The following is a 56,461-nucleotide window of genomic DNA, read 5'->3' as shown; positions in this document are numbered from 1 at the left end:
CCTTTCCAAGCCCGGCGGCCGCGCCGCCCTCCTCCGCCTCGCCGCCACCGCGGACGTCGTCATCGAGAACTTCCGCCCCGGCACCCTGGAGAAGTGGGATCTCGGCTGGCCGGAACTGTCGGACGCCAACCCCCGCCTGGTGCTCACCCGCGTCACCGGCTTCGGCCAGTTCGGCCCGTACGCGCACCGCCCCGGCTTCGGCACCCTCGCCGAGGCGATGAGCGGCTTCGCCGCGATCACCGGCGAACCGGACGCGCCCCCGACCCTCCCGCCCTTCGGCCTGGCCGACTCGATCGCGGGCCTGGCGACGGCGTACGCGGTGCTGACCGCCCTCGCCGCCCGCGACCGCACCGGCGAGGGCCAGGTCGTCGACATGGCGATCATCGAACCGATCCTGACGGTGCTGGGCCCCCAGCCGACCTGGTACGACCAGCTCGGCCACGTCCAGCCCCGCACCGGCAACCGCTCCCAGAACAACGCCCCGCGCAACACCTACCGCACCGCCGACGGCACCTGGGTCGCCGTCTCGACCTCGGCCCAGTCGGTGGCGGAACGCGTGATGCGCCTGGTCGGCCACCCCGACCTGATCGACGAACCGTGGTTCGCCACGGGCGCCGGACGGGCCCGCCACTGCGACGTCCTCGACAAGGCGGTGGGCGACTGGATCGCGCAACGCACCCGGACCGAGGTCCTGGCCGCCTTCGAGAAGGCGGAAGCCGCGGTGGCACCGATCCAGGACGTACGCGATGTGATGACGGACCCGCAGTACGCGGCCCTCGGCACGATCACCACGGTCGACGACCCCGATCTGGGCCCGCTGCGCATGCAGAACGTCCTCTTCCGCCTCTCCGCCACCCCCGGCGCGATCCGCTGGGCGGGCCGCCCGCACGGCGCGGACACGGACGCGGTCCTCACCGAACTGGGCCTGACCCCGGCCGAGTTGACGGCGCTGCGCGCGGAGGGCGCGCTGTGATCCCGCTGACCTGGCTGTACGTCCCCGGCGACCGCCCGCACATCGTCACGAAGGCCCTCGCCTGTGGCGCCGACGTCGTCGTGATCGACCTGGAGGACGCGGTCGCCCCGGACCGCAAGGACTACGCCCGCGCGGCCACCGCGGAGCTTCTCTCCGAGGCCCAGCCGGTGCCGGTACACGTCCGTGTGAACGCCGTGGGCACATCTCTGGCGGCGGCCGACCTGAAGGCGGTGGCCGCGCTCCCGGGCCTGTCGGGCCTCCGCCTGCCGAAGGTGTCGTCGGCCCGGCAGGTCGTGCAGGTGGCCGAGTCCACAGCCGCCGACGCGGTACCGCCCCTGTACGCCCTTCTGGAAACGGCACTGGGCATCGAGCACGCCCACGCCGTCGCCCGCGCGCATCCGTCCCTGCGCGGTATCGCCCTGGGCGAGGCGGACCTCAAAGCCGACCTGGGCGTACGCGCCGACAGCGGCCTGGACTGGTCCCGCTCCCGCGTCGTCGTCGCCGCACGCGCGGCGGGCCTGCCGCCCCCGTCCCAGTCCGTCCACCCCGACACCCGCGACCTCGACGGCCTGGCGGCGAGCTGCGCCCACGGCCGGGCGCTGGGCTTCCTGGGCCGTGCCGCCATCCACCCGCGCCAGCTTCCGGTCATCGAGCGGGCCTACCTCCCGACACAGGAGGAGATCGAAAAGGCCGAAACCATCGTCAAGGCAGCGGCCACCAACCGGGGCGCGCAGGCCCTGCCCGACGGAACGTTCATCGACGCGGCGGTCGTCACAGCGGCGAACCGAACCCTCTCCCTGGCCCACCGCCACTGAGTCCCGGTCCTCAACACGAACGAGGGCGCCCGGAAAACTCCGAGCGCCCTCATCGACGTATGAGACGTACGACCGATCGTCACGTCTTCTTCGTGGGCCCGGCCCCGTTCTCGACCTCGGACTTCGCATCGGCCTCGGCCCCGTCCTCGGGCTCACCGTCGCCCTCGTTGCCCCCCTCGGCCACACCGCCGGCGGCAGCCGGCTCCACCACGGCCTCCCGGCCCGGCCGCTTCCTGGCCGACAGCACGATGTAGACCACGGCGAGCAGGAACACCAGCAGCGCGGTCCAGTTGTTCAGCCGCAGGCCCAGGATGTGGTGGGCGTCGTCGACGCGCATGTACTCGATCCAGAAGCGGCCCGCGCAGTACGAGGCGACGTACAGGGCGAACGCGCGGCCGTGGCCCAGCTTGAAGCGGCGGTCGGCCCAGATCACCAGCACCGCGACGCCGATGCACCACAGGGACTCGTACAGGAACGTCGGGTGGTAGTACCCCGGCACCCGGCCGTCCGCCGTGGACGTGATGTGCACCGCCCAGGGGAGGTCGGTCTCCCGCCCGTACAGCTCCTGGTTGAACCAGTTGCCCCAGCGCCCGATCGCCTGCGCGAGGGCGATACCGGGCGCGACGGCGTCGGCGTACGCGGGCAGCGGGATACCGCGGCGGCGGCAGCCGATCCACGCGCCCAGCGCACCGAATGCGATCGCACCCCAGATACCCAGGCCGCCCTCCCAGATCTTGAAGGCGTCCACCCAGTCACGGCCCTCGCTGAAGTACAGCTGGTAGTCCGTGATCACGTGGTAGAGCCGGCCGCCGATCAGGCCGAACGGAACGGCCCAGACCGCGATGTCGGCAACCGTTCCGGGCCGTCCGCCGCGGGCGATCCAGCGCCTGTTGCCGAGCCACACGGCCACGAAGACACCGATGATGATGCAGAACGCGTAGCCGCGCAGCGGAATGGGGCCGAGGTACAGCACTCCGCGCGACGGGCTGGGAATGTAGGCAAGTTCCATGGCAGGGTCGACGCTACCCTGCCGGACGCGCCCGACGGCGGGCGGCCCGGCTACGGCTCCATAACGGGCAGCGGCCCGCGCCTCACCCCTGCGCGGCCTCCTGCACCTGCTGCTTCAGCTTCGCGGGCGTCATCGACTGGTCCTCGAAGATGTTCTTGCCGTTGAGCAGCACGGTCGGTGTGCCCGAGAAGCCGCCCTTGGTGAAGGCCTCGGCGGACTTGTCGACCCAGCTGTTGTGGGTGCCGTCCTCGACACACCTGCGGAAAGCGGGGGTGTTCAGACCCTGCACCTTGCCGGCCAGCTCGATGAGCCTGGCGTTGTCCCCGAAGGCGTCGTCGGTCTCCGGCGGCTGGTTGTCGTACAGCACGTCGTGGTACGCGACGAACTTGCCGACGTCCTGGGCGCAGGCCGCGGCGTTGGCCGCGTTGCGGGAGCCGCTGCCGCCCATGTTGCCGTCGATGATCGTGGCCAGCCGGTACTCCGCTCTCAGCTGCCCGGCGTCCGTCAGCTCGTAGATCGTCGAGCGGTACGTCGTCTCGAAGGACTTGCAGGCGGGGCAGCGGAAGTCCTCCCAGATCGTGAGCGTCGACTTCGCGCCCTCCCGGCCGACCGGGATGACGAGGTTGTCGTCGCCGTTCGCCCCCGAGGGGGCCACGACCGGGCCCGCGCTGTCGTCGCCTTCGTCCTTGCCGGCGTTCGCGGCGACCACGCCGATCACCGCCGCCAGGCCCAGGACGCAGACGACTGCCGCGCCCACGATCAGCGTCCGCCTTCGCTTCTCCGCCGCCTTCTGCTTCTCACGCTCGACCGCCATCCGCTCCCGGGCGGTGCGCTTTCCGTCACGGTTCTTCTCGCTCACACCCCGCAGAACGAACCGGGGAGGCGCACCGCGCCTCCCCGGCCCCAGGTCCACTCGTTCGAGTGACCGAATTTTCCGTTACGCCTGTCAGCTTTCCGTAAACACCTGTCCGCGCACGCCCTTGGCCAGCTCACCCGCGAGCGCGCGGACGGCCTCGATGGCGGCCGCGTGGTCCGGGGCGTCCAGCATCCGCTTGACGAAGGCGGAGCCGACGATCACACCGTCGGCGAAGCCGGCGACCTCGGCGGCCTGGGCGGCGTTGGAGACGCCGAGGCCGACGCAGACGGGCAGGCCGGTGGTGGCGCGGGTGCGCTGCACCAGGTCCTGGGCCTGCGCGCCCACGGTCTCCCGGGTGCCGGTGACGCCCATCAGAGAGGCGGCGTAGACGAAGCCGCTGCCCGCCTTGGTGATCTCGGCGAGCCGCTTGTCCTTGCTGCTGGGCGCCACGACGAAGACCGTCGCGAGGCCGTGCTTCTCGGCGTGCTCCCGCCACAGCGCCGACTCCTGCACGGGCAGGTCGGGCAGGATGCATCCGGCCCCGCCCGCCTCGGCGAGCTCGGCGGTGAAGCGCTCGACGCCGTAGCGGTCGATGGGGTTCCAGTACGTCATGACGAGGATCGGCTTGCCGGTGGCCTCGTAGGCCTCGCGGACCGTCCGCATCACGTCGGCGATTCTGACCCCGCCGCGCAGGGCGATGTCGTCGGCGGTCTGGATGACGGGGCCGTCGAGGACGGGGTCGCTGTGCGGCAGGCCGACCTCCACGACGTCGGCGCCGCCGTCGAGTACGGCCCTGACCGCCTCGATGCCGCCGTCCACGGTCGGGAAGCCGGCCGGGAGGTAGGCGATGAGGGCGGAGCGGCCCTCGGCCTTGGCGGCGGCGAGGGTGTCCGTCAACAGCTGGATGTTGCCGCTCACTTGGCGTCCCCCTGGATCTCGGCGGCACCGCCGTTGGCATCGGCGGCGACCTCGGCGTCGGTGTCGTACAGGCCGAAGTAACGGGCGGCCGTGTCCATGTCCTTGTCGCCGCGCCCGGACAGGTTGACCACGATCAGCCCGTCCTTGCCCAGCTCCCTGCCGACCTCCAGAGCACCGGCGAGTGCGTGAGCACTCTCGATCGCCGGGATGATCCCCTCGGTCTGCGACAGCAGGCGCAGCGCCTGCATCGCCGCGTCGTCGGTGACGGCGCGGTACTCGGCGCGGCCGGTGTCCTTGAGGTAGGAGTGCTCGGGGCCGATACCGGGGTAGTCCAGTCCGGCCGAGATCGAGTACGGCTCGGTGATCTGGCCTTCGTCGTCCTGGAGGACGTACGACCGCGAACCGTGCAGGATGCCGGGCTCGCCCGCGGTCAGGGTGGCCGCGTGTTCGCCGGTCTCGACGCCGTGTCCGGCGGGCTCGCAGCCGATGAGGCGGACGTCGGTGTCCGGGATGAAGGCGTGGAAGAGGCCGATGGCGTTGGAGCCGCCGCCGACGCAGGCGATGGCGGCGTCCGGGAGCCGGCCGGCCCGCTCCAGGAGCTGGCGTCGGGCCTCCACGCCGATGACGCGGTGGAAGTCGCGGACCATGGCCGGGAAGGGGTGGGGCCCGGCGACGGTGCCGAACAGGTAGTGGGTGTGATCGACGTTGGCGACCCAGTCGCGGAACGCCTCGTTGATGGCGTCCTTGAGCGTCCGGCTGCCGGACTTCACGGCGATGACCTCGGCGCCGAGCATGCGCATCCGGGCCACGTTGAGGGCCTGGCGGCGGGTGTCGATCTCGCCCATGTAGATGGTGCACTCGAGCCCGAACAGCGCGCAGGCCGTCGCCGTCGCCACGCCGTGCTGGCCGGCGCCGGTCTCGGCGATGACGCGGGTCTTGCCCATGCGCTTGGTCAGCAGGGCCTGCCCGAGCACGTTGTTGATCTTGTGGGAGCCGGTGTGGTTGAGGTCCTCGCGCTTGAGGAACACCCGGGCACCACCCGCTTCCGCGGCAAACCGAGGGACCTCGGTGAGCGCCGACGGGCGGCCCGTGTAGTTGACGAGCAGTTCGTCGAGCTCGCGGGCGAACTCAGGGTCGTGCTTGGCCTTGTCGTACTCGACGGCCACCTCGTCCACGGCGGCGACGAGGGCCTCCGGGATGAACTTGCCGCCGAACGCGCCGAAGTAGCCTTCGGCGCTGGGGGTTTGACCCTCCGGGTCGGGGATGAAGAACTCGCTGGGCATGCGGAAACCTCACGGTGAGTGTGCGGACACTAATCGCCGTGGGGGCGGGGCTTTGTCAGTCGGCTGCGGGCCGACCGTGGCTTGTCGCGCAGTTCCCCGCGCCCCTTGAAGCCCGCTGCCATCGGCGTCCGTTGACCTGTCCCGGCTCGTCTCCGATCACGTACCGCACGCGGCGTCCGTGCACCCGGCGTGCGGGGGCACGGCAGCCCCGGGGCCGGCAGCCGCGGGCGAGGCGGGCGTACGGGTCCCGGGTCGTCAGGGTGATCGGGAGGGTCATCGTCGGTCAGCCTACCGGGTGATCAGCCTCGGCCGTGCCGCAGTGCGGGGTGCTCGCCGGCCGCCACCAGGTCGGAGACGGCCGTCATGGGGTCGCGGCCGGTGACGAGGGACTCGCCGACCAGGACCGCGTCGGCGCCGGCGTTGGCGTAGGCGATGAGGTCGTGCGGGCCGCGGACGCCGGACTCGGCAACCTTGACGATGCCGGCCGGGATGTCCGGGGCGAGCCGCTCGAACGTGCCGCGGTCGACCTCCAGCGTCTTCAGGTTGCGCGCGTTGACGCCGATGAGCTTGGCGCCGGCGTCCACCGCGCGGTCGACCTCGTCCTCGTCGTGCACCTCGACGAGCGGCGTGAGCCCGATGGACACCGCCCGCTCGATGAGGGACTCCAGAGCGGGCTGGTCGAGGGCCGCGACGATCAGCAGCGCGAGGTCGGCGCCGTAGGCCCGGGCCTCCCACAGCTGGTAGGAGGTGACGATGAAGTCCTTGCGCAGGACGGGGATGTCCACACGCGCGCGGACCGCCTCCAGGTCCGCCAGGGAGCCGCCGAAGCGGCGCTGTTCGGTGAGGACGGAGATGACGGCCGCGCCGCCGGCCTCGTAGTCCGCCGCGAGGCCGGCCGGGTCGGCGATCGCCGCCAGCGCACCCTTGGAGGGGCTGGAGCGCTTGACCTCGCAGATCACCTTGACGCCGTCGCCGCGCAGGGCGGCCAGACCGTCCTTGGCGGCGGGGGCCTTCGCCGCGCGCTCCTTGAGCTCGTCGAGGCTCACGCGCGCCTGCCGCTCCGCGAGGTCGGCCCGCACTCCGTCGATGATCTCGTCGAGCACACTCACGCGAGCGGCCCCCTTCCAGACGGTTGACTGATAAAGCGCTTGGGCCTCTGCCCGCGGCTGCCTCATCAGCCGAGCCGGAGGCGGTACCGAAGGCGAAACCGGTGGTCACTGCGATGGTATCCGGAGGAAGGCGTAGTCCTCGCATCCGGTTGACGGCGGTCCCACTACCTGGATGTTTACCCGTCGATCAAGGGTGCAGCCAGCCGCCGAAGGGCAGGTTCCGGACAACCGTGAAGACCAGCAGCAGGGCTCCCGCGGTCCACGCCTGCGCCGGTCGGAGATCGATCCGCAAGGGACGGCCCCGCGCCGCCCGGACCGTCCAGAGGGTCCACACCAGGGCGAAGAGCAGACAGCCGGCCACGGCCAGGGCGTTGGCCTGGAGCGCCGCCGCGATGTCCCCGTGCACGACGGCGTGCGCGCTGCGCAGGCCGCCGCAGCCGGGACAGTAGAGGCCGGTGTACTGCAGAAGCGGGCAGACGGGGTAGTGACCGGGCTCGTTGGGGTCCACGGCCCCCACGTACGCGAACGCCCCGGCGACGGCCGCCAGGACTCCTGCGGGCGCGGCCAGGCGCCCGAGTACGGGCGCGGAGGGCGTCGGCATGCGCCGGCTGTCGGCGTTCACGCCTCGCATTGTGCCCCGCGCGGGCCCCGAACACGCGTCAGGGGCGGCCCGGCGGGATGCCGGACCGCCCCTCGACGAGGTCGCACGGGACAGCCGTACGGGCTCAGCTCTCGGCGGCCACCGGCTCGCGCGTCGCCTTGGGCGCCGCCGTCGCCGTCGTCGCGGACTGGACCATCTTGAGGGGCTTGGCCTTCGGCTGGCCGAGGCCCATCGCGCTCATGATCGCGCCGATGACACCGCCCAGCGCCACGATCGCCAGGCCGCCCCAGAAGCCGAGCGGGTTGTCCATCACCATGAAGGCGCCCGAGACGCAGAAACCGATGAAGATGATGATGGAACCGGTCCAGGCGGCCGGGGTGTGTCCGTGACCGTGGCTGCTGCCCGCCATTGCTTGCTCCTCGTTGCCGTGTGGGTGTGTGAGCCTGATGTCTGTCGCCCATTGTCCCGTACGGGCGCGGGTGACGTGCGCGGGGGTCGCCCCGCCGGGACGTCTGTTTCGCCACATCGGGACCGGTGGCCCGGGCCCGCCCGCTACGCCGGTTCGGTGCCGGTCGGGTCCTCGCCCCGGTCGAGCGCCTTCCACACGTCCTCGGGCCGGTCGGGGTCGACGATGGGGGCCGTACGGCGCGGACGGGGGGCGCCGCTGCGCTCGTAGCGGCCGGACATCGCGGGCCACAGCCGGCCGTAGCGCAGGGCGAGCAGCCCGGCGAGGAGGATCAGGACGCCGCCCACGGCCGCGGCGTACGGCCACGCGGTGTGGGTGAGCGCGTCCACGGTGGCGGAGGTGTCGCCGGCGGCCTGCGCGGCCTTCTCGTCCAGTGCGGAGCTGTCGGAGGCGCCGGACAGGGCCGCGGCGACGGTGCCGACGCCGCACAGCGTGAGCAGCGCGGACACGGCGAGGCGACCGGCGCGGCGGACGGCGAAGACGGCGACGAGCGCGGCGAGGCCCACTATGGCGAGGGCCGCGGGGACGCCCGTGACGTCGCTGCCCTTGGCGGTCAGCGGGAAGGGACCGCCGGCCACCGTGGCGGTGCCCTCCGACCATTGCTGCCGGGTCGCAAGCAACGCCACGGCCGCGCCGAGCGCACCGGCCAGCAGTGCCACGGCGAGACTCGTGCGGCCGGCCCGGGCGGAACCCGCGGCTTCGGAACGGGGATGAGGAACAGCAGTCACGTACCCAACTATCGCCTGAACCTCGGGCGAACCGTCACCCGGGGTTCAGTGAGAAGCGCCCCATTGCGCCGGAGGGTTCGCGTCCTGTCGGCCCAGCCGGTTCGCCGTGTGCACCGCACGCAGTACCGCCGCCGCCTTGTTGCGGCACTCGGTGTCCTCGGCGACCGGGTCGGAGTCGGCGACGATGCCCGCGCCGGCCTGGACGTAGGCCGTGCCGTCGCGCAGCAGGGCCGTACGGATGGCGATGGCGGTGTCGGAGTCGCCGGCGAAGTCGAGGTAGCCGACACAGCCGCCGTACAGGCCCCGGCGGGACGGCTCGAGTTCGTCGATGATCTGCATCGCGCGCGGTTTGGGCGCCCCGGAGAGGGTGCCGGCCGGGAAGCAGGCCGTGAGCACGTCGAAGGCGGTGCGGCCGGCCGCGACACGTCCGGTCACCGTCGAGACGATGTGCATGACGTGCGAGTACCGCTCGATGGACATGAAGTCGACGACCTCCACCGAGCCGGGCTCACAGACCCGCCCGAGGTCGTTGCGGCCGAGGTCGACGAGCATCAGGTGCTCGGCGCGCTCCTTGGGGTCGGCGAGCAGTTCGTCGGCGAGGGCCTGGTCCTCCTGCGGGGTGGCGCCGCGGTGCCGGGTGCCGGCGATGGGGTGGACCATGGCCTGCCCGTCCTCGACCTTGACCAGCGCCTCGGGGGACGAACCGACGACGTCGAAGCCCTCGAAGCGGAGCAGGTACATGTACGGCGACGGGTTGGTCGCCCTCAGCACCCGGTACACGTCCAGCGCGCTCGCCGTGCACGGTGTCTCGAACCGCTGCGAGGGGACGACCTGGAACGCCTCGCCGGCCCGGATGCGCTCCTTGATGTCCTCGACGGCCTCCTGGAAGTCGGGGCCGCCCCACAGCGCGCTGTACTCGGGCAGTTCGGACGGCGGGAGCGCGGCCGGGGGCTGGGCGACCGCGCGTGACAGGTCCGCCTCCATGGCGTCCAGGCGGGCCACGGCGTCCTCGTACGCCTCGTCCACGCCCGTGTCGAGAGCGTTGTGGTTGATCGCGTTGGCGATCAGCAGGACCGAGCCCTCCCAGTGGTCCATCACCGCGAGGTCGCTGGTCAGAAGCATGGTCAGCTCGGGCAGTTTCAGGTCGTCCCGCTCTCCGGGGCCGATCTTCTCCAGGCGGCGCACGATGTCGTATCCGAGGTAGCCGACCATGCCTCCGGTGAAGGGTGGCATGCCGTCCTGGTGCGGGGTGTGCAGGGCCTCGATCGTGGCGCGCAGGGTGGCGAGCGGGTCGCCCTCGGCCGGGACGCCGACCGGCGGGGTGCCGAGCCAGTGGGCCTGACCGTCGCGCTCGGTGAGGGTGGCGGCTGAGCGCACGCCGATGAAGGAGTAGCGGGACCAGGCGCGGCCGTTCTCCGCGGACTCCAGGAGGAAGGTGCCGGGGCGCTCGGCGGCGAGCTTGCGGTAGAGCGCGACCGGGGTGTCGCCGTCGGCGAGGAGTTTGCGCGTGACGGGGATGACGCGGCGGTCGGTGGCCAGCTTGCGGAACGTCTCGAGATCCATGGCGGCCGACCCTACTGATCCTGGTGTTCCGAGCGCGCCGGTACGCCGAGTTCCGCTTCCTTCAGCAGCACATCGGCATCGAAGCAGGTGCGGGCCCCGGTGTGGCAGGCGGCGCCGACCTGGTCGACCTTGACCAGCACGGTGTCGGCGTCGCAGTCGAGGGCGACGGACTTCACCCACTGGACGTGGCCGGAGGTGTCGCCCTTGACCCAGTACTCCCGGCGGCTGCGTGACCAGTAGGTGCAGCGGCCGGTCGTGAGCGTGCGGTGCAGTGCCTCGTCGTCCATCCAGCCGAGCATCAGTACCTCTCCGGTGTCGTACTGCTGGGCGATGGCGGGCAGGAGCCCGTCGGCGCTGCGCTTGAGGCGCGCGGCGATCTCGGGGTCGAGGCGACTGGATGGAGAATTGTGGCGCGAAGCGCCTCGATGAGGGGCGGTGGTCGGGTGACGGGCGGGCGGAGGCGAGCTGGTCATGGGGCCATTGTGCCGCGCGGCACTGACAAGTCCGGGCGGCGTCCACTGTCCGGACCCGCTACCCGGTCGTAGGCTGACTGCATGTCGACCTTTGCCAAGCGTGAACGGCTCCTTCTCGCCGACCTCTTGGAGACCGCAGGTCCGGAGGCCCCCACCCTGTGCGAGGGCTGGCAGACCCGTGATCTGGCCGCGCACGTGGTCGTGCGCGAGCGCCGCCCCGACGCCGCCGGGGGCATGCTGATCAAGCAGCTCGCGCCCCGTTTGGAGAAGGCGATGGAGGAGTTCACCGCGAAGCCGTACGAGGAGCTGATCCAGCTCATCCGCACCGGCCCGCCCCGCTTCTCCCCCTTCCAGCTCAAGCAGATCGACGAGATGTCGAACACGGTCGAGTTCTACGTCCACACCGAGGACGTCCGCCGCGCCCAGCCGGACTGGACGGCCCGCGAGCTCGACCCGGTCTTCCAGGACGCCCTGTGGTCCCGTCTGGAACGCACCGCCCGCCTGATGGGCCGCAGCGCCCCCACGGGCCTGGTGCTGCGCCGCCCCGACGGCCAGACCGCCGTCGCCCACCGCGGCACGCCGGTCGTCACGGTGACCGGCGAGCCGTCGGAACTGCTGCTGTTCGTCTACGGCCGCCAGAGCGCCGCCGACGTGGACGTGGACGGCGACCAGGACGCGATCGCCAAGCTGCAGGAGTCGAAGCAACTCGGCATCTGAGGGCCGCCGCTCAGCCGGGCAGCTCGGCCCGGCGCAGATCCCGGACGCACAGGACGACGACCCCACCGAGCCCGCAGACCGCCGCGCTGACGACGAACACCGGCCCGGTGCCCCAGACTCCGATGGCGGCCGCCGACAGTGGCATGCTCAACGGGGCGAAGCCGAGGCTGACCAGGCCGGCGACGGCGGTGACCCGGCCCAGGTAGGCGGGGTCGGCCCGGGTCTGCAGCAGGGCGCCGCACACCACCCCGCTGAGCCCCGTCAGCAGCCCGATGAGCAGGGCCGTGCCGGTGGCCGCGACGACACCCGGGGCGTGGGCGAGGGCGCCGATCGCGACGGAGCCCGCGAGGATCGCGTACGCGGCGACCTGTCCGGCGTGCGGCAGGCGCCCCCGCACGGTCAGCAGCAGTGACGCGGCGCCCGCGCCGCCGCCGAACCCGGCGAGCACCCAGCCCATCCCGGCGGCGCCCCAGCCGCGTTCGTCGGCCAGCAGGGTCAGGCCGACGTTGAGGGGGCCGACAAAGCCGAGGTCACCGAGGGCGATGGCCAGCATCAGCGGGGCGAGGACGCGGTGGCGGCGGATGTAGCGCAGTCCGGCGACCAGGTCGCTCCCCCACTCTCGGCTTCGCTCGCGCGGGGGGACCCCCATGAGCGGGGGGACCCCCATGGCGGTGGAACCGCGGGCGGTGGCCTTGTCGGCCGTGTTGTCGTCAGGGGGGAGCTCCCGGACGCGTACGGAGACCAGCAGCGGCACCGACACGGCGATCAGCAGTCCGGCGAGCGCGAACGCGGCCGCCGCGCCGCCCACCGCCACACCGAGACCGCCGAGCGGGGCACCGACGACGCTCGCGAACCTGATCGCGAGACTTCGCATGCCCTGCACGCGCGCGAGCTGACCTCGACCGGTCACGCGCGCGGGGAGGGCGCCCACAGCGGGTATGAACACGGCGTCGACGGTGCCGAAGACGAGCGCGAGCAGGGCCAGGGGCCACAGGCCCGGGCTGGTGAGGAACAGCAGCCCGGCCACCGCGAGCACGGCCACGCAGCGCACCGCGTCACTGCCTATGGCGACCCTGCGCGGCCCGAGCCGGTCGGCGATCACTCCCCCGCCCAGCATCAACACGGCTCGCGGCAGCGCGCTGACCGACATCACGACACCGGCCTGCGAGGGCGTACCGGCCTGGACGGCGGCCCAGGACAGGGCGATGTAGTAGACGCTGTCGCCGACCATCGAGGAGGTGTAGGCGGCGAGCCAGCGCAGAACGTTGCCGTCGCGGTGGGCGGGGCGCTCGGCGTGCTGCTCGGGTATGACGGGCGCGGTGACGGTCACGGAGGCGGCCTCTCTCAGACGCGGAACGGAAACCCGTACACATGCAGCGCGACACTCTCGCGCCCTTCGGTGTCTCCGGCGGCTTCGGCGGCCCGGCCCTTCGCCTCGTACTTCCTGGCGAGCGCCTCCAGCTCCTGACGGAGTCCGTCCAGCTCGGCGGGGGTCAGCCGCAGCAGGGACTCGCTGTCGGGGGCTGCGGAGTTCCACTCGGGCCCCCAGGTCGGCCGCTCGTCGAGATAGCGGCGGTACATGTCGGCGCGCTGCTCGTGGAAGAGCCGGGTGGCCGCCAGGTGCGCGGCCGCCCGCTCGGGTGCGTCCCGGAAGTCCTTGTCCCGGATGCTCACGCCCTCCGAGGAGGGCTGCCACCAGCGCTCCCGGCCGTCCGCGCTCTGCGGCTCGGCCTCTTCGATGAGCCCGTGCTCGGCGAGTTTCCGCAGGTGATAGCTGACCAGCGAGACAGCCTCGTCGACCTGGTCGGCGAGCTGCGAGGCGGTCGCCGTGCGGGCCACGCACAGCCCCCGGTACAGCTGCATCCGCAGTGGGTGGGCCAGGGCCTTGAGCGTGCCCAGGTCGGTGATGGGGCGGTTCTCCTCGCGTGCCATGACGCCACCGTAGGTACGAAAGAAAAGTTGCACAACATATTTTGCGCAATTTTTCTTGTGCACCTGTCCACGAGAAAGCCCCGGCCGTCGGCCGGGGCTCAGGTCCGCCTACCTGACGGGATGCCCCGCCCCCCGCAGCGTCGCCTTCACCTCGCCGATGCGCAGATCGCCGAAGTGGAAGACCGACGCCGCCAGTACGGCGTCCGCGCCCGCGGCGATCGCCGGCGGGAAGTCGGCCAGTTTGCCCGCGCCGCCGGAGGCGATCACCGGCACTGTGACGTGCTTGCGTACCGCGGCGATCATCTCGAGGTCGTAGCCGTCCTTCGTGCCGTCCGCGTCCATCGAGTTGAGCAGGATCTCCCCCGCACCCAGCTCGGCGGCCCGGTGCGCCCACTCGACGGCGTCGATGCCGGTGCCGCGGCGGCCGCCGTGGGTCGTGACCTCGAAGGAGCCCGACTCGGTGCGGCGGGCGTCCACGGAAAGAACCAGGACCTGGCGGCCGAAGCGCTCTGCGATCTCGCGGATGAGATCGGGGCGGGCGATGGCGGCCGTGTTCACGCCCACCTTGTCCGCGCCGGCCCGCAGCAGCTTGTCCACGTCCTCGGCCGTGCGCACGCCACCGCCGACGGTGAGCGGGATGAACACCTGCTCGGCGGTGCGGCGCACCACGTCGTACGTCGTCTCCCGGTTGCCGGACGACGCCGTGATGTCCAGGAAGGTCAGCTCGTCGGCGCCCTCCGCGTCGTACACCTTGGCCATCTCGACGGGGTCGCCCGCGTCGCGCAGGTTCTGGAAATTGACACCCTTGACGACCCGGCCGTTGTCGACGTCCAGGCAGGGGATGACTCGGACCGCCAGGGTCATGAGTTCACGGCTCCTCTGAATGCTTCCAGTTCCACTGAGACCAGGACACGCGGGTCGACGAAGCCCTCCACGACCAGCAGGGTCGTGACGGGCCGTACGGAGTCGAAGAGTTCCTTGTGGGCCCGTCCCGCCTCGTCGATGTCCCGCAGATGCGCCAGATGCATCCGCGTCCTGATCACGGACTCGACGCCGAGCCCGAACTCGCCGATCGCCTCGATCGCGCTGGTGAACGCCACCTTCGCCTGCTCGTACGGGTCTCCCTCCCCGTACAGCACACTGCCCTTGAAGGACGTCGTGCCCGCCACCAGGACGCGGTCGCCCGCCGCGACGGCACGCGCGAAACCGAAGGACTCCTCCCAGGGGCTTCCGCTCTGTATGCGCCGCACGGCATCCGACGTCATGGCGACACAGCCTCCAGCGCCTCTTCCAGGGTGAACGCCTTCGCGTACAGGGCCTTCCCGACAATGGCGCCCTCGACACCGAGGGGGACGAGGTCCGCGATGGCGCGCAGGTCGTCCAGCGAGGACACGCCGCCGGAGGCCACGACGGGCCGGTCGGTCGCCGCGCAGACGTTCTTCAGGAGCTGAAGATTCGGGCCCTGGAGCGTGCCGTCCTTGGCGATGTCCGTGACGACGTAGCGCGCGCAGCCCTCCTTGTTGAGGCGCTCCAGCGTCTCGTAGAGATCACCGCCGTCGCGGGTCCAGCCGCGACCGCGCAGAGTCGTGCCGCGTACGTCGAGACCGACCGCGATCTTGTCACCGTGCTCGGCGATGACCTTGGCGACCCACTCGGGGGTCTCCAGGGCGGCCGTACCGAGGTTCACGCGCGTGCAGCCGGTCGCGAGGGCAGCCGCGAGGGAGGCGTCGTCGCGGATGCCGCCGGACAGCTCCACCTTGATGTGCAGCTCCGCCATGCGCTCGGCCACTTCGGCGATCAGCTCCCGGTTGTCGCCGGTGCCGAAGGCGGCGTCCAGGTCGACCAGGTGCAGCCACTCGGCGCCCGCCCGCTGCCAGGCGAGGGCGGCCTCCAGGGGGGAGCCGTACGAGGTCTCCGTGCCGGACTCGCCGTGCACGAGGCGGACGGCCTGGCCGTCGCGGACGTCGACGGCGGGGAGGAGTTCGAGCTTGGCCATGTCTCTACAGGGTTCCGATCCAGTTGGTGAGCAGCTGCGCTCCGGCGTCGCCGGACTTCTCGGGGTGGAACTGCGTGGCCCACAGGGCGCCGTTCTCGACGGCGGCCACGAAGGGCTTGCCGTGCGTCGACCAGGTCACCTTGGGGGCGGTCAGCGTCGGGTTGTGCGTCTCCAGCGTCCAGTCGTGGACGGCGTAGGAGTGCACGAAGTAGAAGCGCGCGTCCGCGTCCAGGCCGGCGAACAGCTCGGAGTCGGCCGGCGCCTCGACGGTGTTCCAGCCCATGTGCGGCACGATGTCGGCCTGGAGCGGCTCGACCGCGCCGGGCCACTCGTCGAGGCCCTCGGTCTCCACGCCGTGCTCGATGCCGCGCGCGAAGAGGATCTGCATACCGACGCAGATGCCCATCACGGGACGCCCGCCGGCCAGCCGCCGGTCGACGATCCAGTCGCCGCGTGCCTCCTTCAGGCCCGTCATGCAGGCGGCGAAGGCACCGACGCCGGGCACCAGCAGGCCGTCCGCGTTCATGGCCCTGTCGAAGTCGCGGGTTATCTCGACATCGGCTCCCACGCGCGCGAGGGCGCGTTCGGCGGACCTCACATTGCCGAAGCCGTAGTCGAACACAACGACGTTCTTGGCGTTCCTGGTGCTCAATTCCACACCTCCAGCCGCAGGACGCCCGCGACCAGACACATCGCGGCGCCGATGGAGAGCAGTACGATCAGCCCCTTCGGCATCTGCTGCTTCACGAAGGAGACGATGCCGCCGACGAGGAAGAGGCCGACGACGATCAGGACGGTCGAGGTGCCGTTCACAGCGCGCCCTTCGTGGAGGGCAGAATGCCGGCCGCGCGCGGGTCACGCTCGCTGGCGTACCGCAGCGCCCGCGCCAGCGCCTTGAACTGGCACTCCACGATGTGGTGTGCGTTGCGCCCGTACGGCACGTGCACGTGCAGCGCGATCTGCGCCTGCGCGACGAAGGACTCCAGGATGTGCCGGGTCATCGTGGTGTCGTACTCGCCGATCATCGGCGCCATGTTCTCGGGCTCGGTGTGCACGAGGTACGGGCGGCCGGAGAGGTCGACGGTGACCTGGGCGAGGGACTCGTCCAGCGGGACCGTGCAGTTGCCGAAGCGGTAGATCCCCACCTTGTCGCCGAGCGCCTGCTTGAAGGCGGCGCCCAGCGCGAGGGCGGTGTCCTCGATGGTGTGGTGCGAATCGATGTGCAGGTCGCCCTCGGTCTTCACGGTCAGGTCGAACAGACCGTGCCGGCCGAGTTGGTCGAGCATGTGGTCGTAGAAGCCGACACCTGTCGACACATCGACCTTCCCGGACCCGTCGAGGTCGATCTCGACGAGGACCGAGGTCTCCTTCGTCACCCGCTCCACGCGTCCTACGCGGCTCATGCGCTCTGCTCCTTCTTCAACTCACGGACCGCGTCCAGGAACGCGTCGTTTTCGGTCGGCGTCCCTGCGGTGACCCGCAGCCACCCCGGTACGCCGTTGTCCCGGACCAGGACGCCCCGGTCGAGGATCTTCCGCCAGGCCTCCTGGGCGTCCGGGAACCGCCCGAACTGTACGAAGTTCGCGTCGGACTCCGTCACCTCGTAGCCGATCGCGCGCAGTTCGGTGACCAGCCGGTCCCGCTCGGCCTTCAGCTGCTCGACATAGCCGAGCAGGGTGTCGGTGTGCTCCAGTGCGGCCAGCGCGGTCGCCTGGGTGACGGCCGACAGGTGGTACGGCAGCCGTACGAGCTGCACCGCGTCCACGACGGCCGGGTGCGCGGCGAGATAGCCGAGGCGCAGGCCGGCCGCCCCGAACGCCTTCGACATGGTCCGCGAGATGACGAGGTGCGGGCGGCCCTGAAGCAGCGGCAGCAGCGAGGCGCCGTGGCTGAACTCGATGTACGCCTCGTCGACCACCACCATCGACGGCTTCGCCGCCTGCGCGGCCTCGTACAGCGCGAGGACCGTCTGGGGCGGAACCGCGTTGCCCGTGGGGTTGTTGGGGGTGGTGATGAAGACGACGTCGGGCTGGTTCTCGGCGATGGCCTTCTCGGCCGCCGCGAGGTCGATGGTGAAGTCGTCGCCCCGCGGGCCGGAGATCCAGCCGGTGCCCGTGCCACGCGCGATCAGGCCGTGCATCGAGTACGACGGTTCGAAGCCGATCGCCGTGCGGCCCGGTCCGCCGAAGGTCTGCAGCAGCTGCTGGATGACCTCGTTGGAGCCGTTGGCGGCCCAGACGTTCGCCGGGCCGACCTCGTAGCCGGACGCGTTCGTCAGGTACTCGGCGAGCTTCGTGCGCAGCTCGACCGCGTCCCGGTCCGGGTAGCGGTTGAGGTTCCGGGCCGCCTCGCGCACCCGCTCGGCGATCCGTTCGACCAGCGGCTCGGGCAGCGGGTAGGGGTTCTCGTTGGTGTTGAGCCGTACGGGAACGTCCAACTGGGGCGCGCCGTAGGGGGACTTGCCGCGCAGCTCGTCCCGTACGGGGAGATCGTCGATGCCTGTCACTTGCCTTCGGGTACCTTCCAACCGAACCTCGCCTTGACCGCCGCGCCGTGCGCCGGCAGGTCCTCCGCCTCCGCCAGCGTCACCACGTGGTGCGCGACCTCGGCCAGTGCGTCCCGCGTGTAGTCGACGATGTGGATGCCGCGCAGGAAGGACTGCACGGACAGGCCCGAAGAGTGGCAGGCACAGCCGCCGGTGGGCAGGACGTGGTTGGAGCCGGCCGCGTAGTCGCCGAGCGAGACGGGCGCCCAGGGGCCGATGAAGATCGCACCCGCGTTGCGGACCCGGTCGGCGACTTCGGAGGCCTGGCGGGTCTGGATCTCCAGGTGCTCGGCGCCGTACGCGTCGACGACGCGCAGCCCCTCCTCGATCCCGTCCACCAGCACGACCGCGGACTGCTTGCCGGCGAGCGCCGGGCGGATCCGGTCCTCGATGTGCCTGGTGGCCGCGACCTGCGGCTCCAGCTCCTTCTCCACGGCGTCCGCCAGTTCGACGGAGTCGGTGACGAGGACGGCGGCGGCGAGCGGGTCGTGCTCGGCCTGGCTGATCAGGTCGGAGGCGACGTGCACCGGATCGGCCGTCTCGTCCGCGAGGATCGCGATCTCGGTCGGGCCGGCCTCGGCGTCGATGCCGATCTTGCCGGTGAAGTAGCGCTTGGCGGCGGCGACCCAGATGTTGCCGGGGCCGGTCACCATGGTGGCGGGCGGGCAGGACTCGGTGCCGTACGCGAACATCGCGACGGCCGTGGCACCGCCGGCGGCGTACACCTCGTCGACGCCCAGCAGCGCGCACGCGGCGAGGATCGTCGGGTGCGGCAGGCCGTTGAACTCGGCCTGGGCGGGCGAGGCGAGCGCGATCGACTCGACACCGGCCTCCTGCGCGGGCACGACGTTCATGATCACGGAGGACGGGTAGACGGACCGGCCGCCGGGGGCGTACAGCCCCACGCGGTCCACCGGCACCCACTTCTCGGTCACCGTGCCGCCGGGCACGACCTGGGTGGTGTGGGACGTGCGACGCTGCTCGCGGTGGACGAGGCGGGCGCGGCGGATGGACTCCTCCAGGGCCGCGCGCACGGTCGGGTCGAGTTCCTCCAGGGCACGGGTCAGCGCCGCGGCCGGCACCCGCACCTGGTCGAGCTTCACACCGTCGAACTTCTCGGCGAAGTCGATCAGCGCCGCGTCGCCCCGATGATGCACGGCCTCGCAGATCGGACGCACCTTCTCCAGGGCGGCCGAGACGTCGAAGTCGGCTCGGGGCAGCAGGTCGCGCAGGGCGGGGCCCTCCGGGAGGGCGTCGCCGCGCAGATCGATTCGGGAGATCACGTGCTCAATTCTCGCAGACCCGGATGGGACGCCGTTCGCGCGTATCAATGGCTGATACACCACACGGAAGATCCCCTTCACGTTTTGCGTTCGGAGCGTCACTCAGCGGGCATGAACGATTGTACGAAACCCATGAGTAACAGGAGGAAGAAGCACCGTGAGCGAGGGAGCCGGCATCCGGAACGGGGACCTGCCGGACGATCTGACCGCCACCGAGGCCGGCATGTGGCAGGCCTTCCGCAACGGCAGCGCGTACGACCTGAGCAGCGGGGACACCGTCGTCGACGATCCGCACGGCGGGCATCCGTGGGGCCCCGAGCGGACCGTGCGGGCCCGCATGGTGTGCTGGCTGCTCCTCGACGGGCCGCCCCCCCTCGCCGGCCGCGTCTCCTCGCTGAAGCTGACCGGCGTGCGGATCAGCGGCAGCCTGGACCTCGCGGGCGGCTCGGTGACGCCCTACGTCGAGCTGCGGGACTGCCGCTTCGAGCAGGAGGTCCTGCTCCCGGAGGCTCAGTTCAAGACCGTACGGCTGGTGAACTGCTCGGTGCCGCGGCTGGAGGCGGCCCGGGTGCACACCGAGGGCGACCTGCACCTTCCGCGCTGCCGCTTCCTGGGCGGGGTCCGGCTGACCGACGCGCAGATCGGCACCGACCTGCTGCTCAACCAGGCCGTCGTCCACCGGGACCGCACCGGCCGCTCGATCGTCGCGGACGGCATGACCGTCGGCCAGGACCTGCAGGCCGAGATGCTGGAGTCGTACGGCGAGCTGAGTCTGCGCGGCGCGCAGGTCGGCGTCTCGCTCAGCCTGCGCGGGGCCCGGCTGCGCAACCCGTACAGCCGCCTCGCCCTGAACGCGCCCCAGCTGACCGTCGAGCGCACCCTGTATCTCAGCCCGGCGGCCGTCGGCAGCATCCAGCTGAGCGGCACGACGCCCGCGCGCGGGACCCGGATCCAGCGGTTCGACTGCCAGGGCGGGGTGCGGCTGGACGACGGCCGGTTCGGCGACGCGGTCGACCTCGAACGCGCCCGCTTCACCTTCACCGACGAGCAGGAGCTGTCGCTGCGCCGCGTCCAGGTGCCCGAGCTGCGTTTCCTCGGGGAGCGGCCGCAGCGCGGCAAGGTCGTGCTGTCCGGGGCGCGGATCGTCAACCTCGTCGACCGGGCGGGCAGCTGGCCGGGCCCGGGCAATCTGCACATGCCGGGTTTCGCGTACGAGAACCTGGTGCCGCAGGGCCCGTTCCCGCTGTCCGAGCGCCTCGACTGGGTGGCCGCCGCCACCGCCGAGTACCACCCGGAACCGTACGAGCGCCTGGCCGCCGTACTGCGCAACGGCGGTGAGGACGAGGATGCCCGCGAGGTGCTGCTCGCCAAACAGCGCCGCCGCCGCGAGACCCTGCCGTCGGCCGCCAAGCTCTGGGGGTACGCGCAGGATCTGACGGTGGCCTACGGATACCGGCCGGGGCGGGCCGCGGTGTGGATGGCGGTGCTGTGGGCGGCGGGCTCGCTCGCCTTCTGGTACGCCGGGCGGCCCCGGACCGGCGCCAATGCCGGGGACCCGCCCTGGAACCCGGCCCTCTTCGCCCTCGACCTGCTGCTTCCGGTCATCGAGCTGGGCCAGGTGGGCTACTGGCAGCTGCACGGCGGCTGGCAGTGGCTGGCGGCCGCACTGATCCTGCTGGGCTGGGTCCTCGCGACGACGGTGGCGGCGGGGGCGACCCGGCTGCTGCGGCGCAACTGAGCGGGCTCACCGGCCCACGGCACGTGCGCGGCGGACGCGCGACCTCCGGCGACCATTAGGCTCTTGCGTCGTGACCACCGTCCGGCTGCCGCTCTTCCCCCTGAACTCTGTGCTGTTCCCGGGGCTCGTGCTCCCCCTGAACATCTTCGAGGAGCGCTATCGCGCCATGATGCGCGCGCTCCTGAAGACCCCCGAGGACGAACCGCGCCGCTTCGCCGTCGTGGCGATCCGCGACGGCCATGAGGTGGCACCGAGCGCGCCCGGCATGCCCGACCCGACGGCCCTGCCCGAGCGGGGACCCGCGGCCGGCTTCGGCAGCGACCCGGCCAAGGCCTTCCACGGCGTGGGCTGCGTGGCCGACGCCGCGACGATCCGGGAGCGTCCCGACGGCACGTTCGAGGTGCTGGCGACCGGGACGACCCGGGTGCGGCTGCGGTCGGTGGACGCGTCGGGGCCGTATCTGACGGCCGAGCTGGAGGAGCTGCCGGAGGAGCCGGGCGACGAGGCGGGGGCGCTGGCCGAGGGCGTGCTGCGCGCGTTCCGCCAGTACCAGAAGCGGCTGGCGGGAGCGCGGGAGCGGTCGCTGACCACCGGCGGGGACCTGCCGGACGAACCGTCCGTGGTGTCGTACCTGGTGGCGGCGGCGATGATGCACGACATCCCGACCAAGCAGCGGCTCCTGCAGGCGCCGGACACCGCGTCCCGCCTGCGCGACGAACTGAAACTCCTTCGCTCCGAGACGGCTGTCATCCGTAGCCTGCCGTCACTGCCCGCGTCGGACCTGACGCGGGGCCCGACGAGTCTGAACTGAACAGGGAAACACCCCGGATGGCGAAGAAAGCGAAGAAACAGCAGCAGTCCGGCGGCACGCCCGCGACGGTGGCGCTGACGGCCGCGGGCGTGGACCACACGATCCACTCCTACGACCACGACCCCGCCCACCCGTCCTACGGCGAGGAGGCGGCCGAGGCGATGGGCGTCTCACCGGACCGGGTCTTCAAGACGCTGGTCGCGGACGTCGACGGCACCCTGACCGTGGCCGTGGTCCCGGTGGCCGGCTCCCTGGACCTGAAGGCCCTGGCCTCGGCGGTGGGCGGCAAACGGGCCACGATGGCCGACCCGACCCTCGCGGAACGCACGACGGGCTACGTCCGGGGCGGCATCTCCCCCCTGGGCCAGCGCAAGAAACTCCCCACGGTCCTGGACGTCTCGGCCACCACCCACCCCACGATCTGCATCTCGGCCGGCCGCCGCGGCCTGGAAGCCGAACTCTCCCCCCACGATCTGGCCAACCTCACCAACGCCACCCTGGCCCGGATCGGCCGCGCGTAACCCCTCGACGACATGCCCTTCCTCGGCTAATCAGAAAGGGCATGTCGAAGAAAACACGCAAACGCAAGTGGCGCACCAAAAAACGCCGCTCAAACCACGGCCACCGCCCAGCCTGACGTCGCTGCGGGCAGTCGTGCCGCTGGGGCGGCACGGGTGGGCGCAGCGGCACCCCGCCAGCGCCGGGCTGCGCAACCCCCGCCCCCAGTACCGACACCGGGCGCCCTCAAACCCTACGGGCGCTCATACCCCGCTGGCCCATACCCCACCGGCTCCGGATCCCGAGGCCCGAACAACGCCGTCAACCCCAAATGCACCAGCAACCCGGCCAGGGACCACGCCAGCAACGCCCCCTTCGCCTCCAACCTCAACGGCGCCGAGAACGTCACCCCCTTACCCACACCCTTGGCCTGCGCCAACACATCCTGCGCAGGTCCGAGCCACACCCCCACCCGCCAGGCGAGCAACGACCCGAGCAGCCCCCCGACCCCCAGCGCCACCACCACCGGCACGCCCCCACGCCGCCGCAGCACGAACACCACGACCGCACTGACGAACCCGAACGCCAACGCAAGCAGAGTGAACGTTCCGTCGACCCCGATCGACTGCTCCCCCTCGGTGTCCTTGAGGTACACGACCCACGTGTCGTCCACCACGTCACCGACCAGCGGCACCCGCGGCGCCAGCCAGCACCACAGCACCCCGAGCAGTGCCCCACCGAGCGCCACCGCCACCGTGATCACGGCGGCCTCCCGCACTTCGGTCTTCATCCCGGGACCGTCCTGATCCTTGGTTCCGTGAGCGACGTGATCAGGCGCGCCGACCACGTGTCCGGACCCGCCGGGGGCAGGCGGCCACGCACTGTGCGAGGACTGTTCATGCGGCGGCGGAGGCGGTGTCAACGGAGCTGTCACCCTGACATCGTGCCAGGCCTGCCCGGGCGGCGCGTCACCGGACGGCAGCCCGGCGGTACGCCCAGGTGGCGGCGGCCAGCGAGATCACCCCGGCCCCCGCACAGACGGCGAGGTCACCAGCGACCACAGCCCACTCGGGGCTGCCCGAGAAGGTCCGCGCGTACGCCTCCACCCCGTACGTCGACGGCAGCAGATCCCGCGCGAACCGCACGATCCCCGGCATCCGCTCCGGCGGCAGCACACCGAGGAGCAACGCCGCCGACATCCCCAGCTGCCCCAGCAGCGTGGCCAGCTCCGGCCGCGGCGCCAGCAGCCCGAAGGCCGCGCCGAGCCCGGAGAGCGCCGCGCCGGCGAGCGGAATCACCGCGAGCAGGATCCACAGGTTGGTCAGCGGCAGCCCGAACAGCACGCACCCGAAGACGGCCGTCACCAGCGTCCCCGGCACGGTGAAGGACGCGTACGCCCCCGCCGCCCCCAGCACCACCGCCGCGGGCGGCACCGGCAGCGTGGCGTAGTGGTCGAGCCCGCCGGTGGCGCGGAGCTGTCCGAAGTACTGCGCGAGGAGGTTCAGCGCGACAAAGGCAACGACCACGACCGACGAGCCGGCCACCACCGCCTGCGCCTCGCCCCCGCCGTCCACGACCCCGCGCATCATGATCATGATGCCGACGGACTGGAAGGTCGCCACGAACAGCAGCGGAATCCGGGCCACCCGTGCCCGGGACAGCTGTGCCCGGTACACGGCCGCGAGGGACGGCCACAGCCGCGCGGGCGGCGCGAGTTCGGCCGGGCCCACGACCGGACCGTCCAGGGCCCGGGCACTGCCCGGCAGAACCTCTGTGGGTACGGCACTCACGTCGCGCTGCTCCCCTTTCTGGGGTTCACTTCGGCGGTCGCCCTGTTCCGTACGGATACGACGGCCCCTCCATTCAAGACCGACGCGCCCACGGCCTGCTCGCTCACGCCTTCACCAGTCCCTGCTCGGCGGCGCCGCCCAGCGCCATGTACACGTCCTCCAGGCTCGGCGTGGCCAGGGTGAAGTCGTCGAGGGCGGCGAAGGCGGCCCCGCCGGTGACCGTGGACACGACCGCGCGGGCCTCGTCAGGGGCCAGCCGCAGCGTCCAGCGGCGCCCGGACTCCACGGCCCGGTCCCGCAGCGCGGCCACCTCGGGCACGTCGAGCGGCGCCCGCTCCCGCCACACCAGCTCGACCCGCACCTCGCCGGCGACCCGCTCCTTCAGCCCTGAGGGCGAGTCGCAGGCGATCACGCGTCCCCTGTCCAGGACGGCGACCCGGTCGAGCACGGTTTCGGCCTCGATGACGTTGTGGGTGACCAGCACCACGGTCGTCCCGCGTTCGCCGCGCCGCCGGTCGACGGCGGACCACACCGCCCGGCGTGCCACCGGGTCCATGGCGGCGGTCGGCTCGTCGAGGACGAGCAGCGGCCGTTCCCCCACCAGCGCCGCCGCGACACAGGCCAGCCGCCGCTGCCCGCCGGACAGCTTCTTCAGCGGCCGCCCGGCGATCTCGGTCAGCCCCAGTTCGTCGAGTACGGCGTCCCGCTCGGCCCGGGCCCGCCGCACGTCCAGGCCGCGCAGCCGCCCGGTGGTCTCGGCGGCAAGGGACACCGTGAGTTCGTCGAGGGCGGTGGACTCCTGCCCGAGGTAGGCGAGAAGGCGCGCGGCCCGCTCCGGATGGCGCACGATGTCGTGCCCGAGGATCTCGACACTGCCGCGGTCGGGCCGCATCAGCCCGGTGAGCTGTCGTACGAGGGTGGACTTGCCGGCTCCGTTCGGCCCGAGCAGCCCGAAGATCTCACCCCGCCGCACTTCCAGCCGTACGTCGTCGGTGGCCCGCACCTCGGGCGTCCCCGGTGCCCCGCGCCGCGCGCGGACCGCGGGGTAGGTCTTGGTCAGTCCGCGTACCGCGCACACAACCTCGCCACTGTCCCGGAAGGCCTGTGCCGCACGCGTACTCACAAGGGACGAGACTACGGGGTCCGCGCCCTCCGCCCGCGCCCGGGGCGGCCTCTTGACCCAGAACGGCCGGAATCAGTCATTCCGGCCAGACCGGAATCGGCCATGCCGACCAGATCCCCGCTCGCAGGCCGCTACTCCCCCGCAGGGGCGTGCTCCGCGGCCGTGCGCACATCCACCTCGCGCCAGAAGCCCGCCCGGATCGCATACCGGTCGTGCTCGTCGATCTGGTCGTCCTTGTGCGCCAGCAGCCCGAACCGGGCGGCGTACCGCAGGAGCTCCCCGTCGATCCGATGCGGGATCCGCGGATACATCCCGGACAGCTTCTGCAGATGCCCCTGGTCGCCGAGCCGGGACATCCATCGCCGGGCGAACACCTGCCCCACCTCGTAGGGGTCCCCGCCGACCGTCGTGATGTCCTCTTCGCGGTCGGCCCACCGCTGCTCCGCGGTGGTGAGCTGCGCGAGCGTCGGCATCGTCGCGACCTCGGGCGGTTCGGCGGCCGCGCCGGGCCGGTCCACCCACCCCTTGTCGGAGGACCAGCGCAGGGTCGCGGTGGTGGGATGCTGGGCGGCCTGGGTGCCGGGGGCCCGCAGCGCGGCCAGGTCCTTCGGCGTCGGCACGCCCTTGGATGCCGGCACCCGCTCCTCGCTGCCGTTCTGCGCCTCGGCCGGCGCGGGGTGCGGCACCTCCTGGGCGGTCCGCTCGGCGGCCGGGGCGAGCGAGGCGTCGGGCAGCGGAGCGGAGAGGATCGCGGCGATCTCGGGCCGCGGCGCGGGCGGCGGTGCGCACACACCGCCCAGGTCCTTGGCCCGTACGGCCTTGGTGATCCACGCCCGGTCGAGCACCCGCCGCTCGTCGGCCTCGGCGACCAGGTCCTCGGACTGGTTGTAGTCACCGTCGGCGGCCTGCACGGCCCACAGGTGTACGGCGACCCCGTGCTCCTTGGCCGCCATCATGCCCGGCAGCAGATCGCCGTCGCCGGTGACCAGGACGACGTCGGAGCAGGCGCGGTTGCGGGCCAGCTCGGTGAGCTCGGCGTGCATGGCGGCGTCGACGCCCTTCTGGTTCCAGCGGCCGTCACTGCGGGTCAGTGCGCCGAGCCGGACCGTGACCCGGGGCATCACGCGCAGCCTGCGGTGTTCGGGCTGGGGGACGCGGTCGGGGGCGCCGTCGAACCAGTAGATGCGCAGCAGCGGCCGTTCCGTGTCGGACTCGGCGCGTTCACGCAGGCCGTGGATGAGGGCGGTGTGGTCGACGGTGATGCGGGACCGCGAGGGTTCTCCGGCAAGGAGACTTGCGGCGGCCCCCAGCAGATACCCGGCGTCCACCAGGACGATGCAGCGGTCCACACGACTCACCCTCTTCCCGGGAGGTTTGCTTCGGGCTTGCTTCGAGTCTGCCCGACCACGCGTGGGTTAACGGCCCGAACTCGATCTTCGGCGTGGCGTTTCCGGGATTCACTCGACGACAACGCCTGTTACATACGGTAATTATCCGAAATGCGTTTGTTGTCAGCCTATGTGAATCTGGTCCCGGCCCTGGCCCCTAGATCCCCCACAGGAGGCATCACCATGGCCAAGAACAAGAACCGTGACCGAAAGCAGCCCCAGTCCGAGCGCGGCCAGCACGAGGGCCGGCAGCCCTCGCTGGAGTCGGATGCCGAGGAGCGCGCCGCGCAGGTGACGCCCGGCGACATGGCCCGCAAGGGTCGGCACAAGCGCTTCGGCCACAACTGACAGCTGTGTGACGGGCTGTTGCAGCCCAGGCACATGACGAGGGGCGCATCCGTCATCGGATGCGCCCCTTACGTACGTCGATTGCTCAGCCTGCGAGTGCTCAGCCTGCGAGGCAGGACGGACCCAGCAGCACCTTCAGATCGCCGAACAGTGCCGGATCCGGCTTCACCCGGTGCCGGTCCAGCCGCAGCACGGTCGTCTTGGTCGGCCCCTGGAGCTTGATGCGCACCTCGCTGTCGCCCTTGTGGTGACTGAGGATCTCGCCGAGCCGGCTGACCATGGGCGGGGTGACCCTCGTCGCCGGGATGGTGAGCACTACGGGCGCATTGGTGCCCGCGTTCGACAGGTCGGGAATCATCAGCTCCATCGCGACCAGGCGCGGCACGTCCTCACGCTTGTCGAGGCGTCCCTTGACGAACACCACGGCGTCCTCGACGAGTTGGGTCGACACCAGCTGGTAGGTCGCCGGGAAGAACATGCACTCGATGGAGCCCGCGAGGTCCTCGACGGTGGCGATCGCCCAGGCGTTGCCCTGCTTGGTCATCTTGCGCTGGAGGCCCGAGATGATGCCGCCGATGGTGACGACCGCGCCGTCCGCGTGCTCACCGCCGGTGAGCTGGGCGATGCCCGCGTCGGCCTTGTCCGACAGTACGTGCTCCAGGCCGAAGAGCGGGTGGTCGGAGACGTACAGGCCGAGCATCTCCCGCTCCTGGGCGAGGAGATAGGTCTTGTCCCACTCCTCGGTGGAGAACTCCACGTCGAGCCCGAACCCGGGCTCGCTGGTGTCGTCCTCGCCCATGCCGCCGAAGAGGTCGAACTGACCCTCGGCCTCCTTGCGCTTGACCGCGACCACGTTGTCGATCATCGGCTCGTACTGCGCCATCAGTCCCTTGCGGGTGTGGCCCATCGAGTCGAAGGCGCCGGCCTTGATCAGCGATTCCGTCGTGCGCTTGTTGCAGACGACCGCCTCGACCTTGTCGAGGTAGTCGGGGAACGAGGCGTACTTCCCCTTGGCCTTGCGGCACTTGATGATCGACTCGACGACGTTGGTGCCGACGTTGCGCACGGCGGACAGGCCGAAGAGGATCACGTCGTCGCCCTGCGCGGCGAAGTTGGACTCGGACTCGTTGACGTTCGGCGGGAGCACCCTGATGCCCATGCGGCGGCACTCGTTGAGGTAGACCGCCGACTTGTCCTTGTCGTCCTTGACCGAGGTGAGCAGGGCGGCCATGTACTCGGCGGGGTGGTTCGCCTTCAGGTACGCGGTCCAGTACGAGACCAGTCCGTACGCCGCGGAGTGCGCCTTGTTGAAGGCGTAGCCGGCGAACGGGACCAGCACGTCCCACAGCGCCTGGATCGCTTCGTCGCTGTAGCCGTTCTTGCGGGCACCGCCCTGGAAGATGACGAAGTTCTTCTCCAGCTCCTCGGGCTTCTTCTTGCCCATCACGCGGCGGAGGATGTCGGCCTCGCCGAGCGAGTAGCCCGCGATGATCTGGGCGGCCTTCTGCACCTGCTCCTGGTAGACGATCAGGCCGTAGGTGACGTCCAGGACCTCCTTGAGCGGCTCCTCCAGCTCGGGGTGGATCGGCGTGATCTCCTGCTGGCCGTTCTTGCGCAGCGCGTAGTTCGTGTGGGAGTTCATGCCCATCGGGCCCGGGCGGTACAGGGCCGACACGGCGGAGATGTCCTCGAAGTTGTCCGGCTTCATCAGCCGCAGCAGCGAGCGCATCGGGCCACCGTCGAACTGGAAGACGCCGAGGGTGTCGCCGCGCTGGAGCAGGTCGAAGGTCGTGGGGTCGTCCAGCGGCAGCGACAGCAGATCGATGTCGAGGCCCTTGTTGGCCTTCACCATCTTGACGGCGTCGTCCATGATGGTCAGGTTGCGCAGGCCCAGGAAGTCCATCTTCAGCAGGCCGAGCGACTCACAGCTCGGGTAGTCCCACTGCGTGATGGTCACGCCGTCGGTGTGCCTGACCCAGACGGGGACGTGATCGGTGATGGTCTCGCTGGACATGATCACGCCGGCCGCGTGCACACCCATCTGCCGGACCAGGCCCTCGACGCCCTTGGCGGTGTCGATGACCTTCTTGACATCGGGCTCGTTCTCGTACATCGCCCGGATCTCGCCCGCCTCCGAATAGCGCGGGTGCTGCGGGTCGGTGATGCCGGAGAGCGGGATGCCCTTGCCCAGGACGTCGGCGGGCATGGCCTTGGTGAGGCGGTCGCCCATCGCGTACGGGTAGCCCAGCACGCGCGCGGAGTCCTTGATCGCGTTCTTGGCCTTGATGGTGCCGTACGTGCCGATCATGGCGACCTTGTCGGCGCCGTACTTCTCGGTCACGTACCTGATCACCTCGACGCGCCGACGCTCGTCGAAGTCGATGTCGACATCGGGCATCGAGATGCGCTCGGGGTTGAGGAACCGCTCGAAGATCAGGCCGTGCGGGATCGGGTCGAGGTCGGTGATGCCCATGGCGTAGGCGACGATCGAGCCGGCCGCGGAGCCTCGGCCGGGGCCGACCGCGATGCCCTGCTTCTTGGCCCACATGATGAAGTCGGCGACCACGAGGAAGTAGCCGGGGAAGCCCATCGAGATGATGACGTCCATCTCGTACTCGGCCTGCTTCTGGCGGTCCTCGGGGACGCCGCCCGGGTAGCGGCGCTCCATGCCGCGGCGGACCTCCTCCTGGAACCAGGTGACCTCGGTGTAGCCCTCGGGGATGTCGAACTTGGGCATGAGGTCGCGCTTCTCGAACATGCCGGTGGTGTCGACCATCTCGGCGACGAGGAGCGTGTTGGCGCAGCCCTCCTGCCAGGCGTCCGAGGAGTCGATGGCGTACATCTCGTCCGTGGACTTCAGGTAGTAGCCGGTGCCGTCGAACTTGAAGCGGTCGGGGTCGGAGAGGTTCTTGCCGGTCTGGATGCACAGCAGGGCGTCGTGCGCCCCCGCCTCGTGGGCGTACGTGTAGTGCGAGTCGTTGGTGACCAGCGGGGGGATGCCGAGCTTCTTGCCGATCTCCAGGAGGCCGTCGCGGACCCGGCGCTCGATCTCGATGCCGTGGTCCATCAGTTCCAGGAAGTAGCGGTCCTTGCCGAAGATGTCCTGGTAGTCGGCGGCCGCCTTCAGGGCCTCGTCGAAGTGACCGAGGCGCAGCCGGGTCTGGACCTCGCCGGAGGGGCAGCCGGTGGAGGCGACGATCCCCTCGGACCACTGGGAGATGGTCTCCTTGTCCATCCGGGGCCACTTCTGCAGCCAGCCCTCGGCGTACGCGTCGGAGGAGAGCCGGAAGAGGTTGTGCAGGCCCGTCTCGTTCACGGCCCACATCGTCTTGTGGGTGTAACCACCCGAACCGGAGACGTCGTCCCGCTTCTGGTGCGGCTGGCCCCACTGGATCTTGCGCTTGTTGCGCCGGGACTCGGGGGCGACATAGGCCTCGATCCCGATGATCGGGGTGATTCCGGCCTTCTTCGCGGAGTGGAAGAAGTCGTACGCCCCGTGGAGGTTGCCGTGGTCGGACATGGCGATGTGCGTCATGCCCATTTCGGTGCAGGCGTTGAACATGTCCTTCAGCCGCGCGGCACCGTCCAGCAGTGAGTACTGGGTGTGGACGTGCAGGTGCGTGAACGGCGGCTTTGACACGGCTGCGGCCTCCAAGGAAAACATACGTCGACGGGGGTCCGACAGGCTGCGGACAGTCTGGGGGACAGCGTCGAAGTCTATGCCTCGGCACTGACATTCTGCGGGCACTCCCGCGTACCTTCGAACGTTGGAAGATGGGCGGGTGATCCGTGCCACGGGCATGGACCATCCGTCTCACAGGTCACGTACCACCCCGCACCAGGAGGCACCCAGCGATGTCGTTCCCGCAGCTCAATGACGAGCAACGCGGCGAGGAGATCCTCGCCGTCTTCGACACCGCGTTCGGCGAGCTCCTCGCCGCCGACCCGGCCGCGTTCCGCGTGAAGTTCCGGAAGATGGCGGCCTCGGCCTTCGCCTTCTACCGGGGCACGGCGTGCCTCTTCTACCACGACCTCGACGCGGAGAAGCGCGGCGGTCCGTACCTGGACGAGCGCACCTCGCGCGTGTGGATCCACGGCGACCTGCACGCGGAGAACTTCGGCACGTACATGGACTCGACCGGCCGTCTGATCTTCAACGTCAACGACTTCGACGAGGCCTACGTCGGCCCCTTCACCTGGGACCTGAAGCGCTTCGCCGCCTCCATCGCACTCGTCGGGTACGCGAAGGCACTCAGCGACGAGCAGATCACCGAGCTGGTGAAGATCTACGCGGCCGCCTACCGTGAGCGCATCCACGCCCTGGCCACGGGCGCCAAGAGCGACGAGGTGCCGCCCTTCACCCTGGACACCGCCGAGGGCCCGCTGCTCGACGCCCTGCGCGACGCCCGCTCGCTGACCCGGTTCGGGCTGCTGGAGTCGATGACCGAGATCCGCGACTTCGAGCGCCGGTTCGCTCCCGGCGGCGGCTCCATCGAGCTCGACGCGGCCACGCGCTACAAGGTGCTGGCCGCCTTCGACGGCTACCTGGAGACGCTGCCGGAGTCCTCGCTGGCCCGCCCGGACTCGTACCGGGTGAAGGACGTCGTCGGCCGCCGCGGCATCGGCATCGGCTCGGCCGGTCTGCCGTCGTACAACATCCTGCTGGAGGGCAACAGCGACGCCCTCGAGAACGACGTCGTGATCTACGTCAAGCAGGCCCAGACCCCGGCCGCCTCCCGGCACATCACCGACCCTGCGATCCGGGAGTACTTCCAGCACGAGGGCCACCGCACGGTCATCTCCCAGCGCGCGCTCCAGGCGCACGCCGACCCGTGGCTGGGCTGGACCGAGCTGGACGGCGCGGGCCAGCTGGTCGCCGAGGTGTCGCCGTACGCCGTCGATCTCGACTGGGGCGACATCGATGACCCGGAGGAGATCGCCGCGGTCGTCGCCGACCTGGGCCGGGCGACGGCCACGATGCACTCCGCGGCGGACGACGAAAGCGGCCACTCGGACCTGGTGCCGTTCTCCACGGAGCGGGCCATCGACGCGGCCATCGCCTCCGACGAGGAGGGCCTCACGCCGCTTCTGGTCGACTTCGCGCACAGCTACGGCGCACGCGCGCGTGCCGACCACCAGATCTTCGTGGATCTGTTCCGCAACGGCCGGATCCCCGGTCTGTGACCGAACACCGACCCCCCACCCGTTTCACAGGGACCCTTTAGGAGTCCCTTACAGGAGTCCGTGACACACTCTCTCCGCTATGGACATATCCGGGACACAGCTCAGAGCCGTACGCGCGGCGCTGTTCACGGCCTTGGTCGTGACCCTCAGCACCGCGTCGCACGTGCTGCTGTCCCGGGTCCCGCTGCCGGTGGGCACGGTGGCGGCGATCACCGCCACCGTGTTCGTGATCGCGTACGCGCTGGCCGGCCGTGAGCGCGGTTTCGGCCGGATCGCCGCCCTGCTGATCCCGCTGGAACTGGCCGCCGACACGGTGTTCACCGCCGGCCAGCACGCCTGCTACGGCCGGGCGGGCGGCCCTGTCGCGGGCCCGCTGCGCTCGGTCGGCCTGGACGTGCTGTGCGGCGGCGAGGTGGGCGCCCCGCTGGCCCGCATGGCCGGCACCACCGGCACGGACCGGGTCGCCGCCCTGCTCGCGGACGCCCACCCGGAGACGGCCTGGCTGCTGCTCGGCACGCACGTCGGCGTGGGGCTGCTGGCGGCGGCCTGGCTGAGCCGCGGCGAGCGTGCGCTGGCCCAGCTGCTGTGCGCCACGGCCGCGACCACCTTCCGCCCGCTGCTGCTGGCGGTCGCCGCGGTGACGGTACGGCGCGCCCCGGCGGCGCCCCGGCTGCCCCGTCCCACCCGCCGTACGGCCACCGCCCGCGACCTGCTTCTCGCCCACTCCCTGGGACGGCGTGGACCGCCGTGCCCGGCCGCCGTCGCCTGAGCGAAGCCTTCCTTCGTTCCCGGCGACAGCCTCCGAGCACGACCCACCCACACGTAACCCGCGTACGACATGTGCGCATCCCCCAGGGAGATCACCACCATGAGCAAGCGCAACAGCCAGGCGGCGAAGACGGCGGCCCGGGAGCGGCTGCGCATCGAGCGTGAGCGCGAGGCCGAGCGCGCCAAGGTCAGGCGGCAGATCATCGTCGCCTGCTCGGTCGTCGGCGTCCTCGCGGTAGCCGGCGGCATCGGCTACGCCGTCGTCCAGACCAACCAGCCCACCAAGTGGGAGGAGGCCTCCGACGCGAAGGTGGTCGCTCCCGCCAACAGCTCCGGCAAGGACGGCACCACGGTCCTCATCGGCGACTCCAAGACGGACAACGTCGTCCACCTCTACGAGGACCCGCGCTGCCCGGCCTGTGCCTCCTTCGAGCAGACGGTCGGCGAGACCGTCAACAAGGGCATGGAGGACGGCGACTACAAGCTCTCCTTCACTCTCGGTACCTTCCTGGACGGCAACCTCAGCGGGGAGGGTTCGAAGAACGCGCTGAGCGCCCTCGGCGCCGCGCTGAACGTCAGCCCCGAGGCGTTCCTGGACTACAAGGCGGCGCTGTACTCGGCGGAGTACCACCCCGAGGAGTCCAGCGACGAGTTCGCCGAGGACGACTACCTGATCAAGGTGTCGAACACGGTCGACGCGCTGAAGAACAACAAGAAGTTCCAGGACGCCGTCGAGAAGGGCACCTACGACGCCTGGGCGATGAAGATGAGCAAGACCTTCGACGACACCGAGGACGTCAAGTCGACTCCGACCATCAAGATCAACGACAAGGTGATCGAGAACCCGAGCACCGTCGCAGAGTGGGAGACGGCGCTCAAGGACGCGGGCGTCACGAAGTAACACTCCGTCAGGCGGTAACGTCGTACGGAAGCATGACGAAAGAGCGGGCGAACTCTTCCGGGTTCGCCCGCTCTTCGCGTCCCCGTCCCTTACCGAAGTCACTACCGATCAGTAATCTGATCGCCCGTGACCAGTCGCCACAGATCCCTCACAAGCCCCAACGTCCCCGCTCCGCGCCGCCGTACGGTCGTCAAGGCCGCCGCGACCGGAGCCGTCCTCGCCGCTCCACTGGCCGGCGCCCTGCCCGCCCGCGCGGCCACCGAGGCCCCCGCCTTCCTGCACGGCGTCGCCTCCGGCGACCCCCTTCCCGACGGCATCCTGCTGTGGACCCGCGTGACCCCCACCGCGGAGGCGATACCCGGCTCCGGACTCGGTCCGGACGTCCGGGTGAGCTGGGTCGTGGCCAGGGACAAGTCGTTCACGAACGTCGTCGCCAAGGGCTCCACCACCGCGACCGCCGCCACCGACCACACCGTCAAGGCGGACATCCGCGGCCTCGCGCCCGCCACCGACTACTGGTTCCGCTTCTCGGCGGGCGGCACCGACTCCCCCGCGGGACGCACCCGTACGGCCCCCGCCGCCGACGCGGCCGTCGCGGGCCTGCGTTTCGGCGTGGTCTCCTGCGCCAACTGGGAGGCCGGCTACTTCGCCGCGTACCGCCACCTCGCGGCCCGCGGTGACCTGGACGCCTGGCTGCACCTCGGCGACTACATCTACGAGTACGGCACCGGTGAGTACGGCACGCGCGGCACCGTCGTACGATCGCACGCCCCCGCCCACGAGATCCTCACCCTCGCCGACTACCGCACCCGGCACGGCCGTTACAAGACCGACCCCGACCTCCAGGCACTGCACGCCGCGGCCCCGGTCGTCGCGATCTGGGACGACCACGAGATCGCCAACGACACCTGGTCGGGCGGCGCCGAGAACCACACCGAGGGCGCCGAGGGCGCCTGGGTCGCACGCCAGGCGGCCGCCAAGCAGGCCTACTTCGAGTGGATGCCGGTGCGCCCGGCCATCGCCGGCACGACCTACCGCCGGCTGCGCTTCGGCAAGCTCGCCGACCTCTCCCTGCTCGACCTGCGCTCCTTCCGCTCGCAGCAGGCCTCCGTCGGCAACGGCGACGTGGACGACCCGGACCGTACGCTCACCGGGCGCGCCCAACTGGACTGGCTGAAGGCCGGGCTGGCGTCCTCCGACACCACCTGGCGGCTGGTCGGCAACGCGGTGATGATCTCGCCGTTCGCGATCGGCTCGCTCTCCGCGGAGTTGCTGAAGCCGCTCGCCAAGCTGCTCGGGCTGCCCCAGGAGGGCCTCGCCCTCAACACCGACCAGTGGGACGGCTACACCGACGACCGCCGCGAACTCCTCGCGCACCTCCGCTCGAACGCGATCCGCAACACCGTCTTCCTCACCGGCGACATCCACATGTCGTGGGCCAACGACGTGCCGGTGAACGCCGGTACGTATCCGCTGTCGGCCTCGGCCGCCACGGAGTTCGTCGTCACCTCGGTCACGTCCGACAACCTCGACGACCTGGTGAACGTCCCCCAGGGCACCGTTTCCACCGTCGCCGCGCCGGTCATCCGCGCGGCCAACCGGCATGTCCACTGGGTCGACACCGACCGCCACGGCTACGGCGTCCTGGACATCACCGCCGACCGCGCACAGATGGACTACTACGTCCTCTCCGACCGCACGAAGGCCGACGCGACCTCGTCCTGGAGCCGCTCGTACCGCACGCTCAGCGGCACGCAGAAGGTCGAGCGGACGTACGACCCGGTGTAACGGCCCCCGGTTGGGCGCCCTTTACAAGCTGTCGAGGAAGCCGAGCGCCACCCGCCAGGTGGCCTCGGCGGCCTCCTCGTCGTAGTCGGGCAGTTCAGGATCGGTGTACAGGTGCCCGGCCCCGGCGTATCTGTAGACCTCCACATCGGCCCCCGCTCTGCCCATCTGCAGATACCAGGCGCTCAACCAGTCGTCCGTCTCGAACGGATCCGGCTCGGCGACATGCAACTGGACCGGGAGGTCGTCCACGGACGTGTTCGGCGCGAGGTCCGACGTGCCGTGCAGGAGCAGCAGGCCGCGCGCCTTCTCGTCGCCCAGCGCAAGCGTCTGCGCGATGGAGGCGCCGAGCGAGAACCCGGCGTACACCAGCCCCCGTTCGGAATAGGGCGCGGCGGCCAGCACGGCACGTCTGAGCAGTTCGTCCTTGCCGATCTCCTCCTTGAACGCCATGCCGTCCTCGACCGTCTCGAACGTCCGCCCGTCGAAGAGGTCCGGTGTCCACACCTCGTGACCGGCCGAGCGCAGCCGGTCCGCCGCGGCGCGCACCGCGGGTCTGAGGCCGTAGGTCGAGTGAAACAGCATGATGTTCATGAGGCCATGGTGCCAGCCGGGTACGACAACGCCGCTCCGGGCACTGCCCAGAACAGCGCTGAAATCACATGTTCAGGCCCCGCCTCGGCCGGTTACGTTCGTGGGCATGGAGAACATACTCCGCCCGCTGATCGTGGTCGGCGGCTCGGTCCTGCTCACGCTGCTGATCGGCTGGGCCACCGACCGGCTGCTGCGCAAGGCCGACGAACGGCACCCGGAGACCCCGTTGTGGGGTCTGCTGCGCCGCGGCCGCATCCCCTACCAGCTCGTGCTGTGCGCGGCGCTGCTGAGAGCGTCGTACGACTCGGCGCAGCTGCTCCAGGACTACCGGGTCGGCATCGGCCGTGCCCTGACGCTGGTCCTGATCGGGTCGGCGGCGTGGCTGGTGATCCGGATCGCGGCGGCGGTCGTCGAGACGTCGTACACGCGCTACGCCAGCTCCCGCGCCCAGCGCGACCCGGCCCGGGTCCGCCGGGTGCGCACCCAGGTGACGCTGATCATGCGGGTGGTCGCGGCGATCGTGGGCGTGGTGGCCATCGCCGCGATGCTGCTGACGTTCCCCGCGTTCCGCGCGGCGGGCGCCTCGCTGCTGGCCTCGGCGGGCATCCTCGGCATCGTCGCCGGTGTGGCGGCGCAGTCCACGCTGAGCAACCTGTTCGCGGGGCTGCAGATCGCGTTCGGCGACATGGTGCGCCTCGGCGACACGGTCGTGGTGGACGGCGAGTGGGGCACGGTCGAGGAGATCACCCTGACGTACCTCACGGTCCGTACGTGGGACGAACGCCGCATCACCATGCCGGTCTCCTACTTCACGTCGAAGCCCTTCGAGAACTGGTCCCGCGGCACCCCCCAGATGACCGGCATCGTCTACTGGCACCTCGACCACACGGCTCCGGTCGACGCGATGCGCGAGAAGCTCCGCGACATCCTGCGCGAGTGCCCGGCCTGGGACGGCCGCCACTACGGACTGGACGTCACGGACACCACTCCCAACACCATGGAGGTACGGGCCCTGGTGACCGCGAAGGACGCGGACGACGTCTGGACGGTACGGGTCACGGTCCGCGAACAGATGATCGGCTGGCTGGTCCGCCACCACCCGTACGCCCTGCCCCGCGTCAACACGGCGGACGCGATCCTGCCCCCCGGCTCGAACGGCAACCGCCGCTCCCCCGACGGCGCGGCGCAACGCCGAGCGGTGGACACCCCGAGGCCGGAACGAGGCTGACGAAGGGCTACAGCCGAAGGAAGCCGCCGACGGCCAGCCCCACCCACGCGGGGGTCATCCGTACGTCTCCTCGCGGACCTGGTCCAGGGCCTTCTGCAGGTCGGCGGGGTAGTCGCAGGCGAACTCGACCCACTGGCCGTCCCCGGGGTGCTCGAAACCGAGGCGTACGGCGTGCAGCCACTGGCGGGTCAGGTGCAGCCGCTTGGCGAGCGTCGGGTCGGCGCCGTACGTCAGGTCGCCGACGCAGGGGTGGCGGTGGGCGGCCATGTGGACGCGGATCTGGTGCGTGCGGCCGGTCTCCAGCTTCACGTCGAGCAGGGAGGCCGCGCGGAACGCCTCGATCAGGTCGTAGTGCGTGACGGACGGCTTGCCGTCGGCCGTGACCGCCCACTTGTAGTCGTGATTCGGATGGCGGCCGATGGGCGCGTCGATGGTGCCGCTGGTCGGGTCGGGGTGGCCCTGCACCAGGGTGTGGTAGCGCTTGTCGACCGTGCGCTCCTTGAACTGGCGCTTGAGCGAGGTGTACGCGCGCTCGGACTTGGCGACCACCATCAGTCCCGACGTACCGACGTCGAGCCGGTGCACGATGCCCTGCCGCTCCGCGGCACCCGACGTCGAGATCCGGTAGCCGGCCGCCGCCAGCCCGCCGATGACCGTCGGCCCGGACCAGCCCGGACTCGGATGCGCCGCCACGCCCACCGGCTTCACGATCACGACCACGTCATCGTCGTCGTGCACGATCTCCATGCCCTCGACCGGCTCGGCCACCACCTGCACCGGCGCGGGCGCCTGCGGCATCTCGACCTCGAGCCAGGCGCCGCCTCGCACCCGCTCGGACTTGCCCACCACCGAGCCGTCGACCGTGACCTTCCCCGCCGCTGCCAGCTCGGCGGCCTTGGTACGGGAGAAACCGAACATGCGGGAGATGGCGGCGTCGACGCGCTCGCCCTCCAGGCCGTCCGGCACGGGCAGGGTACGGATCTCGGGAATCGTGCTCACCCGTCGAGTATGCCGGACGGGTCCGACACCGCCGTACGCCAGCCTGTCGGCCGGACCTCGGCCCTCAGTCCTTGTGGACGGTCCCGTCCGGGTCCAGACCCTTGAAGGACAGCAGCACGATCAGGATGCCGCCGCACACGATCGCCGAGTCGGCGAGGTTGAAGACGGCGAAGTGCTTGGGCGCGATGAAGTCGACGACCGCGCCCTGGAAGACGCCCGGCGAGCGGAAGATCCGGTCGGTGAGGTTGCCGAGCGCACCGCCGAGCAGCAGGCCGAGTGCGATCGCCCAGGGCAGGCTGTACAGCTTGCGGGCGAGCCGGGCGATCACGACGATCACGACTGCCGCGATCACCGTGAAGATGATCGTGAACGCCTGGCCGAAGCCGAACGCCGCGCCCGGGTTGCGGATGGCGTCCAACCTCAGCCAGTCCCCGAAGATCTCGATCGCGTCGTGGTGCTCCAGCTCGGCCACCACGATGATCTTGCTGATCAGGTCGAGGGCGTACGCGAACGCGGCGACCCCGAACAGCACGGCGATCCGCCGCTTGCCCCGGGGCCGTTCGGCCGGAGCCGACTGCTCATCCGCGCCGGAACCGCCGGCCGGGGTCTGTGCCGGCTCGGAGCCCGACCGCTCACCCGGCGCCGCGTCGTCGCCGGGCCGGTCCTGCTCGGCCCGCGCCGCGTCCGGGGTGTCCGGCGTACCGATGATGCGCTCCGCCTCTGCCACGTGAGTCCTTCAACCTAGGTACCTGACTGAGCACGAGGGTACGGCACGCCTCCCGTGCCACATGTGCCCAGGAGGCGTACGACGGTTCAGCCGGTACCGGTCAGTACCGGCGCTCCTGCTTCTGCTTGCACTCGACGCAGAGCGTGGCCCGTGGGAAGGCCTGCATCCTGGCCTTGCCGATGGGGTTGCCGCAGTTCTCGCACAGGCCGTACGTCCCTGTGTCGAGGCGCTGCAGGGCGCGCTCGGTCTGGGTGAGCATCTCGCGCGCGTTGGCTGCGAGCGCCAGTTCGTGCTCGCGCGTGATGTTCTTGGTGCCGGTGTCCGCCTGATCGTCGCCGGCGCCGTCACCGGAGTCCCGCATCAGACCGGCGAGGGACACCTCGGAGGAGGAGATCTCGGCGCGCAGCCGCTCCGCCTCGGACATCAGCTCCGCGCGGGCCTCCGCGACCTCTTCCGGGGTCCAGGGGTCCTCACCGGGGCGCACCGCCAGATCGCCCGGCTCCGCCGCGGCGATCCGTGCCTGGGGGACGGCGGTCTTCGCCGCCGTGGCCTGGCCAGGAGTCTTCTTCGCAACCACCGTCGTGGCTCCCGTCTGCTTCGCGGCCTGCGCCGCGCCCACCTTTTTGGCCGTGCTCTTCTTGCCCGCACGCTCAGCTCCCGCGGCCCCCACCACCGCCTCCTTCTCGCCCCCCACGACCTCGCCGGTCCCCTTCTCGGCAACCGCCTTTTCGGCGGCGGCCTCCTCGGCGGCCCCCTTCTGCCCGGCCGCCTTGTGGACGGTCCCCCTCTGGGCGGTCTCCTTCCTCGCGGCCGCCTCCCTGGCGTTCTTCTTCTCGCCGGCCGCCTTCCGGGCAGTCGCCTCCTCCGCGGACGTCTTCTGGGGGGTGGCTTTCTGGGCGGTCCCCTTGGGGGCAGCCACCTTCTGGGCAGTCGCCTGCTCCGCGGCCACCTTCTGGGCGGTGGCCCTCTGGGCCGTCTCCTTTGGAGCGGTCTCCTTCTTCGCGGTGGCCTTCTTCGCGGGCGCCTTCTTCGCGGCCACCTCCCCAGCGGGCTTCCTCTTCACAGCCGCCTTCCCGGCAGTCGCCTCCACCTCGGCCGACTTCTGCCCGGTGACCTTCTCCGCCGACACCCTCCTCGCGGCCACCTCCCCAGCGGGCTTCCTCTCCGCAGCCGCTCTCTGGACCGTCTTTTTCTCCGCGGCCCGCTTCTCAGCGACCCCTTCCTTGGCCACGGCCTCGTTCTTGGCAGCCGACTTCTTCGCCGGGGCCCTGTTGGCGGCTGCCTTCTTGGCGGCCGTCTTCGTCGCGGCGCCGGTCTGCTTGGCCTGGGCGCTCCCAGCGGCCCTCCCCTCAACCGGGGCCTCCTTGGCCGAGGCCTCCTCGGCGGCCCTCTTCTGGGCCCCCGTCTCCTTGGCCGCCCTCTTCTTGCCGACCCGCTTACCAGCCACCGCTTCCTGGGCCGCCGCATTCGCAGCCTGCGTTTCCTTCGCCGCCGTCTTCTTGACCGGCCGCTTCCCAGCCGCCGGTTCCTTGGCCGACCGCTTCCCAACCGCCGCTCCAGCCGCCGATCCCTTCGCCGCCGCCTCCCTGACCGACCGCTTCTCAGTCCCCGCCCTCCCAGTCACCGCCGTCTCAGCCGCCGCCCTCCCGGTCGGCGTCCGCTTCGTCTCCCCCTTCTCGGGCGGCTGCTTCGCAGCTGTCGCCGTGGCCTTCTTGGCAGGGGTTTTCCCACCGGCCGCCCTGGGAGCACGGGCCGTCGTATCAGCCGCCCCCCTTTCGGCCGCCTTCTTCCCACCCGCCCCCGCCCCGGCTCCGCCCCCCGCAGCACCCGTCGCCCCCGACCCCGCGCTCGCCCTGCCTACAGCCCCCCGCACCGTCTTCACTGCCTTGGCCACCGTCCGCCTCACGGTCGCCGCCTTCTGCGTGCTCTTCTCCCCGTCCACGTCCTTGGCCGCACCGCCGGAGGCACCCGTGGCGCGCGCGGTCCTCTCGGACCCCGACTGCTGTACGGCCGTCTTTTTCGCCACCATGGCCGCGGCCCCTTCACATATTGCGATTTTGCACGCGAATCGTGCTGGGACGATAAATCGACTTGAGTCCCGCGGCAACGGGGCATGCCACCCGATTCGCCCGCCCCGCGACCGCCACGCGGCCGGCATGCATGCGTTGTGCCCAGCTCCCCGCCGGGTAATCCGCCGAGTCGGGACATCCCCGGATCGAAAGCCGCGCACCTCACCATTCGGGTCATCTCACACATGCCACCGCCCCACCCCCGGCGCCGGAAATCCGGTCGGCCGCTGTCCCCCCGGAGCCGTACACTGGGCGGAGCGAGAAGCGTGGATGGGGACGAGTAGCGGCGTACGCAGCCCAGAGCGACCCGGGGACGGTGGAAGCCCGGGGGCGAGCGCGACGTGAAGATCACCCCGGAGCCGCCGGAAGAAAGCCGCAGGAAGCCCACCGCGGCGAGTAGAACCGGCATCGCGACCCCAATGAGGGGGCTCACCGAGGCACACCATGCGTCGGCGGGCCAAGGAGGGTGGTACCGCGGGAGCACGCCGAAAGCGGCGTAAGGAAAGACATGGCTCTCGTCCCTCCGGACGGAAGGCAGCAAGTCCGCCGGAGGAAGCTCGCAGATGACAACGCCGACGTACCGCCAGGTGCCCGCCCAGGTCGACCTGCCCGCCCTTGAGCACGCCGTGCTCGACTTCTGGCGCGAGCAGAAGATCTTCGCCAAGAGCCTGGAGCAGTCCGAGGGCCGCCCCGAGTGGGTGTTCTACGAAGGCCCGCCCACCGCCAACGGCATGCCGGGCGCCCACCACATCGAGGCGCGCGTCTTCAAGGACGTCTTCCCCCGCTTCCGCACCATGCGTGGCTACCACGTCGCCCGCAAGGCCGGCTGGGACTGCCACGGCCTCCCGGTGGAGCTGGCGGTCGAGAAGGAGCTCGGCTTCAGCGGCAAGCAGGACATCGAGGCGTACGGCATCGCCGAGTTCAACGCCAAGTGCCGCGAGTCGGTGACCCGCCACACCGACGCCTTCGAAGCGCTCACGACCCGCATGGGTTACTGGACCGACCTCAACGACCCGTACCGCACGATGGACCCCGAGTACATCGAGTCGGTCTGGTGGTCGCTCAAGGAGATCTTCAACAAGGGCCTGCTCGTCCAGGACCACCGTGTCGCCCCCTGGTGCCCCCGCTGCGGCACCGGCCTGTCCGACCACGAGCTGGCGCAGGGCTACGAGACGGTCGTCGACCCCTCCGTCTACGTCCGCTTCCCGCTCACCTCCGGCCCGCTGGCCGGCGAGGCCGCGCTCCTGGTGTGGACGACGACCCCCTGGACCCTGGTCTCCAACACGGCCGTCGCCGCCCACCCCGAGGTCACCTACGTCGTCGCGACAAACGGCGAGGAGAAGCTCGTCGTCGCCGAACCGCTCGTCGCCAAGGCGCTCGGTGAGGGCTGGGAGGCCACCGACCGGACCTTCACCGGCGCCGAGATGGAGCGCTGGTCGTATCAGCGCCCGTTCGAGCTGGTCGAGTTCCCGGCGGACGTGGACACCCACTTCGTGGTCAACGCCGACTACGTCACCACCGAGGACGGCACGGGGCTGGTCCACCAGTCCCCCGCCTTCGGTGAGGACGACCTCCGGGTCTGCCGCTCCTACGGCCTGCCCGTCGTTAACCCCGTCCGCCCGGACGGCACCTTCGAGGAGGACGTCCCCCTGGTCGGCGGCGTCTTCTTCAAGAAGGCCGACGAAAAGCTAACCGAGGACCTCGGCAACCGCGGCCTGCTCTTCAAGCACCTGCCGTACGAGCACAGCTACCCGCACTGCTGGCGCTGTCACACCGCGCTCCTCTACTACGCGCAGCCGTCCTGGTACATCCGCACCACGGCGATCAAGGACCGCCTCCTGGCGGAGAACGAGCGGACCAACTGGTACCCGGACACGGTCAAGCACGGCCGCTACGGCGACTGGCTGAACAACAACATCGACTGGGCCCTGTCCCGCAACCGCTACTGGGGCACCCCGCTGCCGATCTGGCGCTGCGAGGACGACCACCTCACGGTCGTCGGCTCCCGCGCCGAGCTCACCGAGCTCACCGGCACCGACCAGTCCGGCCTCGACCCGCACCGCCCGTTCATCGACGAGGTCACCTTCGCCTGCCCCCAGTGCGCCCAGACGGCCACGCGCGTGCCGGAGGTCATCGACGCCTGGTACGACTCGGGTTCGATGCCGTTCGCACAGTGGGGCTACCCGTACAAGAACAAGGACCTCTTCGAGTCCCGCTACCCGGCGCAGTTCATCAGCGAGGCCATCGACCAGACCCGCGGCTGGTTCTACACGCTGATGGCGGTCGGCACGCTGGTCTTCGACAAGTCCAGTTACGAGAACGTCGTCTGCCTCGGCCACATCCTCGCCGAGGACGGCCGGAAGATGTCCAAGCACCTGGGCAACATCCTCCAGCCGATCCCGCTGATGGACCAGCACGGCGCGGACGCGGTCCGCTGGTTCATGGCGGCCGGCGGCTCCCCGTGGGCGGCCCGCCGAGTCGGCCACGGCACCATCCAGGAGGTCGTCCGCAAGACGCTCCTGACGTACTGGAACACAGTCGCCTTCCAGGCCCTGTACGCCCGTACGTCCAACTGGGCCCCGTCCGAGGCCGACCCGGCCCCGGCCGACCGCCCGCTCCTGGACCGCTGGCTGCTGTCCGAACTGCACGCGCTGGCCGACCAGGTGACCCAGTCCCTGGAGGCGTACGACACCCAGCGCGCCGGCAAGCTGCTGTCGGCGTTCGTCGACGATCTGTCGAACTGGTACGTACGCCGCTCCCGGCGCCGCTTCTGGCAGGGCGACAAGGCGGCGCTGCGCACCCTGCACGAGGTCGTCGAGACGGTCACGAAGCTGATGGCGCCGCTGACCCCGTTCATCACCGAGCGGGTCTGGCAGGACCTGGTCGTGCCGGTCACGCCGGGCGCCCCGGAGTCGGTGCACCTGGCGGCGTGGCCGGAGGCGGACCTCACCGCCATCGACCCGGAGCTGTCGAAGCAGATGGTGCTGGTGCGCCGCCTGGTGGAGCTGGGCCGTGCCACGCGCGCGGAGTCGGGCGTCAAGACCCGCCAGCCGCTGAAGCGCGCGCTGATCGCGGCGACCGGCTTCGAGTCCCTGGACCGCGAACTGCACACGCAGATCACGGAGGAGCTGAACGTCGAGTCGCTCGCGTCGCTGAGCGAGGTCGGCGGCAGCCTGGTCGACACGACCGCGAAGGCCAACTTCCGCGCCCTGGGCAAGCGGTTCGGCAAGCGTGTCCAGGACGTGGCGAAGGCCATCGCGAACGCGGATGCGGCCGGGCTGTCCCTCGCCCTGCGCGAGGGCACGGCCTCGGTGGAGGTCGACGGCGAGACGATCACCCTGGCTCCCGACGAGGTGATCATCACGGAGACCCCGCGCGAGGGCTGGTCGGTGGCGTCCGACTCGGGCGCGACGGTCGCCCTCGACCTGGAGATCACGGAGGAACTCCGCCGCGCGGGCTTGGCCCGTGACGCGATCCGCCTGATCCAGGAGGCCCGCAAGAACAGCGGCCTCGACGTCGCCGACCGGATCACCCTGCGCTGGACGGCCACGGACCCGGCGGTCGTCGCGGCCCTGACCGAGCACGCGGAGCTGATCGCCGACGAGGTCCTCGCCCCGGACTTCGCCCAGGGCGAGGCCGACGACAGCTACGGCGACCCGTTCACCGACGAGTCCCTGACCCTGACGTTCCGCCTGCGCAAGGCATAGGCACGCGACTGGCGCAGCCTGCGGGCAGTCGCGCCTCCCCCAGTGCCTCAAGGGCCTGGGGAAGGCGCCCCGCCGGCGCCGGGCTGCGCACCCGCCCCCGCCCAGCCCCAACCCCGTGTCCTCGAAGGCCCGGGCCGCCAAGAAATCTTGGTCGGCCCGGGCCTTCGGCGTTGCGTACGTAGGACATCACACCCACGCCCGAACAAACACCGCAAACCCCGTGAATGCGCGCAGCAAAAGGGCGGGGCCCCGGATCAAAATCCGGGGCCCCGCCCTGAACGCTGCCGACGCCTACGCCGTACTACGAACCGTCAGTTGTCGTCCTCGTCGATGAGGAAGCCACGCATCGGCGACGGAGCCTGGCCCATGGGCGACGGCCCCTGCGGCCGGACCGGAGCCATCGGCTGGGTCATCGCCGGGGACATCTGCTGCTGACCGCCACCGTAGGAGGGCGCAGACGGAGCGGGCGCGCCGCCCATCGTCTGGTTGCCGCCGTACGACGGGGCGCTCGCACCGGCCGGGGCCATGGAAGGCGCCGGGGACGGCGGGAGCGACGCGGTAGCCGGGGTCCGCGGCGGGGCGAGCGAGTCGTCCGCCTGGGTCTCCAGCTGACGCAGCTGCGACTCCAGGTAGGACTTCAGCCGCGTGCGGTACTCGCGCTCGAAGCCGCGCAGGTCCTCGACCTTGCGCTCCAGCGTCGCGCGGGCGGACTCCAGGGAGCCCATCGCGACACGGTGCTTCTCCTGCGCGTCCCGCTCCAGCGCGTCGGCCTTGGCGCGCGCGTCGCGCTCCAGACCCTCGGCACGCGAACGCGCCTCACCGACGATCTTGTTGGCCTCCGAGCGGGCCTCGGCGATCGCCTGGTCGGCGGTCTGCTGGGCCAGCGAGAGGACACGGGCGGCGCTGTCGCCGCCGGGGCCGCCCTGACCGGGCATGCCGGGGCCACCCATCGGACCGCCCATGGGGCCCGGGCCCATCTGGCCCTGCATCGGCCCCTGGCCCATCGGACCCTGACCCATCGGACCCTGACCCATCGGACCCTGACCCATCGGGCCGGGACCCTGCGGACCCTGCCCACCGGGACCGGCGGGCAGCTGCGGTGCACCGCTCGGCAGCTGGGGCGGGCCACCCATGGGGCCACCCATCTGCTGCTGCGGCGGGCCCGATATGCCGGCGGGTACCGGGGCACCCGGACCGCGCATGCCCTGCTGCGGCATCCCGCCCTGCTGGGGCGGCATGCCACCCTGCTGCTGATCCTGCGGCTCCGGGGGCTTGCGCATGTTCTGCTGGTTCTGGGCAGCAGCACGCGTGGCCGCGGCCAGCTTGGCGCGCAGGTCCTCGTTCTCGCGGAGCAGGCGGGTCAGTTCGGCTTCGACCTCGTCGAGGAAGGCATCGACCTCGTCCTCGTCATAGCCTTCTCGGAGGCGGACGGTCGTGAACTGCTTGTTCCGCACGTCCTCGGGGGTCAACGGCATCTCTTCACCTCAACGTTGTCGTCGGCAGTCGGCAAGACCGTATCTGTCACATCGCTCACATCGCGCTCCGCACGAGCGTGATCAGGATGTAGACGATGATCATCAGTACGAAGAAGGACAGGTCGAGCGCCACGCCCCCGAGACGCAGCGGCGGAATGACCCGCCGCAGAAGCTTGAGCGGTGGATCAGTGACAGTGTAGGTGGCCTCCAGAACGACCACCATCGCCTTGCCGGGTTGCCACGAGCGGGCGAACTGGAAGACGTAGTCCATGACCAACCGGAAGATGAGCACGATGAGGAAGACCATCAGCGCGATGTAGAGAACCTGCAAGACCACGCTCATGACTGGTGCTTCCCTCTCCCCTGTTCCCTGTTTCGTGCGTTCATTCCGGTGGTGCGTCTCAGCTCTGGTTGAAGAACCCGCCCTCTGCGATGCGGGCCTTGTCCTCCGCCGTGACATCGACGTTAGCAGGCGACAACAGGAACACCTTCTGCGTCACCCGCTCGATGCTGCCGTGAAGACCAAACACCAAACCGGCCGCAAAGTCGACAAGTCGCTTGGCGTCTGTGTCGTCCATCTCAGTCAAGTTCATGATCACCGGAGTGCCTTCACGGAAGTGTTCCCCGATGGTACGGGCCTCGTTGTAGGTCCGCGGGTGAAGCGTGGTGATCCGGTAAGGCTCTCGTTCCGACACGACCTTGGGCATGATCACCGGTGCGTTCTTCTCCAGGCTTGCGCGTTCTTGTGTGATGGATGCCACGGGCGCGATGCGCGCCGGACGTCCCGATTCCGCGGGTAGCGAAGCGGAATGTGCGACCGGCTCGCGAGGCGCCGGAGGCTGCACCACCCGTACCGATTCTTCCCTTTGGGACTGATGTGCACCATGAGGCTGGTGCGACGGCTCGTGCCGCCGGTGGTCCCGCTCGGGCTCCGGGTCCAGTTCGGGTTCGAAGTCGTCGTCGGGGTCGAAACCCCGGCCGTCGTACCCATCGTCCTCCACGAGGCCGAGGTAGACCGCCATCTTGCGCATCGCGCCGGCCATTCTCTGAGTCCTCCGCTCTGTGGTGGATCGGCTGACGACTGCCAAGTGCCCGCGATCCACGAGGTCGTTACGCCCGCCCTTCGACGGCAATGACCATATTTTCTGCTGTGGTCCGACTCTTGGCGACGTTACCGGAGCCTGGGGCGGACTCCGAGTACCGCAGTGCCGACGCGCACATGTGTCGCTCCGGCAGCCACGGCCTGTTCGAGGTCCGCACTCATGCCTGCCGAGACCATGGTGGCAGCCGGATGGGCCCTGCGCAGGTCAGTCGACAAATCCATCATCCGCTCGAATGCCGCCAGTTCGCGTCCGGCGTACTCTCCGGTGAGCGGTGCGACGGTCATCAGTCCGTCGAGCCTCAGCCCCTCGGCGGCCGCCACACGGTCCGCCAACTCCCCGATTCCGCCGGGCGCTACGCCGCCCCGCTCCCCTCTCCCGCTCTCGCCCGCGTCGAGCGCGACCTGGATCAGACAGCCCACCTCACGCCCGGCGCGCACGGCCTCCTTGGACAGGGCTGTGACGAGCTTGGAACGATCGACGGACTGCACGAGATCCGCGTAACCGACCACGGAACGAACCTTGTTGGTCTGCAACTGACCCACAAAGTGCCAAATGAGGGGCAGATCTGAGCATTCGGCGGCCTTGGGTGCCGCGTCCTGATCGCGGTTCTCGGCGACATGACGCACACCGAGTTCCGACAGAACCCGCACATCGCTCGCGGGATAGGTCTTGGTGACCACGATCAGGGTCACCTCCTCGCGCGCTCGCCCGGCGGCCGCACAGGCCGCGGCGATACGCTCCTCCACTTTCGCCAGATTTGCGGCGAGTTCGTCCTTACGATCCGTCATGCCCCATCAGTCCAGCCAGACATAGCCCGCGAGCCGCCCCGTGGTGCGGTCGCGGCGGTACGAGAAGTGGTCGCCCGACTCCAGCGTGCACACCGGCGACTGCGCCCGGTCACCCACCCCGAAGCGTTCGAGCTGGGCGTGTACACCGGCGGCCACGTCGACCGCGGGCGTACCCCAGCTCGTCTCGGCGTACGCCGCCGGCTCCACGGCGGCCACCTCGGCGCGCATCGGCTCGGGCACCTCGTAACATCGGCCGCAGACGGCGGGTCCGGTGCGGGCGACGATGCGGTGCGGCTCGGCACCCAGTTCCATCATCGCGCGTAGCGCGGCGGGGACGACTCCGGCGACCATGCCGGGCCGGCCCGCATGGGCCGCGGCGGCGATCCCGGCGACGGGGTCGGCGAGCAGTACGGGCACGCAGTCGGCGGTCAGAACCGCGAGGGCGAGGCCACGGCGCACGGTGACGATCGCGTCGACCGGCGGAATCCCGGCAGGGGAGCCCCAGGGACCGTCGACCACGGCCACGTCGTTGCCGTGCACCTGGTTCATCCAGACGACGTCGCCGGGATCCAGTCCCAGAGACTTGGCCGCGAGCTCGCGGTTGGCGCGGACGGCCTGAGGGTCGTCACCGACGGCCCCGCCGAGGTTGAGCTCCTCGTACGGAACGGCGCTCACCCCGCCCCACCTGTCGGTGAAGGCGAAGTGCGCGCCGTTCACGGTGTCGCGCTGTCCTATCACTTCAGGAAGTCCGGTACGTCCAGCTCCTCGGCCGCACTGTCCGCGTAGTTCCGCGACGTCGGGACCGGCGGGGGAGCCTGGAGGTCGCTCACCGGCTCCGGTGCGGGCTCCGGCTCCTCCTTCGGCTTCACGCTGCCGAGCGAGCCGAAGGACGGGCGGCTCTCGGGCTGCCGTACCGGAGTGGGCTCCTCGCGCTTGGGGGAGGAGGCACCGAGCACGTTGTCCCGGCGGGCCGGCGGCTGGCCCCCGTCGAAGCCGGCCGCGATCACGGTGACGCGGACCTCGTCGCCGAGGGCGTCGTCGATGACCGCACCAAAGATGATGTTGGCCTCGGGGTGGGCGGCCTCGCTGACCAGCTGGGCGGCCTCGTTGATCTCGAACAGGCCGAGGTCGGAACCGCCGGAGATGGAGAGCAACACTCCCCGGGCGCCGTCGATGGACGCCTCGAGCAGCGGCGAGGAGATCGCCATCTCGGCCGCGGCCACCGCGCGGTCGTCGCCGCGGGCCGAGCCGATGCCCATGAGGGCCGAACCGGCCTCGGACATGACCGACTTGACGTCGGCGAAGTCGAGGTTGATGAGGCCAGGGGTGGTGATGAGGTCGGTGATGCCCTGGACACCGGAGAGCAGGACCTGGTCCGCCGACTTGAAGGCGTCGAGGACCGAGACCTGGCGGTCCGAGATGGACAGCAGGCGGTCGTTCGGGATGACGATGAGGGTGTCGACCTCTTCGCGGAGCTCGGCAATGCCGTCCTCGGCCTGGTTGGCGCGGCGCCGTCCCTCGAAGGTGAACGGGCGCGTGACCACGCCGATGGTGAGGGCGCCCAACGAGCGTGCGATGTTGGCCACGACGGGCGCACCGCCGGTGCCGGTGCCGCCGCCTTCACCGGCCGTCACGAAGACCATGTCGGCCCCCTTGAGGACCTCCTCGATCTCCTCGCGGTGGTCCTCGGCGGCCTTGCGGCCGACGGCCGGGTTGGCTCCGGCGCCGAGTCCGCGGGTGAGTTCGCGGCCGACGTCGAGCTTGACGTCGGCGTCGCTCATCAACAGCGCCTGTGCGTCGGTGTTGATGGCGATGAACTCGACGCCCTTGAGACCGACCTCGATCATCCGGTTGATGGCATTGACACCACCGCCGCCGACACCGATGACTTTGATGACTGCGAGGTAGTTCTGCGGTGCTGCCACGTCGAAGGCCTCTCGCCTCGAGTTACGTGTCGCCGCCTCGCGGCCTTGCCGCGATCCGACGACTGATGCCGATGGGGACGGTCCGTATCGCCGACCCGAACCCTAACGTTGAAGTTTAGGGTTACCAGTGTGTCTGTTCCCTGGAGTCTTCTGAACAGGACACTAAGTCGACAAGTGGCGCACGTTCAACGAACACGCCGAACCTCCCGTTTTTCTTTTCACCCTATGTGATCAGGCGTAGCGCTGCCCAACCAGGGTGCTGGCCTGCGCCGATGTGCGTCAACTCCCTGATGACGCAGGGGCGGTGGGAACGCTGACGTCGAAGTGCCGGGCAGCGGGGGCGGCTTTCATGAGAGCGGCGAGCGTACGCGCCTTCGCGCGCCCCTTCTCGCCGCTCCCCCACGCGACGGTCCGATCGCCGCTCAACTCCAGCGAGATGTTGTCGTAGGAACGGACCTTGACGATCCGGGTGTCGCGTGCGATCGCGGCCGGAAGGGCGTCGGCGACGCGTACCGCCTCCCGCACCAGCCGGTGCTCACCGAAGCGCCGATGACTGGCCGCGGCCGAACCCGGCCGGGACACCGTCAATTCGAGGAGCGGGACGCCTTTCGAAGCCTCAGAAACCGTGGCGAAACGGACACCTTCGTCGTCCACTTCCACGAACTCCGCGCCCTTTTCCACGAGCAGAACCGGAGTGCGCTCGGTCACTTTCAGACCGATTCCACGGGGCCAGGAACGGACTACCTCAACCGCGTCAATTCGGGGCATTTTCTGACGCAGTCGCGCCTCAATACCATCGGTGTCGACGGAAATCAGCGGCGATCCGAGCGGAACATCGGCGGCTTCGCGCACCTGCGCCGAGGTCAGGACCCGGGTCCCGGAGACGGTCACGCGCTCCACGCGCAACAACTTTGAGCCGTACAGCAGCCAACTCCCGCCCGCGCCAAGGAGGGCGAGCGCGACCGCAAAGATGATCATCGTACGAAGCCGGGGCGGTCTCAGCCGCCGGGCAGGGGGCGGGCCGGGTGATTCCTGCCGCCGTGCACCGCGTTCGGCGGTGGTGGATCCGACCACGCTCCCCTGCCTTCCGTCACACATGCCTAGCGATGTGCACGATGCGCGGCGATCGCCTCGTACACCATGCCGACGAGGAGTTCGTCGGCGTCCCGGCGGCCGAACTCGGCGGCGGCGCGGGACATCTCGTACAGCCGGTGCGGGTCGGCGAGCACGGGCAGGACGTTCTGCTGCACCCACTGGGGGGTGAGTTCCGCGTCGTCGACCAGCAGTCCGCCGCCGGCCTTGACCACCGGCTGGGCGTTCAGCCGCTGTTCGCCGTTGCCGATGGGCAGCGGGACGTAGGCGGCCGGGAGTCCGACGGCGGAGAGTTCGGCGACGGTCATCGCGCCGGCACGGCAGAGCATCATGTCGGCCGCGGCGTACGCGAGGTCCATCCGGTCCAGGTAACTTACCGGGATGTAGGGGGGCATTCCCGGCATCTGGTGCACCTGCGGAAGTTCATTCTTCGGGCCGACCGCGTGCAGGATCTGGATTCCGGCCTGCTGGAGCCACGGAGCGACCTGCTGGACCACCTCGTTGAGGCGGCGGGCGCCCTGCGAACCGCCGGAGACGAGCAGGGTCGGCAGGTTCGGGTCGAGGCCGAACATCGCGCGGGCCTCGGGGCGCGCGGCGGCCCGGTCGAGGGTGGCGATGGAGCGACGCAGCGGGATGCCGATGTAGCGGGCGTCACGCAGCTTGCTGTCCGGCGTGGAGACGGCGACCTTGGCGGCGTACCGCGAGCCGATCTTGTTGGCGAGGCCGGGGCGGGCGTTGGCCTCGTGGATGACGATCGGCACGCCGAGGCGCTTGGCGGCCAGGTAGCCGGGCAGGGCGACATAGCCGCCGAAACCGACCACCGCGTCCGCCTTGGTGCGCTCAAGGATCTGCTCGGCCGCCTTGATCGTGCCACGCAGCCGGCCCGGGACGGTGATCAGCTCGGGGGTGGGCTTGCGCGGCAGGGGTACGGCAGGGATCAGCGCGAGTTCGTACCCGCGCTCGGGTACGAGTCGGGTCTCCAGGCCGCGCTCCGTGCCCAGGGCCGTGATTCCCACAGTCGGGTCCTGCCTGCGCAGGGCGTCCGCGAGGGCGAGCGCGGGCTCGATGTGGCCGGCGGTCCCTCCGCCGGCGAGTACGACATGCACCGAAATTCACCGCTCTCCGGACGTGCGCGCCGCCGAGGCGCGCCGTCGCATCGTGTTCCATCTCCGAGGCCCCTGAGAGCCCCCAGCCCCCCGCTTTCTACCAAAGCGGGGTTGCCGCATCGCAAGCGCCGCCCGCGCAGCGGGCTCGTCGCGCGCGAAGGCGATCAGCAGCCCGATGGCGAACATGGTCGGCAGCAGGGCGGATCCTCCGTAGGAGAACAGCGGGAGGGGGACGCCGGCGATCGGCAGCAGACCGAGCACCGCACCGATGTTGATCACGGCCTGGGCCGTGATCCAGGTGGTCACACCTCCCGCGGCATACCTCACGAAGGGGTCCTCCGTGCGTCCGGCCACGCGGATGCCTGCATAGCCTAGAGCGGCGAAGAGGGCGAGCACCGACAGCGTCCCCGCCAGGCCCAGCTCCTCACCGGTGACGGCGAAGATGAAGTCGGTGTGCGCTTCGGGGAGTTGACCCCATTTTTCCACACTTGCACCAAGTCCAGAACCGAAGAGTCCGCCGGAGGCAAGGGCGTAGATCCCGTGCACGGCCTGCCAGCAGGAGCCGTCGGGGCCCATCTCGGTGGCACCGATGCAGCGGAACCGGTCCAGCCGGTTGGAGCTGCTCTGGATGAGGACCGTGCCGATCACCGCGGCCACCGCCAGTACCCCGACGAACAGCCGGGTCGGTGCTCCCGCCAGCCACAACAGCCCGAACAGGATCGCCGTGACGATGATCCCCGTGCCCATGTCGCCGCCGAGCATGATCAGCCCGAGCAGCATGAAGGCGACCGGCACGAGCGGCACCAGCATGTGCTTCCACTGCGCCAGCAGCTTCTTGTCCTGTTTGCGGGCGAGCAGGTCGGCGCCCCACAGCACCAGCGCGAGCTTGCCGAACTCGCTGGGCTGGATCTGGAAGGAGCCGCCGAGGGCGATCCAGTTCTGGTTGCCGTTGACCGCCATCCCTATCCCCGGCACCTGCACCAGGGCCATCAGGAAGACGGCGCCCGCCAGGATCGGGTAGGCCAGCGCCCGGTGCAGCTTCACCGGCATCCGCGACGCGGCGAACAGCAGCCCGGCGCCGATGACGGCGGCCAGCATCTGCTTGCGGAAGAAGTACGACCCCGGCAGTGACATCTGCAGGGCGGTGATCTGGGAGGCCGAGTAGACCATCACCAGGCCCAGCACGGTGATCAGCAGACTGCCGCCGAGGATCAGGTAGTACGCGGTCAGCGGCCGGTCCCACGCTCTGCGCGCACGCGTGGAGAGGCGTACGAAGGGGTTCTCGCGCGGCGGCCGGGGTGCGGCGGGTCCGCGGACGGCCCGCCGAACCGGAGGACGACCTGTACGGCTGCCGGACATCACCGGCTGCCACCGGCGGGTACCCGCCGACCAAACCCGAGCCACATCCGAGTCATCCGTCCCTCCAAGGGTCCCGAAGCACCCGCCGTGGCCGAGACCCGCCGTCAGGCGCCCGCGCCGAGTTCGCGAACCGCCTCCGCGAACGCCTCTCCGCGCTTGTTGTAGTTGGCGAACATGTCCATGGAGGCACAAGCCGGTGCCAAGAGCACCGTGTCTCCGGCAACGGCGAGTCGCCGGGCCTCCTGGACCGCCGCGAGCATCGCCCCAGTGTCGGTCCGGTCGAGGTCGACGACGGGTACTTCTGGGGCGTGTCGCGCGAGGGCGTCACGGATCAGGGCACGATCGGCACCGATGAGGACGGCTCCGCGAAGTCGCTTGGCCGACTTGGCGACGAGTTCGTCGAAGGTGGCGCCCTTCGCCAGTCCGCCGGCGATCCACACGATGGACTCGTATGCCGCCAACGAGGCTTCCGTCGCGTGGGTGTTGGTGGCCTTGGAGTCGTCGACGTATGCAACCCCGTCCACGTCGGCGACGTGCGCGATGCGGTGGGCGTCCGGTGTGAAGGCCCGCAGCCCGTCCCGGACGGCCTGGGGCGGCACACCGTAGGCGCGCGCGAGGGCCGCCGCGGCAAGGGCGTTGGCTATGTTGTGCGGGGCGGGCGGGTTGACGTCGGAGACCTCGGCGAGCTCCTGGGCGTTCTTCTGCCGGTCCTCGACGAAGGCGCGGTCGACCAGGATGCCGTCCACGACGCCGAGTTGGGACGGCGCGGGCGTCCCCAGCGTGAAGCCGACGGCCCGGCAGCCCTCCTCGACGTCGGCCTCGCGCACCAGGTCCTCGGTGGCCTTGTCGGCCGCGTTGTAGACGCAGGCGACGCGATTCCCTTCGTAGATACGGCCCTTGTCGGCGGCGTACGCCTCCATGGAGCCGTGCCAGTCGAGGTGGTCGGGGGCGAGGTTGAGGACGGCGGCGGAGTGGGCGCGCAGCGAGGGCGCCCAGTGGAGCTGGTAGCTGGAGAGTTCGACCGCCAGGACGTCGTACTGCTCGTCGCCGAGCACCGCGTCCAGCAGTGAGACGCCGATGTTGCCGACGGCGGCCGTGCGCAGGCCGGCCGCCTTCAGGATCGAGGCGAGCATCTGGACGGTGGTGGTCTTGCCGTTGGTGCCGGTGACGGCGAGCCAGGGGGCGGCGTCGGGGCCGCGCAGGCGCCAGGCCAGTTCGACGTCGCCCCAGATCTCGATGCCGGCTTCGTGCGCCGCCGCGAACAGCGGCTTGTCCGGCTTCCAGCCGGGCGCGGTGACGATCAGCTCGGTGCCCTCCGGCAGGGTCGCGCCGTCGCCGAGGCGGACCTTGACGCCCAGGGCCTCCAGCTCGGCCGCCTGCGCCCGCGCCCTGTCGTCGTCGCCGTCGTTGACGACGGTGACGAGCGCGCCCAGGCCGTGCAGGACCTTGGCCGCCGGGACGCCGGAGACGCCGAGCCCGGCGACGGTGACGTGCTTGCCCTGCCAGTTGGTCACTTTTCCGCTGCCCATCCCGCGTAGAAGAGGCCCAGTCCGACGATCACACAGATGCCCTGAATGATCCAGAAGCGGACCACGACGAGCACTTCGGACCAGCCCTTGAGTTCGAAGTGGTGCTGGAGTGGCGCCATCCGGAAGACCCGCTTCCCGGTGAGGCGGAAGGAACCGACCTGGATGACCACCGACATGGTGATGAGGACGAACAGGCCACCGAGGATGGCGAGCAGCAGCTCGGTGCGGGAGCAGATGGCCAGACCGGCGAGCACACCGCCGAGCGCCAGCGAACCGGTGTCGCCCATGAAGATCTTGGCGGGCGAGGTGTTCCACCACAGGAAGCCGAGGCAGGCGCCCATGAGGGCGGCGGAGACGACCGCGAGGTCGAGCGGGTCGCGCACCTCGTAACAGGCGTTGGGGTTGGTCAGGTCCAGCGCGTTGGCGCAGGACTCCTGGAACTGCCAGACGCCGATGAAGGTATAGGCGCCGAAGACGAGGACGGAGGCGCCGGTGGCCAGACCGTCGAGCCCGTCGGTGAGGTTCACGCCGTTCGACATCGCGAGGATCATGAACAGCGCCCAGACGACGAACAGCACTGGGCCGATCGTCCAGCCGAAGTCCGTGATGAAGGACAGCTTCGTGGACGCCGGGGTGTTGCCGCGGGCATCCGCGAACTGCAGCGAGAGCACAGCGAAGGCGATACCGACGATCAGCTGGCCGGCCATCTTCGCCTTGGCCCGCAGACCCAGCGAACGCCGCTTGACGATCTTGATGTAGTCGTCCAGGAAGCCGACCAGACCCATCCCGACCATCAGGCCGAGCACCAGCAGACCCGAGAAGGTCGGCGCCGCGTCGGCCTCGGGGTCCAGGTAGCTCGTGACCACCTTGGCCAGGAAGTACGCGGCGACCGTCGCCAGGATGAAGGCGATACCGCCCATGGTCGGCGTACCGCGCTTGCTGGCGTGCTCGCGCGGGCCGTCGTCGCGGATGTACTGACCATAGCCCTTGCGGGCGAGCAGCTTGATCAGCAGCGGGGTGCCGACCAGGGTCAGGAAGAGGCCAATGACTCCTGCGAACAGGATCTGCTTCATCATCGGGCGGCAACCTCACCCTCGGCACCGTTCTCGGTGAGCGCCTGCGCCACGCTCTCGAGACCGACCGACCGGGACGCCTTCAC

Annotated in this window: 55 protein-coding genes (2 of these 55 running past the window's edge); 13 read left to right on the top strand and 42 right to left on the bottom strand. The window is 70.5% G+C overall.

Annotated features, from left to right (window positions below):
- On the top strand, positions 1–973 hold the 3' portion of the coding sequence (locus tag ACKTSN_RS34315; protein WP_409472668.1) for a CaiB/BaiF CoA transferase family protein. It extends 218 nt beyond the left edge of the window; only the last 973 of its 1,191 coding nucleotides appear in the window; its start codon lies off the left edge, out of view; the stop codon is at positions 971–973.
- Complete coding sequence (locus ACKTSN_RS34310; RefSeq protein ID WP_409472667.1) at positions 970–1,788, top strand: HpcH/HpaI aldolase/citrate lyase family protein; 819 nt, start codon at positions 970–972, stop codon at positions 1,786–1,788. The genes ACKTSN_RS34315 and ACKTSN_RS34310 overlap by 4 nt, the downstream gene beginning before the upstream one ends.
- 79 nt (positions 1,789–1,867) lie before the next feature.
- Here ACKTSN_RS34310 and lgt read toward each other — a convergent pair whose 3' ends face one another.
- From lgt to hisI, 11 genes are all read right to left on the bottom strand, one after another.
- The gene (gene lgt / locus ACKTSN_RS34305) at positions 1,868–2,797 is read right to left on the bottom strand and encodes a prolipoprotein diacylglyceryl transferase (protein ID WP_409472666.1); all 930 of its coding nucleotides are present in this window, start codon (positions 2,795–2,797) and stop codon (positions 1,868–1,870) included.
- 82 nt (positions 2,798–2,879) lie between these two features.
- Positions 2,880–3,656, bottom strand: coding sequence for a DsbA family protein (locus ACKTSN_RS34300; protein WP_409472665.1), 777 nt, complete (start codon positions 3,654–3,656; stop codon positions 2,880–2,882).
- Between the two features lie 87 nt (positions 3,657–3,743).
- Complete coding sequence (gene trpA, locus ACKTSN_RS34295; protein WP_409472664.1) at positions 3,744–4,571, bottom strand: tryptophan synthase subunit alpha; 828 nt, start codon at positions 4,569–4,571, stop codon at positions 3,744–3,746.
- Positions 4,568–5,854 carry a tryptophan synthase subunit beta gene (gene trpB / locus ACKTSN_RS34290; RefSeq protein WP_409472663.1) on the bottom strand — a complete coding sequence of 429 codons (1,287 nt, stop codon included), beginning with the start codon at positions 5,852–5,854 and terminating at the stop codon, positions 4,568–4,570. The genes trpA and trpB overlap by 4 nt, the downstream gene beginning before the upstream one ends.
- A 55-nt stretch (positions 5,855–5,909) precedes the next feature.
- Positions 5,910–6,131 (bottom strand): tryptophan biosynthesis modulator TrpM, encoded by a 222-nt coding sequence (trpM, locus tag ACKTSN_RS34285; protein ID WP_409472662.1) that lies wholly within the window; start codon positions 6,129–6,131, stop codon positions 5,910–5,912.
- Between the two features lie 22 nt (positions 6,132–6,153).
- The gene (trpC, locus tag ACKTSN_RS34280) at positions 6,154–6,963 is read right to left on the bottom strand and encodes an indole-3-glycerol phosphate synthase TrpC (protein WP_409472661.1); all 810 of its coding nucleotides are present in this window, start codon (positions 6,961–6,963) and stop codon (positions 6,154–6,156) included.
- A gap of 187 nt (positions 6,964–7,150) precedes the next feature.
- Complete coding sequence (locus tag ACKTSN_RS34275) at positions 7,151–7,594, bottom strand: DUF2752 domain-containing protein (RefSeq protein ID WP_224739498.1); 444 nt, start codon at positions 7,592–7,594, stop codon at positions 7,151–7,153.
- Positions 7,595–7,688: 94 nt separating this feature from the next.
- Positions 7,689–7,973, bottom strand: a complete 285-nt coding sequence (locus ACKTSN_RS34270) for an HGxxPAAW family protein (RefSeq protein ID WP_409472660.1) — start codon at positions 7,971–7,973, stop codon at positions 7,689–7,691.
- 143 nt (positions 7,974–8,116) lie between these two features.
- Positions 8,117–8,758, bottom strand: coding sequence for a TIGR02234 family membrane protein (locus ACKTSN_RS34265; RefSeq protein WP_409472659.1), 642 nt, complete (start codon positions 8,756–8,758; stop codon positions 8,117–8,119).
- A gap of 45 nt (positions 8,759–8,803) precedes the next feature.
- Positions 8,804–10,321 carry an anthranilate synthase component I gene (locus ACKTSN_RS34260; RefSeq protein WP_409472658.1) on the bottom strand — a complete coding sequence of 506 codons (1,518 nt, stop codon included), beginning with the start codon at positions 10,319–10,321 and terminating at the stop codon, positions 8,804–8,806.
- Positions 10,322–10,332: 11 nt separating this feature from the next.
- Positions 10,333–10,794: a phosphoribosyl-AMP cyclohydrolase gene (hisI, locus tag ACKTSN_RS34255; RefSeq protein ID WP_409472657.1), complete on the bottom strand. Its 462-nt coding sequence runs from the start codon at positions 10,792–10,794 to the stop codon at positions 10,333–10,335.
- Positions 10,795–10,875: 81 nt separating this feature from the next.
- Here hisI and ACKTSN_RS34250 point away from each other — a divergent pair, with 81 nt between their 5' ends.
- On the top strand, positions 10,876–11,511 hold the full coding sequence (locus ACKTSN_RS34250) for a TIGR03085 family metal-binding protein (protein ID WP_409472656.1): 636 nt from the start codon (positions 10,876–10,878) through the stop codon (positions 11,509–11,511).
- Between the two features lie 10 nt (positions 11,512–11,521).
- On the opposite strand, the gene ACKTSN_RS34245 is transcribed toward ACKTSN_RS34250, so the two are convergent.
- The 10 genes from ACKTSN_RS34245 to hisD form a co-directional block, all read right to left on the bottom strand.
- Positions 11,522–12,742, bottom strand: a complete 1,221-nt coding sequence (locus tag ACKTSN_RS34245; protein ID WP_409474989.1) for an MFS transporter — start codon at positions 12,740–12,742, stop codon at positions 11,522–11,524.
- A 113-nt stretch (positions 12,743–12,855) separates the two neighbouring features.
- On the bottom strand, positions 12,856–13,443 hold the full coding sequence (locus ACKTSN_RS34240; protein WP_409472655.1) for an ArsR/SmtB family transcription factor: 588 nt from the start codon (positions 13,441–13,443) through the stop codon (positions 12,856–12,858).
- Positions 13,444–13,551: 108 nt separating this feature from the next.
- Positions 13,552–14,307 (bottom strand): imidazole glycerol phosphate synthase subunit HisF, encoded by a 756-nt coding sequence (hisF, locus tag ACKTSN_RS34235; RefSeq protein WP_385509336.1) that lies wholly within the window; start codon positions 14,305–14,307, stop codon positions 13,552–13,554.
- Positions 14,304–14,708 carry a RidA family protein gene (locus ACKTSN_RS34230; protein ID WP_129797381.1) on the bottom strand — a complete coding sequence of 135 codons (405 nt, stop codon included), beginning with the start codon at positions 14,706–14,708 and terminating at the stop codon, positions 14,304–14,306. The genes hisF and ACKTSN_RS34230 overlap by 4 nt, the downstream gene beginning before the upstream one ends.
- Entirely contained in the window at positions 14,705–15,439 is a 735-nt protein-coding gene (priA, locus tag ACKTSN_RS34225) for a bifunctional 1-(5-phosphoribosyl)-5-((5-phosphoribosylamino)methylideneamino)imidazole-4-carboxamide isomerase/phosphoribosylanthranilate isomerase PriA (protein WP_409472654.1), read from the bottom strand. Before priA ends, ACKTSN_RS34230 begins: the two co-directional genes overlap by 4 nt.
- A 4-nt stretch (positions 15,440–15,443) precedes the next feature.
- Entirely contained in the window at positions 15,444–16,097 is a 654-nt protein-coding gene (gene hisH, locus ACKTSN_RS34220) for an imidazole glycerol phosphate synthase subunit HisH (protein WP_409472653.1), read from the bottom strand.
- A complete protein-coding gene (locus tag ACKTSN_RS34215; RefSeq protein WP_165396167.1) occupies positions 16,088–16,252 on the bottom strand; it encodes a hypothetical protein in 165 nt (54 codons plus the stop codon). Before ACKTSN_RS34215 ends, hisH begins: the two co-directional genes overlap by 10 nt.
- Positions 16,249–16,842, bottom strand: coding sequence for an imidazoleglycerol-phosphate dehydratase HisB (hisB, locus tag ACKTSN_RS34210; RefSeq protein WP_030932889.1), 594 nt, complete (start codon positions 16,840–16,842; stop codon positions 16,249–16,251). Before hisB ends, ACKTSN_RS34215 begins: the two co-directional genes overlap by 4 nt.
- Positions 16,839–17,945 (bottom strand): histidinol-phosphate transaminase, encoded by a 1,107-nt coding sequence (locus ACKTSN_RS34205; protein ID WP_409472652.1) that lies wholly within the window; start codon positions 17,943–17,945, stop codon positions 16,839–16,841. Before ACKTSN_RS34205 ends, hisB begins: the two co-directional genes overlap by 4 nt.
- A complete protein-coding gene (gene hisD / locus ACKTSN_RS34200; protein WP_409472651.1) occupies positions 17,942–19,267 on the bottom strand; it encodes a histidinol dehydrogenase in 1,326 nt (441 codons plus the stop codon). The genes ACKTSN_RS34205 and hisD overlap by 4 nt, the downstream gene beginning before the upstream one ends.
- Positions 19,268–19,424: 157 nt before the next feature.
- Between hisD and ACKTSN_RS34195 the strand changes: the two genes are divergently transcribed.
- From ACKTSN_RS34195 to ybaK, 3 genes are all read left to right on the top strand, one after another.
- Positions 19,425–21,005, top strand: a complete 1,581-nt coding sequence (locus ACKTSN_RS34195; RefSeq protein WP_409472650.1) for an oxidoreductase — start codon at positions 19,425–19,427, stop codon at positions 21,003–21,005.
- Between the two features lie 70 nt (positions 21,006–21,075).
- Positions 21,076–21,816, top strand: a complete 741-nt coding sequence (locus ACKTSN_RS34190) for an LON peptidase substrate-binding domain-containing protein (RefSeq protein WP_129797387.1) — start codon at positions 21,076–21,078, stop codon at positions 21,814–21,816.
- A 17-nt stretch (positions 21,817–21,833) separates the two neighbouring features.
- Positions 21,834–22,337 (top strand): Cys-tRNA(Pro) deacylase, encoded by a 504-nt coding sequence (gene ybaK, locus ACKTSN_RS34185; protein WP_409472649.1) that lies wholly within the window; start codon positions 21,834–21,836, stop codon positions 22,335–22,337.
- Positions 22,338–22,567: 230 nt separating this feature from the next.
- Here ybaK and ACKTSN_RS34180 read toward each other — a convergent pair whose 3' ends face one another.
- The 4 genes from ACKTSN_RS34180 to ACKTSN_RS34165 form a co-directional block, all read right to left on the bottom strand.
- Positions 22,568–23,248, bottom strand: a complete 681-nt coding sequence (locus tag ACKTSN_RS34180) for an AAA family ATPase (RefSeq protein ID WP_409472648.1) — start codon at positions 23,246–23,248, stop codon at positions 22,568–22,570.
- 34 nt (positions 23,249–23,282) lie between these two features.
- Positions 23,283–24,104, bottom strand: coding sequence for an ABC transporter permease (locus tag ACKTSN_RS34175; RefSeq protein ID WP_409472647.1), 822 nt, complete (start codon positions 24,102–24,104; stop codon positions 23,283–23,285).
- 103 nt (positions 24,105–24,207) lie between these two features.
- Positions 24,208–25,182 (bottom strand): ABC transporter ATP-binding protein, encoded by a 975-nt coding sequence (locus tag ACKTSN_RS34170; protein WP_409474988.1) that lies wholly within the window; start codon positions 25,180–25,182, stop codon positions 24,208–24,210.
- Between the two features lie 176 nt (positions 25,183–25,358).
- Positions 25,359–26,576 carry an NYN domain-containing protein gene (locus ACKTSN_RS34165; protein WP_409472646.1) on the bottom strand — a complete coding sequence of 406 codons (1,218 nt, stop codon included), beginning with the start codon at positions 26,574–26,576 and terminating at the stop codon, positions 25,359–25,361.
- Between the two features lie 222 nt (positions 26,577–26,798).
- Here ACKTSN_RS34165 and ACKTSN_RS34160 point away from each other — a divergent pair, with 222 nt between their 5' ends.
- Positions 26,799–26,963 (top strand): hypothetical protein, encoded by a 165-nt coding sequence (locus ACKTSN_RS34160; RefSeq protein WP_409472645.1) that lies wholly within the window; start codon positions 26,799–26,801, stop codon positions 26,961–26,963.
- A gap of 100 nt (positions 26,964–27,063) precedes the next feature.
- On the opposite strand, the gene dnaE is transcribed toward ACKTSN_RS34160, so the two are convergent.
- Positions 27,064–30,603 carry a DNA polymerase III subunit alpha gene (gene dnaE, locus ACKTSN_RS34155; protein ID WP_409472644.1) on the bottom strand — a complete coding sequence of 1,180 codons (3,540 nt, stop codon included), beginning with the start codon at positions 30,601–30,603 and terminating at the stop codon, positions 27,064–27,066.
- 215 nt (positions 30,604–30,818) lie between these two features.
- Here dnaE and ACKTSN_RS34150 point away from each other — a divergent pair, with 215 nt between their 5' ends.
- The 4 genes from ACKTSN_RS34150 (at position 30,819) to ACKTSN_RS34135 (ending at position 35,604) form a co-directional block, all read left to right on the top strand.
- The gene (locus ACKTSN_RS34150) at positions 30,819–32,147 is read left to right on the top strand and encodes a DUF2252 domain-containing protein (RefSeq protein WP_409472643.1); all 1,329 of its coding nucleotides are present in this window, start codon (positions 30,819–30,821) and stop codon (positions 32,145–32,147) included.
- Between the two features lie 79 nt (positions 32,148–32,226).
- A complete protein-coding gene (locus tag ACKTSN_RS34145) occupies positions 32,227–32,916 on the top strand; it encodes a hypothetical protein (RefSeq protein WP_409472642.1) in 690 nt (229 codons plus the stop codon).
- A gap of 99 nt (positions 32,917–33,015) precedes the next feature.
- Positions 33,016–33,816 (top strand): DsbA family protein, encoded by an 801-nt coding sequence (locus tag ACKTSN_RS34140; RefSeq protein ID WP_409472641.1) that lies wholly within the window; start codon positions 33,016–33,018, stop codon positions 33,814–33,816.
- A gap of 126 nt (positions 33,817–33,942) precedes the next feature.
- Complete coding sequence (locus tag ACKTSN_RS34135; RefSeq protein ID WP_409472640.1) at positions 33,943–35,604, top strand: alkaline phosphatase D family protein; 1,662 nt, start codon at positions 33,943–33,945, stop codon at positions 35,602–35,604.
- A 21-nt stretch (positions 35,605–35,625) separates the two neighbouring features.
- Here ACKTSN_RS34135 and ACKTSN_RS34130 read toward each other — a convergent pair whose 3' ends face one another.
- A complete protein-coding gene (locus tag ACKTSN_RS34130) occupies positions 35,626–36,195 on the bottom strand; it encodes a dienelactone hydrolase family protein (protein WP_385258635.1) in 570 nt (189 codons plus the stop codon).
- A gap of 106 nt (positions 36,196–36,301) precedes the next feature.
- Between ACKTSN_RS34130 and ACKTSN_RS34125 the strand changes: the two genes are divergently transcribed.
- A complete protein-coding gene (locus ACKTSN_RS34125) occupies positions 36,302–37,423 on the top strand; it encodes a mechanosensitive ion channel family protein (protein ID WP_409472639.1) in 1,122 nt (373 codons plus the stop codon).
- 54 nt (positions 37,424–37,477) lie between these two features.
- Here the strand turns inward: ACKTSN_RS34125 and ACKTSN_RS34120 are convergent, their stop codons facing one another.
- The 3 genes from ACKTSN_RS34120 to ACKTSN_RS34110 form a co-directional block, all read right to left on the bottom strand.
- Positions 37,478–38,422 (bottom strand): RluA family pseudouridine synthase, encoded by a 945-nt coding sequence (locus ACKTSN_RS34120; protein ID WP_129797397.1) that lies wholly within the window; start codon positions 38,420–38,422, stop codon positions 37,478–37,480.
- Positions 38,423–38,486: 64 nt separating this feature from the next.
- Positions 38,487–39,149, bottom strand: a complete 663-nt coding sequence (lspA, locus tag ACKTSN_RS34115) for a signal peptidase II (protein WP_409472638.1) — start codon at positions 39,147–39,149, stop codon at positions 38,487–38,489.
- 100 nt (positions 39,150–39,249) lie between these two features.
- Complete coding sequence (locus ACKTSN_RS34110; protein ID WP_409472637.1) at positions 39,250–41,178, bottom strand: TraR/DksA C4-type zinc finger protein; 1,929 nt, start codon at positions 41,176–41,178, stop codon at positions 39,250–39,252.
- Between the two features lie 603 nt (positions 41,179–41,781).
- Here ACKTSN_RS34110 and ileS point away from each other — a divergent pair.
- A complete protein-coding gene (gene ileS / locus ACKTSN_RS34105; protein WP_409472636.1) occupies positions 41,782–44,925 on the top strand; it encodes an isoleucine--tRNA ligase in 3,144 nt (1,047 codons plus the stop codon).
- Positions 44,926–45,236: 311 nt separating this feature from the next.
- Here the strand turns inward: ileS and ACKTSN_RS34100 are convergent, their stop codons facing one another.
- The 12 genes from ACKTSN_RS34100 to ACKTSN_RS34045 all read right to left on the bottom strand — a co-directional run.
- Entirely contained in the window at positions 45,237–46,400 is a 1,164-nt protein-coding gene (locus tag ACKTSN_RS34100; protein WP_409472635.1) for a DivIVA domain-containing protein, read from the bottom strand.
- 55 nt (positions 46,401–46,455) lie between these two features.
- Complete coding sequence (locus ACKTSN_RS34095; protein ID WP_004001943.1) at positions 46,456–46,743, bottom strand: YggT family protein; 288 nt, start codon at positions 46,741–46,743, stop codon at positions 46,456–46,458.
- 58 nt (positions 46,744–46,801) lie between these two features.
- Positions 46,802–47,443, bottom strand: coding sequence for a cell division protein SepF (locus ACKTSN_RS34090; RefSeq protein WP_129797403.1), 642 nt, complete (start codon positions 47,441–47,443; stop codon positions 46,802–46,804).
- Between the two features lie 128 nt (positions 47,444–47,571).
- The gene (locus tag ACKTSN_RS34085; RefSeq protein ID WP_409472634.1) at positions 47,572–48,291 is read right to left on the bottom strand and encodes a YggS family pyridoxal phosphate-dependent enzyme; all 720 of its coding nucleotides are present in this window, start codon (positions 48,289–48,291) and stop codon (positions 47,572–47,574) included.
- Between the two features lie 6 nt (positions 48,292–48,297).
- Entirely contained in the window at positions 48,298–49,029 is a 732-nt protein-coding gene (pgeF, locus tag ACKTSN_RS34080) for a peptidoglycan editing factor PgeF (protein ID WP_409472633.1), read from the bottom strand.
- Positions 49,026–50,216, bottom strand: coding sequence for a cell division protein FtsZ (gene ftsZ, locus ACKTSN_RS34075; RefSeq protein WP_129797406.1), 1,191 nt, complete (start codon positions 50,214–50,216; stop codon positions 49,026–49,028). The genes pgeF and ftsZ overlap by 4 nt, the downstream gene beginning before the upstream one ends.
- A gap of 279 nt (positions 50,217–50,495) precedes the next feature.
- Positions 50,496–51,290 carry a cell division protein FtsQ/DivIB gene (locus ACKTSN_RS34070; protein WP_409472632.1) on the bottom strand — a complete coding sequence of 265 codons (795 nt, stop codon included), beginning with the start codon at positions 51,288–51,290 and terminating at the stop codon, positions 50,496–50,498.
- A 26-nt stretch (positions 51,291–51,316) separates the two neighbouring features.
- Positions 51,317–52,414, bottom strand: coding sequence for an undecaprenyldiphospho-muramoylpentapeptide beta-N-acetylglucosaminyltransferase (gene murG, locus ACKTSN_RS34065; RefSeq protein WP_224737517.1), 1,098 nt, complete (start codon positions 52,412–52,414; stop codon positions 51,317–51,319).
- 6 nt (positions 52,415–52,420) lie between these two features.
- Positions 52,421–53,773, bottom strand: coding sequence for a putative lipid II flippase FtsW (ftsW, locus tag ACKTSN_RS34060; RefSeq protein ID WP_409472631.1), 1,353 nt, complete (start codon positions 53,771–53,773; stop codon positions 52,421–52,423).
- Positions 53,774–53,877: 104 nt separating this feature from the next.
- Positions 53,878–55,302: a UDP-N-acetylmuramoyl-L-alanine--D-glutamate ligase gene (gene murD, locus ACKTSN_RS34055; protein ID WP_409472630.1), complete on the bottom strand. Its 1,425-nt coding sequence runs from the start codon at positions 55,300–55,302 to the stop codon at positions 53,878–53,880.
- Entirely contained in the window at positions 55,284–56,375 is a 1,092-nt protein-coding gene (gene mraY, locus ACKTSN_RS34050) for a phospho-N-acetylmuramoyl-pentapeptide-transferase (protein ID WP_129797541.1), read from the bottom strand. The genes murD and mraY overlap by 19 nt, the downstream gene beginning before the upstream one ends.
- Positions 56,375–56,461: the 3' end of a UDP-N-acetylmuramoyl-tripeptide--D-alanyl-D-alanine ligase gene (locus ACKTSN_RS34045; protein ID WP_409472629.1), read on the bottom strand. Its footprint extends 1,320 nt past the window's final position; the window shows 87 of its 1,407 coding nt (coding positions 1,321–1,407); the start codon falls outside the window, past its right edge — the gene reads right to left on this strand; the stop codon is at positions 56,375–56,377. Before ACKTSN_RS34045 ends, mraY begins: the two co-directional genes overlap by 1 nt.

The organism is Streptomyces flavusporus, assembly GCF_046267975.1.
Lineage (GTDB): Bacteria > Actinomycetota > Actinomycetes > Streptomycetales > Streptomycetaceae > Streptomyces > Streptomyces flavusporus.
This window is presented reverse-complemented; position numbering and strand designations above follow the sequence as displayed.

Excerpts from the sequence above, each read along its gene's own strand:
- lgt (WP_409472666.1), bottom strand. The coding sequence starts at position 2,797 with ATGGAACTTGCCTACATTCCCAGCCCGTCGCGCGGAGTGCTGTACCTC.
- trpB (WP_409472663.1), bottom strand. The coding sequence starts at position 5,854 with ATGCCCAGCGAGTTCTTCATCCCCGACCCGGAGGGTCAAACCCCCAGC.
- trpM (WP_409472662.1), bottom strand. The coding sequence starts at position 6,131 with ATGACCCTCCCGATCACCCTGACGACCCGGGACCCGTACGCCCGCCTC.
- ACKTSN_RS34275 (WP_224739498.1), bottom strand. The coding sequence starts at position 7,594 with ATGCGAGGCGTGAACGCCGACAGCCGGCGCATGCCGACGCCCTCCGCG.
- ACKTSN_RS34270 (WP_409472660.1), bottom strand. The coding sequence starts at position 7,973 with ATGGCGGGCAGCAGCCACGGTCACGGACACACCCCGGCCGCCTGGACC.
- ACKTSN_RS34260 (WP_409472658.1), bottom strand. The coding sequence starts at position 10,321 with ATGGATCTCGAGACGTTCCGCAAGCTGGCCACCGACCGCCGCGTCATC.
- hisI (WP_409472657.1), bottom strand. The coding sequence starts at position 10,794 with ATGACCAGCTCGCCTCCGCCCGCCCGTCACCCGACCACCGCCCCTCAT.
- ACKTSN_RS34250 (WP_409472656.1), top strand. The coding sequence starts at position 10,876 with ATGTCGACCTTTGCCAAGCGTGAACGGCTCCTTCTCGCCGACCTCTTG.
- ACKTSN_RS34245 (WP_409474989.1), bottom strand. The coding sequence starts at position 12,742 with ATGGTCGGCGACAGCGTCTACTACATCGCCCTGTCCTGGGCCGCCGTC.
- ACKTSN_RS34240 (WP_409472655.1), bottom strand. The coding sequence starts at position 13,443 with ATGGCACGCGAGGAGAACCGCCCCATCACCGACCTGGGCACGCTCAAG.
- hisF (WP_385509336.1), bottom strand. The coding sequence starts at position 14,307 with ATGACCCTGGCGGTCCGAGTCATCCCCTGCCTGGACGTCGACAACGGC.
- ACKTSN_RS34230 (WP_129797381.1), bottom strand. The coding sequence starts at position 14,708 with ATGACGTCGGATGCCGTGCGGCGCATACAGAGCGGAAGCCCCTGGGAG.
- priA (WP_409472654.1), bottom strand. The coding sequence starts at position 15,439 with ATGGCCAAGCTCGAACTCCTCCCCGCCGTCGACGTCCGCGACGGCCAG.
- hisB (WP_030932889.1), bottom strand. The coding sequence starts at position 16,842 with ATGAGCCGCGTAGGACGCGTGGAGCGGGTGACGAAGGAGACCTCGGTC.
- ybaK (WP_409472649.1), top strand. The coding sequence starts at position 21,834 with ATGGCGAAGAAAGCGAAGAAACAGCAGCAGTCCGGCGGCACGCCCGCG.
- ACKTSN_RS34160 (WP_409472645.1), top strand. The coding sequence starts at position 26,799 with ATGGCCAAGAACAAGAACCGTGACCGAAAGCAGCCCCAGTCCGAGCGC.
- ACKTSN_RS34150 (WP_409472643.1), top strand. The coding sequence starts at position 30,819 with ATGTCGTTCCCGCAGCTCAATGACGAGCAACGCGGCGAGGAGATCCTC.
- ACKTSN_RS34145 (WP_409472642.1), top strand. The coding sequence starts at position 32,227 with ATGGACATATCCGGGACACAGCTCAGAGCCGTACGCGCGGCGCTGTTC.
- ACKTSN_RS34140 (WP_409472641.1), top strand. The coding sequence starts at position 33,016 with ATGAGCAAGCGCAACAGCCAGGCGGCGAAGACGGCGGCCCGGGAGCGG.
- ACKTSN_RS34130 (WP_385258635.1), bottom strand. The coding sequence starts at position 36,195 with ATGAACATCATGCTGTTTCACTCGACCTACGGCCTCAGACCCGCGGTG.
- ACKTSN_RS34125 (WP_409472639.1), top strand. The coding sequence starts at position 36,302 with ATGGAGAACATACTCCGCCCGCTGATCGTGGTCGGCGGCTCGGTCCTG.
- ACKTSN_RS34110 (WP_409472637.1), bottom strand. The coding sequence starts at position 41,178 with ATGGTGGCGAAAAAGACGGCCGTACAGCAGTCGGGGTCCGAGAGGACC.
- ileS (WP_409472636.1), top strand. The coding sequence starts at position 41,782 with ATGACAACGCCGACGTACCGCCAGGTGCCCGCCCAGGTCGACCTGCCC.
- ACKTSN_RS34100 (WP_409472635.1), bottom strand. The coding sequence starts at position 46,400 with ATGCCGTTGACCCCCGAGGACGTGCGGAACAAGCAGTTCACGACCGTC.
- ACKTSN_RS34095 (WP_004001943.1), bottom strand. The coding sequence starts at position 46,743 with ATGAGCGTGGTCTTGCAGGTTCTCTACATCGCGCTGATGGTCTTCCTC.
- ACKTSN_RS34090 (WP_129797403.1), bottom strand. The coding sequence starts at position 47,443 with ATGGCCGGCGCGATGCGCAAGATGGCGGTCTACCTCGGCCTCGTGGAG.
- ACKTSN_RS34085 (WP_409472634.1), bottom strand. The coding sequence starts at position 48,291 with ATGACGGATCGTAAGGACGAACTCGCCGCAAATCTGGCGAAAGTGGAG.
- ftsW (WP_409472631.1), bottom strand. The coding sequence starts at position 53,773 with ATGTCCGGCAGCCGTACAGGTCGTCCTCCGGTTCGGCGGGCCGTCCGC.
- murD (WP_409472630.1), bottom strand. The coding sequence starts at position 55,302 with ATGGGCAGCGGAAAAGTGACCAACTGGCAGGGCAAGCACGTCACCGTC.
- mraY (WP_129797541.1), bottom strand. The coding sequence starts at position 56,375 with ATGAAGCAGATCCTGTTCGCAGGAGTCATTGGCCTCTTCCTGACCCTG.